Source organism: Brevundimonas albigilva (assembly GCF_023573565.1).
Classification (GTDB): Bacteria; Pseudomonadota; Alphaproteobacteria; order Caulobacterales; family Caulobacteraceae; genus Brevundimonas; species Brevundimonas albigilva.
The window spans coordinates 441,092-498,088 of the sequence record NZ_CP097649.1 but is presented as its reverse complement, the minus strand read 5'-3'; the positions used below and the strand labels follow the sequence as shown (position 1 = coordinate 498,088).

52 protein-coding genes (2 of these 52 only partly in view) are annotated in these 56,997 nt (G+C 69.4%); 18 read left to right on the top strand and 34 right to left on the bottom strand.

Annotated elements, in window-relative coordinates; genetic code table 11:
• The 8 genes from M8231_RS02500 to M8231_RS02470 form a co-directional block, all read right to left on the bottom strand.
• Window positions 1-339, bottom strand: partial view of a flagellin gene (locus M8231_RS02500; RefSeq protein ID WP_250202171.1) — the 5' portion only. 441 nt of this gene lie to the left of the window's left edge; 339 of the gene's 780 nt are visible here — the first part of the coding sequence; its start codon is at window positions 337-339; the stop codon falls past the left edge of the window.
• Between the two features lie 223 nt (window positions 340-562).
• On the bottom strand, window positions 563-694 hold the full coding sequence (locus tag M8231_RS16850) for a hypothetical protein (RefSeq protein WP_283843790.1): 132 nt from the start codon (window positions 692-694) through the stop codon (window positions 563-565).
• Between the two features lie 7 nt (window positions 695-701).
• Window positions 702-1,160 carry a hypothetical protein gene (locus tag M8231_RS02495; protein ID WP_250202170.1) on the bottom strand — a complete coding sequence of 153 codons (459 nt, stop codon included), beginning with the start codon at window positions 1,158-1,160 and terminating at the stop codon, window positions 702-704.
• Window positions 1,157-1,540 (bottom strand): M15 family metallopeptidase, encoded by a 384-nt coding sequence (locus M8231_RS02490; protein ID WP_250202169.1) that lies wholly within the window; start codon window positions 1,538-1,540, stop codon window positions 1,157-1,159. Before M8231_RS02490 ends, M8231_RS02495 begins: the two co-directional genes overlap by 4 nt.
• The gene (locus M8231_RS02485; protein WP_250202168.1) at window positions 1,537-1,818 is read right to left on the bottom strand and encodes a hypothetical protein; all 282 of its coding nucleotides are present in this window, start codon (window positions 1,816-1,818) and stop codon (window positions 1,537-1,539) included. The genes M8231_RS02490 and M8231_RS02485 overlap by 4 nt, the downstream gene beginning before the upstream one ends.
• Window positions 1,812-1,958: a hypothetical protein gene (locus M8231_RS02480; protein ID WP_250202167.1), complete on the bottom strand. Its 147-nt coding sequence runs from the start codon at window positions 1,956-1,958 to the stop codon at window positions 1,812-1,814. The genes M8231_RS02485 and M8231_RS02480 overlap by 7 nt, the downstream gene beginning before the upstream one ends.
• A gap of 5 nt (window positions 1,959-1,963) precedes the next feature.
• Window positions 1,964-3,469 (bottom strand): DUF2793 domain-containing protein, encoded by a 1,506-nt coding sequence (locus M8231_RS16845; RefSeq protein ID WP_284150803.1) that lies wholly within the window; start codon window positions 3,467-3,469, stop codon window positions 1,964-1,966.
• 142 nt (window positions 3,470-3,611) lie between these two features.
• Window positions 3,612-4,073, bottom strand: coding sequence for a DUF4112 domain-containing protein (locus M8231_RS02470; RefSeq protein WP_249751304.1), 462 nt, complete (start codon window positions 4,071-4,073; stop codon window positions 3,612-3,614).
• A gap of 32 nt (window positions 4,074-4,105) precedes the next feature.
• Here M8231_RS02470 and M8231_RS02465 point away from each other — a divergent pair, with 32 nt between their 5' ends.
• Window positions 4,106-5,092, top strand: a complete 987-nt coding sequence (locus M8231_RS02465; protein ID WP_250202166.1) for an endonuclease/exonuclease/phosphatase family protein — start codon at window positions 4,106-4,108, stop codon at window positions 5,090-5,092.
• Here M8231_RS02465 and M8231_RS02460 read toward each other — a convergent pair.
• The 6 genes from M8231_RS02460 to M8231_RS02435 form a co-directional block, all read right to left on the bottom strand.
• Window positions 5,073-6,269: a CCA tRNA nucleotidyltransferase gene (locus tag M8231_RS02460; protein WP_431307132.1), complete on the bottom strand. Its 1,197-nt coding sequence runs from the start codon at window positions 6,267-6,269 to the stop codon at window positions 5,073-5,075. The genes M8231_RS02465 and M8231_RS02460 overlap by 20 nt on opposite strands.
• An 8-nt stretch (window positions 6,270-6,277) precedes the next feature.
• The gene (locus tag M8231_RS02455; protein ID WP_250202164.1) at window positions 6,278-6,940 is read right to left on the bottom strand and encodes a CoA pyrophosphatase; all 663 of its coding nucleotides are present in this window, start codon (window positions 6,938-6,940) and stop codon (window positions 6,278-6,280) included.
• Window positions 6,937-7,494 carry a DUF1285 domain-containing protein gene (locus tag M8231_RS02450; protein ID WP_250202163.1) on the bottom strand — a complete coding sequence of 186 codons (558 nt, stop codon included), beginning with the start codon at window positions 7,492-7,494 and terminating at the stop codon, window positions 6,937-6,939. The genes M8231_RS02455 and M8231_RS02450 overlap by 4 nt, the downstream gene beginning before the upstream one ends.
• Before the next feature lie 43 nt (window positions 7,495-7,537).
• On the bottom strand, window positions 7,538-8,032 hold the full coding sequence (locus M8231_RS02445; RefSeq protein WP_250202162.1) for a GNAT family N-acetyltransferase: 495 nt from the start codon (window positions 8,030-8,032) through the stop codon (window positions 7,538-7,540).
• A 67-nt stretch (window positions 8,033-8,099) separates the two neighbouring features.
• Complete coding sequence (locus tag M8231_RS02440) at window positions 8,100-8,873, bottom strand: enoyl-CoA hydratase-related protein (protein WP_250202161.1); 774 nt, start codon at window positions 8,871-8,873, stop codon at window positions 8,100-8,102.
• Window positions 8,873-9,907 (bottom strand): MBL fold metallo-hydrolase, encoded by a 1,035-nt coding sequence (locus tag M8231_RS02435; protein WP_250202580.1) that lies wholly within the window; start codon window positions 9,905-9,907, stop codon window positions 8,873-8,875. Before M8231_RS02435 ends, M8231_RS02440 begins: the two co-directional genes overlap by 1 nt.
• 112 nt (window positions 9,908-10,019) lie before the next feature.
• Between M8231_RS02435 and M8231_RS02430 the strand changes: the two genes are divergently transcribed.
• The 4 genes from M8231_RS02430 to M8231_RS02415 all read left to right on the top strand — a co-directional run bounded on the left by M8231_RS02430 (window position 10,020) and on the right by M8231_RS02415 (window position 13,477).
• Complete coding sequence (locus M8231_RS02430; protein WP_250202160.1) at window positions 10,020-11,072, top strand: hypothetical protein; 1,053 nt, start codon at window positions 10,020-10,022, stop codon at window positions 11,070-11,072.
• 104 nt (window positions 11,073-11,176) lie between these two features.
• Complete coding sequence (gene xth / locus M8231_RS02425) at window positions 11,177-11,962, top strand: exodeoxyribonuclease III (RefSeq protein WP_249751314.1); 786 nt, start codon at window positions 11,177-11,179, stop codon at window positions 11,960-11,962.
• A 5-nt stretch (window positions 11,963-11,967) separates the two neighbouring features.
• Window positions 11,968-12,483, top strand: a complete 516-nt coding sequence (locus tag M8231_RS02420; RefSeq protein ID WP_249751315.1) for a hypothetical protein — start codon at window positions 11,968-11,970, stop codon at window positions 12,481-12,483.
• Between the two features lie 91 nt (window positions 12,484-12,574).
• Window positions 12,575-13,477 (top strand): cobalamin biosynthesis protein CbiG, encoded by a 903-nt coding sequence (locus M8231_RS02415; protein WP_249751316.1) that lies wholly within the window; start codon window positions 12,575-12,577, stop codon window positions 13,475-13,477.
• Between the two features lie 28 nt (window positions 13,478-13,505).
• Here M8231_RS02415 and M8231_RS02410 read toward each other — a convergent pair whose 3' ends face one another.
• Genes M8231_RS02410 through M8231_RS02400 form a run of 3 tightly spaced genes read right to left on the bottom strand, consistent with a single transcriptional unit; the run spans window position 13,506 to window position 19,414 of the window.
• The gene (locus M8231_RS02410) at window positions 13,506-14,939 is read right to left on the bottom strand and encodes an efflux transporter outer membrane subunit (protein WP_249751317.1); all 1,434 of its coding nucleotides are present in this window, start codon (window positions 14,937-14,939) and stop codon (window positions 13,506-13,508) included.
• Complete coding sequence (locus M8231_RS02405; protein WP_250202159.1) at window positions 14,936-18,199, bottom strand: efflux RND transporter permease subunit; 3,264 nt, start codon at window positions 18,197-18,199, stop codon at window positions 14,936-14,938. The genes M8231_RS02410 and M8231_RS02405 overlap by 4 nt, the downstream gene beginning before the upstream one ends.
• 3 nt (window positions 18,200-18,202) lie before the next feature.
• A complete protein-coding gene (locus M8231_RS02400) occupies window positions 18,203-19,414 on the bottom strand; it encodes an efflux RND transporter periplasmic adaptor subunit (protein ID WP_249751319.1) in 1,212 nt (403 codons plus the stop codon).
• Window positions 19,415-19,689: 275 nt separating this feature from the next.
• Between M8231_RS02400 and M8231_RS02395 the strand changes: the two genes are divergently transcribed.
• Complete coding sequence (locus tag M8231_RS02395; protein ID WP_250202158.1) at window positions 19,690-20,154, top strand: TetR/AcrR family transcriptional regulator; 465 nt, start codon at window positions 19,690-19,692, stop codon at window positions 20,152-20,154.
• Between the two features lie 69 nt (window positions 20,155-20,223).
• Here the strand turns inward: M8231_RS02395 and M8231_RS02390 are convergent, their stop codons facing one another.
• A complete protein-coding gene (locus tag M8231_RS02390; RefSeq protein ID WP_250202157.1) occupies window positions 20,224-21,504 on the bottom strand; it encodes a sugar MFS transporter in 1,281 nt (426 codons plus the stop codon).
• A 187-nt stretch (window positions 21,505-21,691) separates the two neighbouring features.
• Window positions 21,692-24,541, bottom strand: coding sequence for a TonB-dependent receptor (locus M8231_RS02385; RefSeq protein WP_250202156.1), 2,850 nt, complete (start codon window positions 24,539-24,541; stop codon window positions 21,692-21,694).
• Window positions 24,542-24,827: 286 nt separating this feature from the next.
• On the opposite strand from M8231_RS02385, the gene M8231_RS02380 reads away from it, so the two are divergent.
• Complete coding sequence (locus M8231_RS02380) at window positions 24,828-26,666, top strand: alpha-amylase family glycosyl hydrolase (RefSeq protein ID WP_250202155.1); 1,839 nt, start codon at window positions 24,828-24,830, stop codon at window positions 26,664-26,666.
• On the top strand, window positions 26,663-28,300 hold the full coding sequence (locus M8231_RS02375; protein ID WP_250202154.1) for an alpha-amylase family glycosyl hydrolase: 1,638 nt from the start codon (window positions 26,663-26,665) through the stop codon (window positions 28,298-28,300). Before M8231_RS02380 ends, M8231_RS02375 begins: the two co-directional genes overlap by 4 nt.
• 8 nt (window positions 28,301-28,308) lie before the next feature.
• Here the strand turns inward: M8231_RS02375 and M8231_RS02370 are convergent, their stop codons facing one another.
• On the bottom strand, window positions 28,309-29,322 hold the full coding sequence (locus M8231_RS02370) for a LacI family DNA-binding transcriptional regulator (RefSeq protein WP_249751324.1): 1,014 nt from the start codon (window positions 29,320-29,322) through the stop codon (window positions 28,309-28,311).
• 104 nt (window positions 29,323-29,426) lie between these two features.
• Between M8231_RS02370 and M8231_RS02365 the strand changes: the two genes are divergently transcribed.
• From M8231_RS02365 to M8231_RS02350, 4 genes are all read left to right on the top strand, one after another.
• Entirely contained in the window at window positions 29,427-31,490 is a 2,064-nt protein-coding gene (locus M8231_RS02365; RefSeq protein ID WP_249751325.1) for a glycoside hydrolase family 97 protein, read from the top strand.
• Between the two features lie 148 nt (window positions 31,491-31,638).
• The gene (locus M8231_RS02360; RefSeq protein WP_249751326.1) at window positions 31,639-33,171 is read left to right on the top strand and encodes an MFS transporter; all 1,533 of its coding nucleotides are present in this window, start codon (window positions 31,639-31,641) and stop codon (window positions 33,169-33,171) included.
• A complete protein-coding gene (locus M8231_RS02355; RefSeq protein WP_250202153.1) occupies window positions 33,168-34,106 on the top strand; it encodes an alpha/beta hydrolase in 939 nt (312 codons plus the stop codon). Before M8231_RS02360 ends, M8231_RS02355 begins: the two co-directional genes overlap by 4 nt.
• 8 nt (window positions 34,107-34,114) lie before the next feature.
• Entirely contained in the window at window positions 34,115-36,487 is a 2,373-nt protein-coding gene (locus tag M8231_RS02350; RefSeq protein WP_249751328.1) for a glucan 1,4-alpha-glucosidase, read from the top strand.
• A 58-nt stretch (window positions 36,488-36,545) separates the two neighbouring features.
• On the opposite strand, the gene M8231_RS02345 is transcribed toward M8231_RS02350, so the two are convergent.
• The 12 genes from M8231_RS02345 to M8231_RS02290 form a co-directional block, all read right to left on the bottom strand.
• Complete coding sequence (locus M8231_RS02345; RefSeq protein ID WP_249751329.1) at window positions 36,546-37,238, bottom strand: TorF family putative porin; 693 nt, start codon at window positions 37,236-37,238, stop codon at window positions 36,546-36,548.
• Window positions 37,239-37,331: 93 nt separating this feature from the next.
• Window positions 37,332-38,678, bottom strand: coding sequence for an ammonium transporter (locus M8231_RS02340; RefSeq protein ID WP_283843796.1), 1,347 nt, complete (start codon window positions 38,676-38,678; stop codon window positions 37,332-37,334).
• A gap of 216 nt (window positions 38,679-38,894) precedes the next feature.
• Complete coding sequence (gene leuB / locus M8231_RS02335) at window positions 38,895-40,001, bottom strand: 3-isopropylmalate dehydrogenase (RefSeq protein ID WP_249751330.1); 1,107 nt, start codon at window positions 39,999-40,001, stop codon at window positions 38,895-38,897.
• Window positions 40,001-40,585 carry a 3-isopropylmalate dehydratase small subunit gene (gene leuD / locus M8231_RS02330; RefSeq protein ID WP_249751331.1) on the bottom strand — a complete coding sequence of 195 codons (585 nt, stop codon included), beginning with the start codon at window positions 40,583-40,585 and terminating at the stop codon, window positions 40,001-40,003. The genes leuB and leuD overlap by 1 nt, the downstream gene beginning before the upstream one ends.
• Window positions 40,578-41,984 (bottom strand): 3-isopropylmalate dehydratase large subunit, encoded by a 1,407-nt coding sequence (gene leuC, locus M8231_RS02325; protein ID WP_249751332.1) that lies wholly within the window; start codon window positions 41,982-41,984, stop codon window positions 40,578-40,580. The genes leuD and leuC overlap by 8 nt, the downstream gene beginning before the upstream one ends.
• A 183-nt stretch (window positions 41,985-42,167) precedes the next feature.
• Window positions 42,168-43,127, bottom strand: coding sequence for a branched-chain amino acid transaminase (locus M8231_RS02320; RefSeq protein ID WP_249751333.1), 960 nt, complete (start codon window positions 43,125-43,127; stop codon window positions 42,168-42,170).
• Complete coding sequence (locus M8231_RS02315; RefSeq protein WP_249751334.1) at window positions 43,111-44,358, bottom strand: 2-isopropylmalate synthase; 1,248 nt, start codon at window positions 44,356-44,358, stop codon at window positions 43,111-43,113. The genes M8231_RS02320 and M8231_RS02315 overlap by 17 nt, the downstream gene beginning before the upstream one ends.
• Complete coding sequence (locus M8231_RS02310) at window positions 44,358-44,609, bottom strand: ACT domain-containing protein (RefSeq protein WP_249751335.1); 252 nt, start codon at window positions 44,607-44,609, stop codon at window positions 44,358-44,360. Before M8231_RS02310 ends, M8231_RS02315 begins: the two co-directional genes overlap by 1 nt.
• 1 nt (window position 44,610) lies before the next feature.
• Window positions 44,611-46,314, bottom strand: coding sequence for an acetolactate synthase 2 catalytic subunit (gene ilvG / locus M8231_RS02305; RefSeq protein WP_250202152.1), 1,704 nt, complete (start codon window positions 46,312-46,314; stop codon window positions 44,611-44,613).
• Between the two features lie 3 nt (window positions 46,315-46,317).
• On the bottom strand, window positions 46,318-47,331 hold the full coding sequence (gene ilvC, locus M8231_RS02300; RefSeq protein ID WP_249751336.1) for a ketol-acid reductoisomerase: 1,014 nt from the start codon (window positions 47,329-47,331) through the stop codon (window positions 46,318-46,320).
• Window positions 47,332-47,334: 3 nt separating this feature from the next.
• Complete coding sequence (gene ilvD / locus M8231_RS02295) at window positions 47,335-49,074, bottom strand: dihydroxy-acid dehydratase (RefSeq protein WP_249751337.1); 1,740 nt, start codon at window positions 49,072-49,074, stop codon at window positions 47,335-47,337.
• Window positions 49,075-49,164: 90 nt separating this feature from the next.
• Window positions 49,165-49,314, bottom strand: a complete 150-nt coding sequence (locus M8231_RS02290; RefSeq protein ID WP_249751338.1) for a hypothetical protein — start codon at window positions 49,312-49,314, stop codon at window positions 49,165-49,167.
• Between the two features lie 234 nt (window positions 49,315-49,548).
• Between M8231_RS02290 and gap the strand changes: the two genes are divergently transcribed.
• The 6 genes from gap (at window position 49,549) to rpoH (ending at window position 55,636) form a co-directional block, all read left to right on the top strand.
• The gene (gap, locus tag M8231_RS02285; RefSeq protein ID WP_249751339.1) at window positions 49,549-50,556 is read left to right on the top strand and encodes a type I glyceraldehyde-3-phosphate dehydrogenase; all 1,008 of its coding nucleotides are present in this window, start codon (window positions 49,549-49,551) and stop codon (window positions 50,554-50,556) included.
• 153 nt (window positions 50,557-50,709) lie between these two features.
• A complete protein-coding gene (locus M8231_RS02280) occupies window positions 50,710-51,906 on the top strand; it encodes a phosphoglycerate kinase (RefSeq protein WP_250202151.1) in 1,197 nt (398 codons plus the stop codon).
• 159 nt (window positions 51,907-52,065) lie between these two features.
• Window positions 52,066-53,151: a class II fructose-bisphosphate aldolase gene (gene fba, locus M8231_RS02275; protein WP_249751341.1), complete on the top strand. Its 1,086-nt coding sequence runs from the start codon at window positions 52,066-52,068 to the stop codon at window positions 53,149-53,151.
• Between the two features lie 49 nt (window positions 53,152-53,200).
• Entirely contained in the window at window positions 53,201-54,208 is a 1,008-nt protein-coding gene (locus tag M8231_RS02270; protein WP_431307120.1) for an RluA family pseudouridine synthase, read from the top strand.
• 10 nt (window positions 54,209-54,218) lie between these two features.
• Entirely contained in the window at window positions 54,219-54,524 is a 306-nt protein-coding gene (locus M8231_RS02265) for a GNAT family N-acetyltransferase (protein ID WP_249751342.1), read from the top strand.
• Between the two features lie 224 nt (window positions 54,525-54,748).
• A complete protein-coding gene (gene rpoH / locus M8231_RS02260) occupies window positions 54,749-55,636 on the top strand; it encodes an RNA polymerase sigma factor RpoH (protein ID WP_201215982.1) in 888 nt (295 codons plus the stop codon).
• Window positions 55,637-55,647: 11 nt separating this feature from the next.
• On the opposite strand, the gene M8231_RS02255 is transcribed toward rpoH, so the two are convergent.
• Both M8231_RS02255 and M8231_RS02250 read right to left on the bottom strand, forming a co-directional pair.
• Window positions 55,648-56,451, bottom strand: coding sequence for a response regulator (locus tag M8231_RS02255; RefSeq protein WP_249751343.1), 804 nt, complete (start codon window positions 56,449-56,451; stop codon window positions 55,648-55,650).
• Window positions 56,452-56,516: 65 nt separating this feature from the next.
• Window positions 56,517-56,997, bottom strand: the final stretch of a protein-coding gene (locus M8231_RS02250; RefSeq protein WP_250202150.1) for an adenylosuccinate synthase. The gene runs 815 nt beyond the window's last position; 481 of the gene's 1,296 nt are visible here — the last part of the coding sequence; its start codon lies beyond the right edge, outside the window; the stop codon is at window positions 56,517-56,519.

The window sequence follows — 56,997 nt, the reverse complement described above, 5'->3', positions numbered from 1 at the left end:
CTGGAGCGCGTCGGTGGTGGCGGTCGAGCCGCCGGCCTCGATCGCGACGGCCAGCGCCTTCATCTCGGTCAGGGCCGACACCACGGTGTCGCCGGCCGCCAGGGCCACGTCGACGATCGACTGGCCGCGTTGCAGCGACTGGCGCACCGAGTTCAGGGCGCCCAGTTCGGCGCGTTGATTGGTGGCGATGGCGAAGATGGCGCCATTATCCTTGGCCGTCGCCACGGCCAGTCCCGTGCTGACACGGTTCTGCGTCACGGCCAACGAACGGTTGGTCGCGTTGAGGTTCTGCAGGGCCACCAGGGCGCCGGCGTTCACATTGATGCTGTTGTTAGCCATTTTGGCTGTCCTTTTTCACTTCGTGTGATGTCCGACGCCATTTTGGCGGCCGGGAGCATTTTGCTCGGTCTTCCAGGAGCAAGGTCGAGGCCAGGCGTCAGGCGCGCCGGCCGCCCGCTAACCCATTGAAATTATTAAATCTCATTGCAAGGCTGGCGGCGACGCCGGGCAAGCTTGTCCGCCTCACGGCAGAAGTTGCCGGGTCGAAGCTGCCGGGCGGGGTTCAGTCGGCCCCCCGCGCGCGGTCCTGCAGGGCCCGCTCGGCCAGCAGGGTCTGGACCGCCAGCCGGCGCGCGGCGTCGCAGGCCACGATCTGGCCGCCGCGCGCCGCATAGGCCGCCTCCAGGTCGCCCACGGCGGGGTCAGCGGGCAGGGTCGCCAGGGCGCACGGCCGCGTCGCCGCTTCCGGCAGGACCAGCCGCACCGGCGCAGCCGTCAAGGTCGGGGGCGATCCCGCACAGCTCGCCGTCATGACGACGCAGGCGATCGGCGCGATCGGTTTCAAGGGGCTGATGGGCATCGGCGGCGCTCCTGGCCTGGTCGAGGGCGGCGGCCGTGACCTGGCCGACCGTCGCCTCGCGTTGATGGAATTCGTCGAGGCGGCGCATCTGGTCCGCGCCGCCCTGGGCCTCCAGGCGGCGCGCGTCGGCCTCGGCCCGGCCCAAGGCGGCGCCCGCCTCGGCCCGCTCCAGCCGCCGCCGCTCGAACCCCAGCGGATCCCAGCGCAGGCCCAGGCCGCCCAGCAGCGCAGACAGCAGGACCAGCGCCGTCACGCCGCCGGCGATCCAGGCGGCCGCGCGCATCAGGACGCGGGGGCTCATGCAAACGCCTTCCGGTCCAGTTCGAAATGAGGGCCGTCGCGCAGGGTGGGCCAGTCCCCGCCCCAGACGATGGGCGTGCCCCGCGCGGCCGCGGCGGCGCGGAAGGCCTCGGCGATCCGGCCGTACAGCGGCCAGTCCCAGCGCACGCGTCCCTCCACCAGGGCGGCGACGTCCACCGCGTGTCCGGTCAGGTGGCGCGAGTTCAGCGTCCGGCTGGCCCCGGCGCGCACCAGGGCCGCCTGCCGCGCGGGCGAGCGCAGCCCCTCGGTGACCATGAAGTCGACCGGCGTGATCAGGATCGCCGCCTCCACCACCGCGACCAGGGCCGGATGCACGCCCTGAAGCCGCGCCCGAGAGCGGGTCGAGAGTCTGTAGCTCATGGCCGCCCCCGAACCGCCAGGCGCAGGCGCAGATTGGCCGCCACCGCCGCCAGCTGCTGGGCCGTCGGCGCGACCAGATACAGGACCAGGATCAGCGCCATCAGCGTCATCAGCCCGTTCGCCGTCTCTGGCAGGCGTTCGGGCGGCGTCGCCCGCACCGCGCCCCGCAGCAACCAGAACAGGGCGGCCGTCACCGTCAAGGCGTAGAGCCTGCGCCAGAACCAGCGCCCCTCGGCCAACGGCCGCGCCGGTCGTCTTGTCCCCAGTCGCTTCACCATGTCTCCTCCTCCCCCTCCAGAGGACCGTCGCGGCGGCCGTCGGCCATGGCGCGCCAGTCGTCCTCGCTCAGGCTGGCGGGAACCTCCCAGGTCTCCTCGTCCAGCACCTCGACCGCCTCGGGCGCGCGCAAGCGTCTCATCGCCGTCACCCGATCGCCGTGACGCGCACGGCGCCCGGCGCGCCCGCCCCGCCCGCGCCGGACAGGCTCTGGCCCGCGCCGCCGCCGCCTCCGCCGCCGCCGTGAAGGCCGCCCGCGCCGCCCGGCTGTCCCGCCCCCGAGGCCAGGGCGCCGGCCCCGCCGCCGCCGCCGCCCGCCATCGACAGGGCCGCCGATGGCGCATCGCCTCCCGCGCCGCCGGAACTGGCGCCGCCCGTCCCGCCTTGGCCGGGTCTCAGGATCACCGCGCCCGCGCCGCCGGCGCCGCCCTGGCGCGCCGCGTTGGAGGCGCTCAAGCCCCCGCCCGCGCCGCCGCCGCCTGGTCCGGACGGCAGGGCCGAGGCCGCGCCCGCTCCCGCCGTGCCGGAGATGGAGGACGCCCCGCCGCCATTGGCCGGCTGCACGCCGCCGCCGCCCGCGCCCGCCGCGCCCGAGGCGGCCAGTCCCCCGCCGCCGCCCAGGCCGCCGTGGGCCTGAAGGATCGTCTCGCCGTTCAGCCGGACGCCGCTGACGCCGCCGGCGGCCCCGGCCTGTCCCGCTCCGCTGACGGCCGCCCCGCCCGCGCCGCCCGGTCCGACGTCGATCAGGATGTCGCCGTCCAGGACGGCCGCGGGCCAGCGCGCTTCGGACACGCCGCCCGCGCCGCCGCCCCCGCCGCCGTAACGGACCGTGCCCGCCGCCCCGGCCATGCCGGACCCGCCGCCGCCGCCGCCACCGATGGCCACGACCTCGATCCACCGCGCCCAGGCGGGCGGCGAATAGGCGGCGTCGGCGGTGAACAGGACGCTTTCGACCCGCGCGGCCCCCTGGTCGAACGACACCCGGCCGGTGGCGCGGTCCACCGACCAGGCGGTACGCCAGGTTCCGCCGTCCGCGCTGACCTTCAGGCTCAGGTCGTCGTTTCCGACCAGCCCCAGCTCGGCCCGGCCGCCGTAACCGCTCTGGAACAACAGCGACAGCACGTCGCCCGCCGCCTCCTTGTTCAGCGTCATCCGCAGGTCGCCGTCGCCGCCCTCTCCGGCGCCCAGGGCCGTGAACAGCAGCTTGTTGACCTTGGCCGCGAAGGGATTGGCCGCGTCCGCCGTGGTGTTGATCCCCAGCCGCAGGACGCTCAGCGCGTCGCCGCCCGCCCCGCCGATCCAGTCCGCCAACGACGTCCAGCCGGCGTCCGTTCGCGTCACCACCTCCTCGGCGTCCAGCACCACGGCCAGCAGCCCCCGCGGCGCCGGAACGACCGCCCAGCCGCCCGCCTCGTAACGCATCAGGTCGCCCGCCGCCCGGCCGCTCCAGCCGGCGCCGGTCGGATCGTCGGGCAGGATGTAGAGGTCGCCCTCGCCCGGCGCGGAGGGAGCCTCGGCGGTCGTGCGGCTGATCACGGCGGTCTGCAGCAGGGCGTCCAGCCGCGTCAGGGCGGTGTTCAGGGTCACGTGCTTCTGCATCTGGCCCGCGGCCAGATAGGGCAGCGCCAGGCGGGCGCTGAAGTCGTCGCTCATCGCAATCTCCATCGGTGTGGAGATCAGCCTGACTCAGCCGCCGACCCAGGCGCGCCGATCGTCGTTTCGACCCGTCAAGCCGTTGATCGCAAACGCGACTTTCTTCGGAATTGGGATGGCTGGCGGCGTCCGGCGCGCGCAATCAGTCGTGCAGATAGACGATGCGCTTCAGCTTGGGGTCGTCTCGCACCGTGGCCAGGTGCCGCTCGTGATCGCCGCTGGCGCGCGCCGCCGCCTCGTTGTCCTCGACCCAGTGGGTCGCCTCGATATGTTTCTGCAGGGCGCGGGCGGCCAGCAGCTGCCCGGGAAAGAAGGTGTCCACCAGATCGCCCGCCAGGGGGACGGTTCCCGTGGCCGTGTCGACGGCCATGTAGGCGGCCATGCGAGCCAGCACCGCCGGCGTGGCCCGCGCCCGCGTCGCCTGCCACATCAGCCACCCCGCCGTGCCGACGGTATAGGCCGTGCCCACCACCGGAACCCAGGTCAGCAGGGCGTCCATGCCGAAGCCGACGGGACCGATGCCGATGACCCGGTCCGAAAGCTTCTTCACGCCCTCGACATTGGCCCAGATCTTCTCGATATCCGCGATGGTCCGCCCGGCCATTGTCCCCTCCTGCCGACGATTAACGCCCGATCATGCCCCTCGTTCAACCGCAAAGCCTGTCGCTGCCGCTGATCCTGAGATGGGCGGCCAATGCGGTCGCGATCTGCGGCTTTCTGGGCGCGGCGAGCTTCGGCCTGGCGGCGCTTAGCGGGATCGGCCACCGCTGGGTCGACATCCTGGCCCAGTTCACCGCGCCGGTGCTGATGGCGGCCCTGATCGCCGCCCTGGCCTGCCTGATCCTGCGCCTTTGGCCGGCCGCCGTCGCGGGCGGCCTGGCCTGCCTGGTGCTGGCCGTCGCGGTCTGGCCGCAGTGGGCGCCGCCCAAGGGCCGGCCCCAGGCGGGCGCGCCGGTGGTGCGGGTCTATTCCGCCAACGTCTGGGCCCTGAACACCGATGTCGCGGCCATGGCCCGGTCCATCGCCGCCGCCGACGCCGACGTGGTGATCCTGGTGGAGTTTGGCGACGCCCCGGCCGCCCGCATCGACCAGGTGCTGGCCGGCTATCCGCATCGCGCCCTGCTGGGGCGGATCGACCGACCCAGCGGCCCGGCCCGGTCGGTGATCGCCTCGCGCCGTCCGATCCTGCGCCAGCTGCCCGATCCGCCGGACGGCCTCAGCACCGTGGGCGCCGTCGTCGATACGGCCCTGGGTCCGATCACCGTCTTCGGCGTCCACCTGACCCGCCCGTGGCCGTTCCAGTATCAGTGGGGCCAGATCACCCAGGTCATGGCCCTGGACGCGCGCCGGCGCGCCGCGCCCGACCATCCGGTCATCGCCGCCGGCGATTTCAACAGCGTCTCGACCGCGCGCATCGGCCGGCAGATGAAGACCGACCTGGGCCTGGTGCCCGCCCCCGGCTGGCCCGGCACCTGGCCCAGCCGACTGCCCGCCTTCCTGGGCATCACCATCGATCAGGTCTGGCGTTCGCCCGACCTTGCCCTGCTGTCGCGCCGCTTGGGAGAGCCGACCGGATCGGACCACCGCCCGGTCGTCACCGAATTCACCCGTGCGGCCGAATAAGCGCCCGCAGCCGCGCCTCGTGCCCGTCGGACGGAAAGTCGGCGGCGATCCAGTCCGCCTCGAACGCCTTGAGCAGGCGTCCCGTCTCGGGCCCGGGCGCAACGCCCAGCCGCGCCAGGTCGCGTCCGCCCACCGGCATCCGCGGCGGCGTCCAGGTTTCGGCCAGGGCGCGCAGCGGCGCGCCGTCGCCGCCGCCCTTCGCCTCCGCCCGCGCCAGGCGATCCTCGAACCCCGCCCGGCCCAGCCGATAGAGGGCCGCGCGCGCCGCCGCCGGCGCCGCGCCCGGCGCGACCGGCGGTCCGTCCGCGACCATGACGGCCAGCCGATCCCGCAGCGCGTTCGACAGGCGCAAACGCCGGGCCGCCGCCCTCACCGCCGCCTCGTCCTCCGGCAACAGGGCCGACAGCCTCAGCGCGGGATCGGGGCTGAGGGCGCACATGGCCTCGAACAGCGCCGGCGGTTCGGCTTCGGGTAGGATCTGCACCAGCACGCCGCTGTCCGTCATGGCGCGCAGGGCCGGGCGCGGATCGGGCGCGGCCAGCAGCTTCAGCAGTTCCTTGGACACCCGCTCGGCCGACAGGCGCGCCATGCCGTCCTTCAGCCGCGCGCACGCCGCCAGACCCGTCGCGTCGGGCGCGCCCCGGCCGTACCAGGCGTAGAAGCGGAAGAAGCGCAGGATGCGCAGATAGTCCTCGCGGATCCGGGTCTCGGCCTCGCCCACGAAGACGACCCGCCCGGCCGCCGCATCCGCCAACCCGCCCCCCGTCGGATCGAACACCGTACCCTGCGCATCGGCGTAGAGGGCGTTCAGCCGGAAGTCCCGCCGCGCCGCGTCCTCGGCCCAGTCCTCGGTGAAGGCCACCACCGCGCGCCGCCCGTCCGTCTCCACATCCCGCCGCAGCGTGGTGATCTCATAGGGCCGGCGCCCCGAGACGCCCGTGACCGTTCCATGCTCGACGCCCGTGGGCACGGCCTTCAGGCCCGCCGCCTTCAGCGCCTGGATCGTCTGTTCGGGCCTCAGGCGGGTGGCGATGTCGATGTCGTCGACCGGTTGGCCCATCAGGCTGTTGCGAACGCAGCCGCCGACGAAGCGAGCGCAGTCTGTCCCGCCCGCCGCCGCCAGCGCCGCCATCACCGCCCGCGTCGAGGCCGCGCGCAGCCACGGCTGGTCCGCCATCGAGGCCGTCACGCCGCGTCCTCGCCGGCGGCGGCGCCGGGCGCGGTCTCGTCGCCATAGAGGCGCGCGTGCAGCCCCTTCAGTATGCCCGCGGTCGCCCCCCAGATGTAGCGCTCTCCCCACGGCATGGCCCAGAACCAGCGCCGCAGACCCGCGTCGACATCGTAGAAGTCCTGGCGGTGGTTGGCCGCGTCCATCAGGAAGTCCCAGGGCGTCTCGAACACCTCGGCCACCTCGTCCGGCGACGGCGTGACGCGCGGCGGCTCGCGCAGCCAGCCGACCACCGGCGTCACCAGGAAGCCCGTGCCGGTCTCATAGGCGTCCGACAGGCCTAGGACCTCCACCGCCGCCGGGGCCAACGCCACCTCCTCGTCCGCCTCGCGCAGGGCGGCGGTCACGGCGTCCTCGCCGGGGTCCAGCCGCCCGCCCGGAAAGGCGATCTGGCCGGTGTGGCTGGCCAGGGTGTCGGCCCGGCGGGTCAACAGCACCGTCGCCCCTTCCGCGCGCGCCACCACGGGCACCAGCACCGCCGCAGGCCTCAGCTCGGCCTTCACCCGGTTCATCGTCGGGTTCAGGTCGAAGTCGGACCGCGCGGCCTGGAAGCCCGGCCGCCAACTGTCGACCGGCGCCAGCCGCTCGACCAGCCGCGTCCTCAGCGTCTCCAGGCTCACGACAGCGCCCCCAGATCGAACGCCTGGCCGGCCGACCGCAGCACCAGACGCCCGTCGACCGCCTCGGCCGCCTCGACCATGTCGTAGAAGACCGGCCGCACGATCCGCGCCCACAAGTCCCGCCGCACATGGAGGCGCGGGCGCGGCTCGCCCGTCGCCGCCTTGGTCTCGACGACGATGGGATTGTCCGCATCGACGCGAACCTCGTCGCCGACGTCGGTCGTGAAGATCAGCGCCTCGCCCTCGCGGCGCATGGCCACCGCGCGGAACGGCAGATCCTCCACCCCGATCCGCAGTTTCTCGACCGGCGTGACCAGATGGTAGCCGTCCGGATCCTTGCGCAGGACGGTGGAGAACAGCCGCACCAGCGCCTCGCGCCCGATGGGCGACCCCTCGTGCATCCACACGCCGTCGGCGCGGATGACGATGTCGATCTCGCCGCAATGCGGGGGATTCCACAGATGCACCGGCGGCAGGCCGCGCCCCGGCGCCTGGCGGGCGGCCTCGGTGACGGCTTCAAGGCCGGCGCTGGCTTTGGGCGTGATCGTCGTCATGTCCGAACATGACTTAGGCCGCTCGCGCGGTCTCGAAAAGGCGTCAGCCGATACGGACAGGGCCCTCGACGCGCTCGACGTCCGTCCCCAGCCAAAGAATCCGCCGCCGGTCCACCGGCCCCGGCAACGCCGCGTCCGGCGCGGGCTGGAAGCCGAAACGCTCGAAATAGGGCCGGTCGCCGACCAGAAGCACGCCGCCGACGCCCATTCGGCGCGCCTGGTCGACGCAGGCCTGCACCAGTTCGGCGCCTAGGCCGTCGCTGCGCGCGGCCTTGTCCACGGCGATCGGACCCAGAAACAGCGCGCGCGTGTCCCCGGCCAGGATGGGCCACAGCCGGACCGAACCGATCACCCGGTCGTCCTGGCGCGCCACGAAACCGGCGCTCGGGGTCGAGCCCTCGCGCAGCCGCTCGGCCGTCTTGGCGAAACGGCCCGGCCCGAACGCGGCCAGGACCAGTGCCTCCACGCCTTCGGCGTCGGCCGGGGTCTCGGCGTCGATGCGGCTGGCGGCCGAGGGCTGGACGAAGGCGTGCGACATGGGCGCTCCGGTGCGGGCGCGCGCACCTAGGACCAAAGCGGCGCCAAATCAAGGCGCGCGGGTCGCCTCAGCCCGCCTTGGAGAAGTCCGGCGCCCGCTTCTGGGTGAAGGCCATGAAGGCCTCCATCGCCTCCGGGCTCTTCATCTGCGATCCGAAGGCCTCGCCCTCGCGCTGCATCCGCGTCCACAAGGCCTCGGCGTCGCGCATCAGGCGCTTGGTCTTGCGGATCGAATTGGGCGCGCGCGCCGCCAGGGCGGCGGCCAGGGCGGCGGCCGTCTCGTCGACCTGGCCGGCCGGAACCGCCCGGTTGGCCAGGCCCCAGGCCAGGGCCGTGCGGCCGTCGATCGCCTCGCCCAGGGCGAACAGTTCAAAGGCGCGCTGGTGACCGATCGCCGCCGGCAGCAGCAGGCTGGACGCCGCCTCCGGCGCCAGGGCCAGATTGACGAACGGGACCGACAGCAGGGCGTCCTCGGCCACGACCACCATGTCGCAATGAAGCAGCATGGTCAGGCCGATGCCGACGGCCCGCCCCCTGACGGCCGCCACCAACGGCTTGTCCAGATCCGCCAGGGCCTTCAGGAAACGGAACACCGCCATGTCGAAGGGCTGCTCCGTCTGCGAACCGATGGCGATGAAGTCGCCGATGTCGTTGCCGGCCGAGAAACTGTCGCCCTCGGCCTTTAGCAGCACCGCCCGGACGGCGGCGTCGGCGCGCGCGCGCTCGGTCGCCTCCGACAGGGCGGCGTACATGGCCTGGGTGATGGCGTTCTTCTTGTCGGGGCGCGCCATCACGATGCTGAGCACGCCGTCGTCGAGATCGGTGCGGATGTGTTCGCTCATCAGGCTTCCTCGTCCCTTTCGACGTTCGACCACCAGTCGACGCCGTTCGTGTCGCGCGTCCGCCGTGCGCGGCCGCGCCTTTCCAGATAGTTGAGGTGCGCCTGGGCCTCGCCCGTGGCCATGCCCAGCATCGCATCCCCCACCGCCCGGCCGAACACGGCCGGAAAGGCGTCCAGCACCCTAGTCGGTTTCCGCAGCGTCCGTTCAAGTCGTTTCAGCGCGGTTTCGTGCCCGCGCCTCAGGGCGGCCAGCCGTTCGTGAACGCCTCGGAACGGCTCCCCGTGCGAGGGCAGGATCAAGGCGTGCGCCGGCAACAGGGCGCGCAGCCTGGCCAGGGAGTCCATCCAGTCGCTCAGGGGATCGGCGTCCGGCTCGGTCGGCCAGACCGACACGTTGGAGGAGATGCGCGGCAGGATCTGGTCCCCGGCGATGAAGACGTCGTCGGACGTCCGCCACAGGCAGACGTGCTCGGGGCTGTGCCCGGCCCCGACCACCACCCGCCATTCCTCGCCGCCGATCGTCAGCGCCTCGCCGTCCTGCAACCGCGTGAAGGCCCGCGGCAGCGGGCTGACCCCCTTGCCGAACATGCCGTAGCCTTCGCGCCAGGCGGCGATCTGCTGATCGCTCCACCCGGCGGCGCGATAGAAGACCTCGCCCTCCGGCGGCGCGTCCCCCGCACTCTCGGCCGCCAGCGTCCGTCCGGTCAGATATTCCGTCCGCGACATCGACAGCGGCGCGCCCGTCCGCCGACACAGCCAGCCGGCCAGGCCGATGTGGTCGGGATGCATGTGGGTGCAGATGACCCGCGTGATCGGCCGCCCCTGCAGCGGGCCGGCAAGCAGGGCCGTCCAGGCCTCGATCGAAGCCGGCGTGTTCAGGCCCGCGTCGATCACGGCCCACCCGGCCCCGTCGTCCAGGACATGGATATTCACATGATCGAGTTGGAACGGCAACGGAAAGCGCGCCCACAGCACGCCTGGCGCGATGTCGTGCGCTTGACCCGGCAAGGGCGCGGCATGATCCAGATATGCCACGTTCAAAGCCGGTCTCGGTGGGCGGATGCAGGGCTTGAACCGTCCAAGTGCGTCTCCATTCGAAACGCTATGGTTAGGCCGGTCAGGCGTTCACGTCCAGGCACGCCGCCTTATGGTCAACCTTGACGACGCTATCTTCAGGAGACAAGGCTCCCGCAAGACCTTTCCGGCTTGTAATGAGGATTGTCCGGTGTTGAAAAAATCGTTGGCCGCCATGTGCGGCGTCGCTGCTGCTCTTTTGGTTGGCACGCCCGTCTTTTTGACGCCGACTACGGCGTTCGCGGAGATGTCCGGACAGTCCACCCTGCTCCGCGGTGGTCGCTCCAACGAATATCAGGATCAGCGTGAGCAGCAACGCGAATCGCGTCGCCAACAGCGCGAGGGACGTCAGGAGCGGCAGCAAGAGGCAGCGCCTGCCGATCCCGAGAAAGCCAAGGCGGACGCCCAGACAGCTCTAACCGCCACCGGCTCGTCATGCTCGGTGACCGAGGCTAAGTTGCTGGGCCAAACGGCCGAACGGGTCGATCTCTTCGAGGCGGTCTGCGCTACCGGCCCTGGCTATATCGTCGTCGCTTCGACACCGCCTCAGGCCGTGGATTGCGCTCTGCTGGCGAGCCAGGCCGAAACGGCGCGTGCAGCGGATCCCGCTGCGGACGTGGGAACGCTCTGCACGCTTCCGGCGAACCAGAATATCGCATCCGTCTTCTCCGGTTATGCGCGCGAAGCCGGCATTTCTTGCGACGTGGACGAAGGTTTGGCGATTGGGCAAACCTCGACCGGTGAAACCGTGTATGAAATCGGCTGCTCCAACTCCGACGGCTACTGGCTCGAAAAGACAGCCTCCGGCTGGACCAAGACCCCCTGCCTGCAGATCATGAGCCAAGGCAAGGCGTGCCGCTTTACGACCGTCGCCGAACAGGTCTCGGATTTGCAAAAGCTGTTTACTGGTACGGACGCCTCGGATTGCACCGTTCAGCAGATCAAGCTGATGGGGCAGAATGCGAATGGCCAGTTCATTGAGGCCAAATGCGAAGCGGCCGGCACAGGTTACATCGCCCGCATCAAGGATGGTGCGGTTGCCCAGGTTTACGGCTGCCCGGCGCCGACGATCGGCGGCGGCTGCACATTGACCACTACGCCGGAAGCCGACGCGACCGAACAGTAAGCCGTCGCCGCATCACTTCCCAGACGCCGCCGGATCGCAACGGCGGCGTCTTTGTTTCTGTCGCCCTCTTTCCCCGAACCGAGACGCGGCCTAGCGTCCCCGCCATGCGCATCGCCACCTGGAACGTGAATTCGATCAACGCCCGCCTGCCCACGGTGCTGGCGTGGATGGAGCAGGCCAATCCCGACGTCGCCTGCTTCCAGGAGATCAAGTGCGTGGACGAGAAGTTCCCGCGCGAGGCGTTCGAAAGCCTGGGCTACAACATCGAGACCCACGGCCAGAAGTCCTACAACGGCGTCGCCCTGCTCTCGAAACACCCGATGTCCGATGTCCGGCGCGGCCTGCCGGACGACGAGGCGGACGAACAGGCCCGGTATCTGGAAGCCCTGATCGAAGCCCCCCGCCCGATCCGGGTCGGGGCGATCTATCTGCCCAACGGCAATCCGATCGGGACCGAGAAGTTCGACTACAAGCTCGCCTGGTTCGACCGGCTGAACGCCCATGCGCGTCGCCTCCTTGCCCATGAGGAGCCGTTGGCGCTGTGCGGAGACTACAACGTCATCCCCGAGCCCGAGGACGCCCGCAATCCCGCCGCCTGGACCGACGACGCCCTGTTCCAGCCCCAAAGCCGCCGCGCCTTTCGCGCGCTGAAGAACCTGGGCCTGGCCGATGCGCATGAGATCGGCGACGAACCGGCCGGGACCTATACCTTCTGGGACTATCAGGCCGGCGCCTGGCAGCGCGACCACGGCATCCGCATCGACTTCGCCCTGCTGTCTCCGCAGGCGGCGGACCGCCTTCGCGGCGTCGAGACCCACCGCGAGGCCCGGGACATGGAAAAGCCCAGCGACCACGTGCCGGTGGTGATCGACCTCGACCTGGAGGGCTGAGCGTCATGGCCGACGCCTTCAGGGTGGTCCTGCTGGTCGCCCTGGCGGCCGCGCTGTTGACGACGCTGGCGCTGGGTCTGTCCTGGTGGATGGAGCCGTCCCGGCGGATGCGGCGCGCCCTGCTGAAGGCGCTGGGCGGCGCCCCGGAGGTCGAGGCCATGGCGGTCGGCGAAGGCCGGGCCTGCGCCCTGAACTTCGATGTCGAGCAGGTCGTCGTGCTGTGGGCCAACGGCGCCCACGGCCTGGCCTACCATTTCCAGGAGGTGGACGGGGGCGAGATCATCGTCGACGGCCATGTCGTCGCGCGGGTCCGCCGCGGCGAGGCGCGCAAGGCGCTGGACGTCATGGCGCCGGACGCCGAACAGGTGGTGCTGCGGCTGATGTTCGCGGACGCCCGGAACCCGGAGTTCGAACTGGCGCTGTGGGACGCCGCCGCGCCCGCCCCGACGGGATCGCCGGGCGAAGCCCTGCGGCTGGGCCGGCGCTGGCTGTCTCATCTGGAAGCCCTGCTGAAGGGGTGAGCGCCGGCGTTCGGGGGCTTTCGATCCCCGCGCGGGAGCGCTAGAAGCGGCGGCTCGTTCCCCCTTCTCGCATCCCCTGAAGGAGCCCGCCGTGGCCCGCCTTTTCGACGCCTACATCGTGGCCGACTGGACCGCCGCCGAGACCAGGAAGCTGGGCGACAACTCGTTGTGGATCGGCGTGGCCAAGCGCGACGTGCGCTTCCGTCTGTACACGGAGACGCACAATGTCGCGACCCGCGCCGAGGGCGAGGCCCTGCTGAACAGCCTGCTGGCCGATCACCGAAAGCGCGGCGATCGGGTGCTGGTCGGCTTCGACTTCAACCTGGGCTATCCGGCGGGCACGGCCGCGCGGCTGAAGTTGTCCGGCGCGCCCTGGCAGGCGATGTGGAAGTTCATCGCCGCCAACGTGGTCGACAAGGCCGACAACACCAACAACCGCTATCAGGTGGCGGCCAAGATGAACCGGCTGATGACCGACGAGGCCTGGCCGCTGTGGGGCGCGCCGGCCAAGCAGGCGCAGCGCTGGCTGACCACCACCAAGCCGCCGCAGGGCACGGGCGACATCCCCGAGTTCCGCGCCACGGAGGACGCGGCGCGCAAGGGGCGGCTTCAGCCCAAGAGCGTCTGGCAGATGCACGGCGCCGGCGCCGTCGGCGGCCAGACCCTGGTCGGGATTCCCGCCGTGCGCCGCCTGCTGGAGGCCCTGGGGCCTTCGGGCGCCGTCTGGCCGTTCGGCACGGGTTGGCGCGCCCTGACCCCGGAGGACGTCGCGCCGCTCTCAGCCCTGGTGGTCGAGGTGTGGCCGTCGATGTTCGACGCCCGGCCGGCCGAAGGCGAATACAAGGATCAGGCCCAGGTCCGCGCCACGGCCGAGGCCCTGGCGCGGCTTGACGACGCGGGCGACCTGGCCGGCGCCTTCGCCCCGCCCAAGTCGGCCGCCCCGGAACTGATCGACCGGGTCGAGCAGGAAGAAGGCTGGATCCTGGGCGTCTGACGCCCGCCCGGCCCTTCCTCGCCCGGCGTCAGGCTTGGGGCGTCCAGCCGCCCGCCAGCGCCTTGAACAGGGCGATCTGGTAGGTCGAGACCAGGGCGTCGGACTGCGCCAGCGCCGCCTCGGCCGCCGCCTGGGTGCGTTCGGCGTCCAGCACCAGCAGGAAGCTGTCGGCGCCCGCGTTGAACCGCTGGCGCGATAGGCCGGCCGCACGGGCCGCCTGGTCGCGCGCCTCGGTCAGGGCCGCGCGGCGGTCCAGTTCGTTGGCGTAGTTCGACAGCGCCGTCTCGGTTTCCTGCAGCGCGCCCAGCACCGTCTGGTCGAAGGTGGCCAGGGCGGCGTCGGACAGGGCGCCCGCCTGCTGGATCCGCGCCCGTGCGGCGAAGACGTTGGGGAAGGACCAACTGATCAGGGGGCCGAAGCTGAAGCGGAAGTTCTCGCTGTCGCCCAGGCCGTCGGACTCCAGCGCCGTGGACCCGATGGAGCCCCCCAGGCTGATCGAGGGGAACAGGTCCGCGGTCGCCACATTGACCCGCGCCGCCGCCGCCGCCAGGTCGGCCTCGGCCTGGCGCACGTCGGGCCGGCGGGCCAGCAGCTGGGCGCCGTCGCCGACGGGAATGGGCTGGCCGAGCTGGGGCGGACGCACGCAGGCGGCGGCCGCCGCGCTGGCCTCGCCCGGCGTCACGCCGGTCAGGGTGGCGAGGCGGAACAGGGCCTCGTTGCGGCTGGCGCGCAGGGTCGGCAGGGTCGCCGACGTCTGGGCGACGGCCGCGCGCGCGCTGGCGACGTCCAGACCGGTGCCCGCGCCGCCTTCCAGCAGGCGCTCGGTCAGGCGCAGCGTGTCCCGCTGCAGGCCCAGAGTCCGTTCGGCCACGGCGATCTGAGCATTGGCCGAACAGGTGTCGGCATAGGCCCGCGCCGTCTCGGCCGCGACCGTGACCTGAACGGTCGCGAAGGCGGCCTCGGCGGCGCGTACGTCGGCCCGCGCGGCGCGGATGGTCGATTCCACCCGGCCGAACAGGTCGATCTCGTAGGAGGCGTCCAGGCCGACGTCATAGCTGTCGACCTCGGGCGCGTCCTCGCCCGCCGGCAGGCCCTGGACCGTCGCGGCCGAGGCCCGGCTGCGCTGGTAGGAGGCGCTGGTCGAGGTCGTCGGCAGCCGGCCGGTGCGCGCCTCGGACAGAGAGGCCCGCACGGCGCGCAGATTGGCGAAGGCGGCTTCCAGCTGGTTGTTCTCGGCGAACGCCTGCTGGATCAGGCCGTCCAGCGTCGGATCGTCGTACAGCCGCCACCAGTCGTCGCGCGCCTGGGCGGTCGACACGGCCGGATTGGCCGAGCCGATCAGAGCGCCGGTCCCCGCGACCGGAAGGTCGGCGACGGGCGCCTTGGGCCCGACCGCGCAGGCGGCGAGCAGGGCGCTGGCGGCTGCGGCGGTCAGGACGGTCTGGGTCTTGGATCGGATCATCGGATATCCCCTCCCAGGCCGGTCGCGGGCGCCGGCGCGTCGGGATCGGTCAGGTCGGAAGGTTGGTCGTAGCGGACCGGTTCGGCCTTCGGGGTCGGCTTGTGGGACGCCGGCAGCTTGCCCGACACCCAGCGCATGACGACGTAGAAGACCGGCGTGAACAACAGGCCGAAGAAGGTCACGCCCAGCATTCCGGAGAACACCGACGTGCCCAGCGCCTGGCGCATCTCGGCGCCCGGCCCCGACGCCAGCATCAGGGGCACGACGCCCAGGATGAAGGCGAAGGACGTCATCAGGATCGGCCGCAGACGGGTCTTGGCGGCGGACACGGCCGCATCGAAGCGGTTCATGCCCTCCTCCTCGGCCTGCTTGGCGAACTCCACGATCAGGATGGCGTTCTTGGCCGCCAGGGCGATCAGAACCACCAGGCCGATCTGGACCAGGATGTTGTTGTCCAGGCCCCGGATGTTGACGCCCAGCATGGCCGCCAGAAGACACATCGGCACGATCAGGATGACCGCCATCGGCAGGGTGAAGGCCTCGTATTGAGCGGCCAGCACCAGGAAGACGAACACCACGGCCATCATGAAGATCAGGGTCGCGCCCGATCCCGCGGCCTTCTGCTGCAGCGCCAGCTCGGTCCATTCGTAGGAGAAGCCCTGCGGCAGGGTCTGGCCGGCCATCTGCTCCATGATGTCCAGCGCCTGGCCGGAGGACACGCCCGCCGCCGGCTGCCCCTGAAGCTCGGACGCCGGGTACAGGTTGTAGCGCACGATCCGCGAGGGACCGGAATCGTCCCTCAGGTTCGCCACCGACCCGATCGGAACCATGGCGCCGCTGTCGGAACGCGTCTTCAGATTGGCGATGTCGGCGATGTCGTCGCGCGCCGTCGGCTCCGCCTGGGCCGTCACCCGGAAGGTGCGCCCCAGATAGTTGAAGTCGTTGACGTAGGACGAGCCCAGATAGACGCCCAGGGTGTCGAACACCGCGGACGGCTGCACGCCCAGCATCAGGGCCTTGTCGCGGTCGACGTCGGCCTCGATCCGCGGCGAGCCGGTGTTGTAGGTCGAGAAGACCTGGTTGACCTGATCCGGCGCCTGGGCGGCCGCGCCCATCATGGCGAAGGTCGCCCCCTCCAGCGCGCCGTAGCCCGCGCCCGAGGTGTCCTGGATCATCATCTTGAAGCCGTTGCCGTTGCCCAGCCCCTGAACCGCGGGCGGCGCGATGACGAAGATGTTGGCGTCGGAGATCGATCCCGTGGCCTGGGTGATGGCCCCGGCCAGGGCCGCGGCCGCTTCCTCGCGCGAGCGTTCGGCGTGCGGCTTCAGGCGGACGAAGATGGTCGCGGCGTTCGAGCCGAAGCTGAAGCTGGATCCGTCCAGCCCGGCGAAGGCGACGGTGCCGTCCACCCCGTCGGTGCCCTGGATGATTCCGCGGGCGCGCATCATCACGTCCTGGGTCCGGTCCAGAGAGGCGCCGGCGGGCAGCTGGATGACGCCGATCAGGAAGCCCTGGTCCTGCTCCGGGATGAAGCCGGTGGGCGTGTCCATCAGGCGCCAGGCGGTGACGCCCAGCAAGCCGACATAGACGATCAGCACGATGGTCACGGTGCGCACCAGACGCGCGGTCAAACGGCCGTAGCGGTCGGACAGCCAGTCGAAGCCCTCGTTGAACTTCCGTCCGCCCCAGCCGACGTAATAGACGACCGAGCCCCACAGACCCGGCTTGCGGGCGTGCGCGTCGTGGTCCTTGTGCGGCTTGAGCAGCAGCGCGGCCATGGCGGGCGACAGCGTCAGCGACACGAACAGCGAGATCACGGTGGCCGAGGCGATGACCACGGCGAACTGGCGGTAGAAGATGCCGGGAATGCCGGGCACGAACATCGTCGGCACGAACACCGACACCAGCACCAGGCCGATGGCGATCAGGGCGCCGGAGACCTCCTGCATGGATCGGTATGCGGCCTCCTTGGGACTGAGCCCCTCGCTGATCGCGCGCTCGACGTTCTCCACCACCACGATGGCGTCATCGACGACGATGCCGACGGCCAGGACCAGGGCGAACAGCGACAGGGAGTTGATCGAATATCCCAGCGCCAGCTGCACCGCGAAGGTGCCCACCAACGCGATCGGGATGGCCACGATCGGGATGATCGCCGCGCGCCAGGTCTGAAGGAAGACCAGCACCACGATCACGACCAGGATGACGGCCTCGACCAGGGTGTGCTCGACGGACTCCACCGAGGCGGCGACGAATTCGGTCGGGTTGTAGGGCACGGAGATGGCCATGCCTTGCGGCAGTTCCGACTTCACCGCCTCGACCTCGGCCAGGACCCGCTCGGCGGTGCCCAGGGCGTTGGCGCCCGGCTGCTGCACGATGGCCAGGCCCACGCCGCGCTCGCCGTCGAAGAAGCCGCGGATGCCGTAATCCTGCGCGCCCAGTTCGATCCGCGCCACGTCGCGCAGATAGGTGACGCGGCCCTGGGCGTCGGTCTTCAGCACGACGTTGGCGAACTGGTCAGGGTCGGTCAGACGCCCCTGGACCTGGACGGGCAGCTGGAAGGCGGAAGCGTTGTTCGGGAAAGGCGGCTGGCCGATGGAGCCGGCGGCGGCCTGAACGTTCTGCGCGCGCAGGGCGGCGACGATGTCCGGCCCCGTCAGACCGCGCTCGGCCGCCTTGGCCGGGTCGATCCAGACCCGCATCGAATAGTTGCCGCCGCCGAACACCTGGACGGTGCCGACCCCCTCGAGGCGCAGCAGTCGGTCGCGCAGGGTCGAGTTGGCGTAGTTGCCGACGTAGTCGTTATCCAGCGTGCCGTCCGGCGAGGTCAGCCCCAGGATCATCAGGAAGCCGCTCTCGGCCTTGTTGACCGTGATGCCGGTCTGACGCACCGCCTCGGGCAGACGGGGCTCGGCCAGGGCCACGCGGTTCTGGACCAGCACCTGGGCGTCGTCCAGGTCGGTGCCCGGATTGAAGGTCACGGTGATCGCCACCGCCCCGTCCGATGTCGAGGACGAGGAGATGTAGAGCATGTTCTCGACGCCGTTCACCTCCTGCTCGATGGGGGCGGCGACGGTCTCGGCCAGGGTCTCGGCCGAGGCGCCGGGATAGGCGGCGTTGATGGTGATCGTGGGCGGCGCGATCTCCGGATACTGCGACAGCGGCAGCAGCGGATAGGCGAACACGCCGATGATGGTGATCACCACCGACAGCACCATCGCGAAGATGGGCCGGTCGATGAAGAAACGGGAGATGTTCATGGATCAGTCGCCGCTGGAAAGGCTGTTGGCGAAGGAGGCGCTGGAGGCCGGCGCGGCCTGGGTCACGGGACCGGCGGGGGCCTGGTTCTGCTGCTGGACCGGCTGGATGCGGCCGTTCTGCGGGGTCACCTTGGAGCCCGGCTGGGCGGCGCGCTGCAGGCCCGAGATGATCACGCGGTCGGTCGGCGCCAGGCCGGACTTGATCACGCGCAGACCCTGGACCACTGGTCCCAGTTGGACCGCCTTGGGCGTGACCGAGCCGTCCGCGGCCACGACATAGACGGTGCGGCGCGACTGGTCGGTGTTGATCGCGGTGTCGGGCACCAGCAGGGCGTCATAGGCCTCGGCGCCCGCGACCTGGGCGCGGCCGAACATGCCCGGACGCAGGAAGCCGTCGGCGTTGGGCACGATGGCGCGCAGACGGATCACGCCCGAGGCCGTGTCGATCGAATTGTCCGAGAAGTCCAGGCGACCGGTGCGGTTGTACTCGGTCTCGTCCTGCAGGCGGATCCGCACCGGCGCGCCCTGTTCGGAGCCGCCTTCGCGCATGTACTTAAGCGCGATCGCCTCGGAGCCGTCGAACACGAAGTGGATCGGACCGCCGGAAACGATGGTCGTCAGCACGTCGCCGGCCGACGATCCGCCGGCGACCAGATTGCCCGGGTCGACCCGGCGGTCGGACACGCGGCCCGACACCGGCGCGGTGACGCGGGTGTAGTCCAGGTTCAGCTGGGCCGTGCGGGTCGCGGCGTTCGCCGCCTCCAGATTGGCCTCGGCGGCCTGCACCGCCGCCTTGTTGGAATCGTATTCGGCCTGCGAGACCGCCTGCGAGGCCAGCAGGGACTCGCTGCGGGCCAGATTGGCGCGCGCCAGGCTCAGTTGCGACTGGGCCTGGGCGACCTGGGCGCGGGCCTGGGCCAGGGCCGCCTGGGCGGGACGCGGATCCAGGGTGAACAGCAGTTGGCCCTTCTGGACCATCTGACCGTCGCGGAAGTGCACCCCCTGGATGTAGCCGCCGACGCGTGCGCGCACGTCGACCGCCTCCACCGCCTCGAAGCGGCCGGTGAACTCGTCCCAATCCACCACCTGCTGACGCAGCGGCGTGGCCACCGTCACCGGAGGCGCGCCCGGCGCCTGGTCCTCGGCTTTCGGCGAACATCCATAAAGCGCGCCCGTCACCAAAACGGACACGGCCGCGATCTTAAGCCCGCGCATCGGCGCATTCTCCCTGTCGGAGGTAAATCCCTGTCGAGCGGACACCGACCGATGGGGAGTCGGCCGTGTCAACGCATGGTGACTTAATGGTCAGGGCCGCGACGCTTGTCAACAGGCGTTGACAAAGCCATATGTGATTTACGGTTATTGTTCCCAGGAGTTTCGCCCCCTTGTTGTGCCCCGGTCCCCGCCCGAGAAACGCCGCAGCGACCCGCACGGCCATTCTCGACGCTGCGCGCGAGCGGTTCGCTGCGGAGAGCTACGACGACGTCGGCATGCGCGACATCGCCCGGGACGTCGGCGTCGACGCCGCCCTGATCAGCCGCTACTTCGGCTCCAAGGACGACCTGTTCCTGGCGGCGCTGGAAAGCTGCGGCGACGGCAGCGCCCTGATGCAGGGCGACAAGGCCGAGTTCGGCAAGCGGGTGGCGCACGAGGTCGTGTTCGAACCCAAGAAGGCCGACAAGCTGAAGGGCATGTCCATCATGCTGCGCTCCATCGGCTCCAACCGCGCCTCGGAGATGGTGCAGACGACCTGTTCCGCCCAGTTCTTCGGCCCGTTGCAGGACTGGCTGGGCGGCCCGGACGCGACCGTTCGCGCCCGTCTGCTGGCCGGCTTCATCATGGGCATGTCGATCAGCCGCGAACTGGGCGGCGGCAGTTTCGACCTGGAGCCCGCCGAATGCGAGCGGATGCGCGACCGCCTGGCGGTGATCCTGCGGGCGCTGATCGACAACTGAAACCGTGACGCAATTAGAAAGGGGCGCGGACTTCGGTCCGCGCCCCTTCTGCTTTCCTGGCCGTGCGCGTCAGTGCGGCGACGGCGCCCTGACCACGTCGGCGTCGCGCACCTTGGTCCGGGCCGCCGCGATGGCGAAGACGGTCAGGCCCACATAGCCCAGCAGCGGCACGATGAAGGCCGGTTGCAGCGCGCCGGCCGCATCGGCGATCCGCGCCGCCACCTGCGGCAGCAGGGCCCCGCCGATGATGCCGAACACCAGCAGGCCCGAGGTGGCCGAGGTCGGCGCCGTCGACCGCTCCAGCGTCAGGGTGAAGATGGTCGGGAACATGATGGAGTTGAACAGGCCGATCGACAGGGCGGCGTAGGCCGCCGTCGGACCGCCCACCTGGCTGACGACCAGGCACAGCAGCGCCGCCACCACGGTGCAGACCGCCAGCACGATCCCCGCCGGCACGCGCGTCAGCACCGCCGAGCCGATGAAGCGGCCCACCATCGCCCCGCCCCAGTACAGGGCGACCATCTTGCCCGCCGTCTCGATCGGCGCGTTCAGCACGTCCGGGCTTTCCAGGAAGTTGGTCAGCATGCCGCCGATGGCGACTTCCGACCCGACGTAGAGGAAGATGGCCAGGGCGCCGAACACCGCCCAGGGCGACGACAGCGCCTTCAGCGGGGACACGGCTTCCGTCGCGGCCGGGGCGGCGGCGTTGATCTTCTTGCGGGCGGTGAAGATGAAGACGGCGATCAGGGCGAAGAAGGCGCCCATGCCCAGGAAGGCCATGTCGATGCTGCGCAGCGACTGCGACCGCGTCGCCGCCGTCACCACCGCGCCCGCCGCGAAGACGCCGCCGGTCAGCAGCACGTGCGACCCCAGCCACGGGCCGATCGTCGTGCCCAGGGAATTGAAGGCCTGCGACAGGTTCAGCCGCATGTGCGACCCCTTGCGCGTGCCCAGCTCCGCCACCAGCGGATTGGCCGCGACCTGCAGAAGCGTCACGCCCGAGGCGATGACGAACAGCGCCAGAAGGACGCCGGGATACCAGTCGGCGGCCGTCGCGGCCGGCACGATCAGGCAGCCGGCGACCATGACGATCAGCGCCCCGATGATCGAACGGCTGTAGCCCAGCTTGCCCAGCACCGACGCGGCCGGCAGCGACATCAGCCCGTAGGCGATGAACCAGGCGAAGGTCGTCAGGAAGGCCTCGGCGTTGTTCAGGTCGAACACCCGCTTCACCGCCGCGATCAGCGGATCGATCAGCGAGGTGGCGAAGCCCCAGGCGAAGAACAGCGTGGTGACATAGGCGAAGGCCAGGCCCGCGCCCTTGGGGCGGGCGGCGTCTGTCGTGGTCATGCGGATGGGTCCCCCTGCGATGGATCGGCGCCGCGCCGTGGCGCGCGGTTCTTGTCCCTCTGGTTCCGATATCGAAGCCGGGCCGTCCAGCCGAAACCGTCCGCTGTAACCAAACTTTTCGCCCGGCCGGGCGAAAAAAAGGGCCGCCCCGTCGCCAGGGCGGCCCAGTCTGCTCAGCAGGGGAGGATCAGAAGCGGTAGTTCACGCCCACCGCGAAGGTGCGACCATAGGACTGGTAGTCGATGGTCCGACGCTCATCGCCGTTCTCGAAGGTCTTGAAGGGCTCGTCCGTCAGGTTGTTGACCTGGGCCAGGACCGACAGGCCTTCCAGCGGACCCGACTGGAACTCGTAGCCGATCTGGGCGTCGACGACGGTTTCCGCCGCGACCGAGCGCAGAGTGCGGCCGTTGCCGAAGCCGGCCACTTCGCCCAGGTAGTCGGAGCGATAGCGGGCCGAGATGCGCGACGAGAAGCCGAAGCGCTCATAGTACAGCGTGCCGTTCACGACCGTTTCCGACAGGCCCGGCATGGGCGTGGGCGGGTTGGCGGGATCCGGCTGGACCTCGCTTTCGGTCTGCGAGGCGCTGAACAGGCCGCCGAAGCCTTCAAGCACCGGATGGAAGATCTCGAACGGCGCCGAGACCGAGAATTCCACGCCGCGGATCCAGCCGCCGTTGCCATTCTCGGGCGTCGAGATGATGCCCTCGTTGATCACGGGCGTGACGCCGCCGGTCGGATAGCCGCTGAAGTCGAAGATGCGGTTGTAGGTGTAAACGTAGCTTTCCAGGTCGCGGTAGAAGCCCGCCAGCGAGACATAGCCGCGACGGTTGGCGAAATACTTCTCGAACGACAGGTCGGCCACATTGGCGATGTACGGCATCAGTTCGGGATTGCCGCCGCCGCCGCCCCAGGGCGAGTTCTGCTCGGGCGTGGCGTTCTCGTTGTTGTTGCCGGGGTTGAACGAGAAGTTCCGGCCGGCGCGCATGTCGTCCATCCGCGGCCGCGCTAGGGTGCGCGACAGCGAGAAGCGCGCGAACATGTCGTCGCCGACTTCCAGGATGAAGTTCGAGCTGGGCAGGATTTCCAGATATTCCTTGCCGCCCGTGATCTCCTCGACCGCCGCGACGCCGACGCCGATCTGCTGGGCCTCGAAGCCGTGGCCCTGCTGGTCGGTGTAAACGAACTGCATGCCGACGTTGCCGGTCAGCGGCAGGCCGAACAGGGTGTGGTCGATGTTGGCGCGGATGTAGGCGGTCGAGACCTTTTCGGTCACGTCCCAGTTGCCGGCCGCCACGTCGGCGTTCGGGTTGCGGATCAGGTTCAGCGCGCCGCTGTTGACCAGGGCCAGGGCGTCGTAGCTCAGCACTTCCGAAATGCCCAAGTAGCCCAGGTCGGTCGGCTCCAGCAGGAACTCCGACGGCACGGCCAGGTCGCCGCCGCCGGGGACGCCCAGGTAGTACTGGTCGTTGATGAACTCCTTCGTGCGTTCCGAATAGTTGAAGCCGAAGTCGATCGAGCTGAACGGGCTCTGGTGCAGGGCGCGGTTGGCCGTCAGGCGCACCGCCTTGATCTCGTCCGTGATGGACGGGGTGTTCATGTAGCCGGCCTGGCCTTCCGGGATCACGTCGCCGCCCCAGCCCTGCGGGCTGGTCAGCAGGATCAGCGACGGATCGGCGTAGTTCAGCTGGCTGGTGAAGCGCGTCACGCCGTCGTCGGTCAGCTCGAAGCCCAGGGTGTCCAGGGCGCCGTTGATGTTGCGGCCGGTGCCGGCGTTGGTTTCCAGGATCAGGTCTTCGCGCTCGACCTTGGAGTAGTTGACGTCCAGGCCCAGGGTCCAGTCGTCATTGGCGACGAACTCGGTGTTCCAGCCGATGGCGGTGATGTTGCTGTCGCGCTTGTTCAGGTCGTTGCGGACCACGCCCTTGATGTTGTCCCAGGTGCCGGCGACGATCAGGCCGTCCTCGACGGTGTAGCCGGGACGCAGCGACGGACCAGGACGGCAGACGTTCGGCGTGGGAACGTTGTTGGTGATCTGGCAACCGCCAAGCACAGTATCGCTACGGCCCGGGCTTTCGGCCAGCCCTCCCCACGCCAGCGGGAACTCGATGCCGCGCAGGACCTGGGTGTTCTTGAATTCGGAATAGAAGGCGTCGATCGTCGAGTGGAAACGGTCGTTCGGGCGCCATTCCAGCACGCCCATGTAGCCGTCGCGCTCCAGCTCCGACGACATGACGTAGGGCTTGACGCCGCCGGTCAGCAGATTGCCGTCGCTGTAGTTCGGATAGCCCCAGCTGTTGAAGCGCTCGGACTGGTAGGGCGAGCTCATGTGGGCGTAGCCCAGCGCCACGCCGATGGTGTCGTCGGCGAACTGGTCGATATAGGACAGGGTGTAGCGGTCGCCGCTGTCGGTCGTGCCCGAGTTCAGGGCGCCGATGTCGTTCCACTCGTGGCGATAGTTCACGGCCATCGCCTGACGGCCATAGGCCAGCGGCCGAACGGTGCGCAGGTCGACGGTGCCGGCCAGGCCCTGGCCGACCAGGGCCGCGTCGGGGGTCTTGTAGACGACGACGCTGCCCAGCAGTTCCGACGGGAACTGGTCGAACTCGACGCCGCGGTTGTCGCCGGTGGTGACCAGCTCGCGGCCGTTCAGCAGCGCGGTGGTGAAGTCCGGGCCCAGGCCGCGGATCGAGATGGCCTGGCTGCGGCCATCGAGGCGCTGCGAGGTCACGCCCGGCAGGCGGGCCAGGGATTCGGCGATGGAGACGTCCGGCAGCTTGCCGATGTCTTCCGCGGAGATCACCTCGACGATCGAGGTGTTGTTGGCCTTGGCCGAGATCGACGCCTCGATGGCGCGGCGGATGCCGGTGACGACGATTTCACCGACTTCGGTCGGCTGCGCGTCGGCGGGCTGAGCCTCGGCGGCCTGGACGGCGGCGTCGGCGGTTTGAGCCTGGGCGCTGCTGACGGCCATCAGGGCCACGGCGCCGAAAGCGGCGCCCGACAGCAGGCGCGCACGCCGGTTGAGACGTTGAGACATGGATCATCCTCCCTGAGGGCTGGTCGCGATTCTGAATGTCGCAACCGGAAGCCGTCGCAAAAATATGCAAATCTGATTGCACATTGCAAGCCGGTAATCTTGCTGCTGGAAATTCGTCATGTTCGCCCGGGCGTCCGCACCCCGTTTCTTCGGGATGTTGCGACGCATTGCCACGCTATGTGTGCGTTGCAGCATTTTTTACGCGCGTTGACAGGCGGCGGCAGGACTGCAAAATCTTGCAAATCGACTTGGAAGGCTTTGCACTGACCAGGCAGGAGGAAAACCGATGCGGCGCAATCGATTGAACAGCGGACTATGCGCGCTGGCGGCCCTGGCGACGGCCTGCGGCGCGACGGCGACCCAGGCTCAGGTTCCCGCTCAGCCTCGCGCGCCCGTTCAGGCCCAGGCCGTCGGCGACCCGGTCGCCGCCCTTCGCCAGCGTCCGCCGCAGGACGAGGTGATCTATTTTCTCCTGCCCGACCGTTTCGCCAATGGCGATCCGTCCAACGACCACGGCGGCTATGCGCCCGAGCGACTGGTCAGCGGCTTCGACCCCTCGGACACCGACTTCTACCACGGCGGCGATCTGGCCGGCCTGACCCGACGGCTGGACTACATCCAGGGCCTGGGCGCGACCGCCGTCTGGCTGGCCCCGATCTTCAAGAACAAGCCGGTGCAGAGCCACGGAAACTACACCGGCGCGGCGCACCACGGCTATTGGATCACGGACTTCACCGCGGTCGATCCGCACTTCGGCGACGAGGCGGCGATGCGCGCCCTGGTCGACGCCGCCCATGCGCGAGGCATGAAGGTCTATCTGGACATCGTCGCCAACCACACCGCCGACGTCATCCAGTATCGCGAATGCCCCGAGGGCCGCTGCGCCTATCGCAGCCGCGCCGACTATCCCTACACCCGACGGGGCGGCGTGGACGGGGCGCCGATCAACGAGGGCTTCGACGGCCGCGACTTCTCGCGCCTGACCCGCCCGGACTACGCCTACACCCCCTACGTCCCGGCGGGCGAGGAGAACGCCAAGGTTCCGGCTTGGCTGAACGACCCGATCCACTACCATAACCGGGGCGAAAGCACCTTCGCGGGCGAGAGCGGCCTGGACGGCGACTTCGCCGGCCTGGACGACCTGCTGACCGAGGATCCCGTGGTCGTCCAGGGCATGATCGACGTCTTCGGCGGCTGGATCGACAAATACGGCGTCGACGGCTTCCGCATCGACACCGCCCGCCACGTGAACCCGGAGTTCTGGCAGGCCTTCATTCCCGCCATGCTGGCGCGGGCCGAGGCGAAGGGCATTCCCAACTTCCACATCTTCGGCGAGGTCTATGATCCCGATCCGGCGGTGACGGCCCGGTTCACGCGGGTCGACGACTATCCCGCCGTGCTGGACTTCCCCTTCCAGAAGCAGGCGACCGACTTCGCCGCCGGCAAGACGGGCGGCGACGCCCTGGCCAAGCTGTTCGACGCAGACGCCCTCTACGCCAAGGGGGCCGACACCGCCGCCATCCTGCCGACCTTCCTGGGCAATCACGACATGGGCCGCGTCGGCTTCTTAGTGAAACAGGCCAATCCGGACGCCGACGACGCCGAACTGCTGGCGCGGATCAAGCTGGCCCATGCCCTGATGATGTTCAGCCGGGGCGTGCCGACCCTCTATTATGGCGACGAGCAGGGCTTCGCCGGCGCGGGCGGGTACGGCAATTCGCGCCAGGACATGTGGGACAGCCAGACGCCGGTCTATCGCGACACGACGCCCATCGGCGGTCGCCAGCCCGCCTATTCCACCCAGGCGCCGCTGTACCGCGCCATCGCCGAGATGGCCCGCATCCGCGCCGCCGAACCCGCCCTGCGACGCGGCCGCCAGGTGGTGCGCGCCTACGGCGACGCGCCCGGCCTGTTCGCCCTGTCGCGCCTGGACGACGCCGGCGCCGAGATCCTGGTCCTGTTCAACAGTTCGACCGCGCCCGTCACGGCCCAGGTCGAGGTGGAGCCGACCTCGCTTCGGTGGCAGGCTCTGCGCGGCGACTGCGCGCCCGAATCCTCGGCGCCGGCCAGCGTCTCCGTCAGCGTCCCCCCCCTCGATTACCTCGTCTGCAAGAGCGTGCCGTGACCGCCCAGCCCCTCGATTTGTCCACGGCCGCCGCCGCGCCTGACCTAGCGCACGAATGGTGGCGGGGCGCGGTCCTGTACCAGATCTATCCGCGCAGCTTCGCCGATTCGAACGACGACGGCGTCGGCGACCTGAAGGGCGTCGCCGACCATCTGGATCACGTCGCGTCCCTGGGCGTCGACGGCGTCTGGCTGTCGCCCTTCTTCAAGTCGCCGATGAAGGACTTCGGCTACGACGTCTCGGACTATTGCGACGTCGATCCGATCTTCGGGACCCTGGCCGATTTCGACGCCCTGGTCGCCCGCGCCCACGCGCTGGGCCTGAAGGTCGTCATCGATCAGGTGTTCTCGCATACGTCGGACGAACACCCGTGGTTCATCGACAGCCGCGCGTCGAAGACGGCCAGGCACGCCGACTGGTACGTCTGGGCCGACGCCAAGCCGGACGGCTCGCCGCCGTCGAACTGGCAGTCGGTGTTCGGCGGCCCGGCCTGGACGTGGGATGCGCGGCGCGGCCAGTACTACATGCACAACTTCCTGGCTTCGCAGCCCCAGCTGAACGTGCGCAACCCCGAGGTCCAGGACGCCCTGATCGCCGCCGCCCGCTTCTGGCTGGATCGGGGCGTGGACGGCTTCCGCCTAGACGCCATCAACTTCGCCATCCACGACCCGAAGCTGACCGACAATCCGCCGATCAACGACGGCAAGAAGCGCACCCGGCCCTTCGACTTCCAAGACAAGATCCACAACCAGAGCCAGCCGGAGATCATCGGCTTCCTGAACCGCATCCGGGCCCTGACCGACAGCTATGACGGCCGCTTCACCGTGGCCGAGGTCGGCGGCGACCACGCCGATCGCGAGATGAAGGAATACACCGCCGGGTCCGACCGGCTGCATTCCGCCTACGGCTTCCTGTACCTCTACGCCGACACGCTGCGCAGCGAACTGATCGGCCTGGGCGACGGCATGTGGCCGGATCGGCAGGGCGAGGGCTGGCCGTCCTGGACCTTCTCCAATCACGACGCCCCGCGCGCGGTGTCGCGTTGGGCGCAAGGCCGCGACGAAAAGGCCTTCGCCGAGATGGCCCTGCTGCTGCTGATGTGCCTGCGCGGCAATGTCTTCGTCTATCAGGGCGAGGAGCTGGGCCTGCCCCAGGCCGAGGTGCCGTTCGAGCGGCTGGTCGATCCGGAGGCCATCGCCAACTGGCCCCAGACCCTGGGCCGGGACGGCGCCCGCACGCCGATCCCCTGGACCGCATCAGCGCCCAACGCCGGCTTCTCCGCCGTCGAGCCCTGGTTGCCGGTCGACCCTCGGCACCTGAAGATGGCCGTCGACGCGCAGGAGGCCGATCCCGAGGCGACCCTGCACGTGGCGCGCCGTCTGATCGCCCTGCGCCACGCCCATCCGGCCCTGCGCTACGGCGGGCTGGACCTGATCCAGGCCGCCGATGTGCTGGTGTTCGAACGGTTCGAGCGCGCGGACGGCGGCGAGCGGCTGCTGTGCGTCTTCAACCTGGGCCATCAGCCTGTCGATTGGACCCCGCCCGCGGGCGCGCGCCGCATCGAGGCGGTCAACTGGAGCGAGGCCGACGGATCGAGGCTGGCGCCTCTAGCCGGCCTGTTGTTCGCGGTCTGATGGCCGGATCAGCCGCCGCAGGTCTCGCGAACGATCAGTTCGGTCGGAACGCGCTCGGAACGGCCGGCGGTCGCGCCGCCATGATCCAGCAGCTTGGAGACCATCAGCCGTCCGGCCTTCATCGTGTCCTGGGCGATGGTGGACAGGGCCGGGCGCGAATAGCGGCTGAACGGCACATTGTCGAAGCCGATGACCGACACCTGGCCGGGCACGTCGATCCCCGCGTGCAGCAGGGCGCGCACGGCGCCCAGGGCGATCTGGTCGGAGGCGGCGACCACGCCGTCGAAGGCGACGCCGCGCCGGATCAGGGCGTCGACCGACGCCTCGGCCGACTCCACCTCGAAGTGGGCGGGCACGATCAGCTCGGCGTCGACCGACAGCCCCGCCTGGCCCATTGCGTCCAGATAGCCCCGGTGGCGCTGCATGGCCTCGGGCGGGTCCAGGTCGCCCAGGAAGACGATGCGTTCGCGGCCCAGTCGCGCCAGATGCAGGGTCGCGCGCCGGCCGCCCGAGATGTTGTCCGAGCCGATGGAGCAGTAGTCCTGTTCCGGCAGTTCGGCGCCCCAGACGACGAAGCGATGGTCGGCGTCCACCAGCCGGTTGAAGGCCGAATGCAGGCTGGACTGACCCAGGAAGATCACGCCGTCCGCCCGGCTGGTGTTCAGCGCCGCCGACAGCTCCTCGTAGTTGGCCGGCGAGATATGGCTCATCAGCAGGTCGCAGCCGCGTTCGCGCGCCGCCTCGCCCACCCCGGCCAGAAGCTCCAGGAAGAAGGGATCCGAGAGGCGCCCTTCCCGCCCCTGAGGACGCGGCGTCACCAGGGCGATGGTCCCCTGCGCCCCGATCGGGCCGGCCGGCATATGGCGGCGGAAGGGGTAGTCGTGCTCCTTGGCCAGTTTCCAGATCAGCTGCTTGGTGCGGTCGTTGACGGCGGGATTGTCGTTCAGCGCCCTGGAAGCCGTGGCGATGGACACGCCGGCCAGGCGCGCGATGTCTTCCAGGCGGGTCGTCTTGCGGCTCAAGGTCGCGGATCCTCACGACAGCGTTTCGGCGCTGCAAATTTTTCTGCAAATATTTCAGCCACCGTTCGCGACGGTTGGCAAGAGGCGGCGTAACGGAGATTCCCATGATGAAGCGCAGATCCTTCCTGGCCCTTGGCGGCGTCTCGATCCTGGCCTTCGGCGCCACCGGCGTCCGGGCCCAGACCACGCCCGCCCACGCCCGCGCCAGCTCGCCCGGCGGGATGCTGACGGTCGAGGCCTTCACCGACAACGACGGCCGCCCGATGTATTCGGTGATGCGCCAGGGCCGTCCGGTCGTCGCGCCGTCCAAGCTGGGCTTCCTGTTGACCGACGCCCCCGCCATCGAGCGCGGCCTGGCGATCACCGCCGGCCAGCCGGTCACGGTGGACGAGACCTGGGAGCAGCCCTGGGGCGAGCGCCGCGTCATCCGCAACCACTACAACGAATGGCGCGTGACCTATGCCGAGGCCGGCGGCCTGCAGCGCCGCGTGGACGTGGTCTTCCGCCTTTATGACGACGGCCTGGGCTTCCGCTATGAATTCCCGGACCAGCCGGCGTTGAAGACCGTCCGCATCGGTTCCGAGATCACCGAGTTCAACCTGGCCGAAAACGGCGAGGCCCTGTGGTGTCCGGCCTGGGAGTGGAACCGCGAGGAATACCTCTACAACCGCACGCCGGTCGACGCGATCGGCAGCGCCCAGACCCCGATGACGGTCAAGGGCCGGTCCGGCCTGCACGTCTCGATCCACGAGGCCGCCTGCGTCGACTACGCCGGCATGAACCTGCGCCGGTCGGAGGGCACGAACTTCCGCGCCCAGCTGACGCCCGGCCTGACCAATGCGGCCGTGGTTCGCCAGGCGCCGTTCAACACCCCGTGGCGCACGCTGCAGATCGCCGACACCGGCGCGGGCCTGATCGATTCCAGCCTGATCCTGAACCTGAACGAGCCCAACAAGCTGGGCGACGTGTCTTGGTTCAAGCCGATGAAATACGTCGGCGTCTGGTGGGAGATGCACCTGGAGTTGAAGACCTGGGGTTCCGGCCCCAAGCACGGCGCCACCACCGAGAACACGATCAAGCACATCGACTTCGCGGCCGAGCACGGCTTCGGCGGGGTGCTGGTGGAAGGCTGGAACAAGGGCTGGGACGGCCAGTGGTTCGCCAACGGCGCGGACTTCAGCTTCACCGAACCCTATCCCGACTTCGACATCGAGGCGGTCTGCGCCCACGCCCGCGCCAAGGGCGTGCAGCTGATCGGCCACCACGAGACCGGCGGCAACGCCTTCCACTACGAGCAGCAGCTGGAACCGGCGATGGCGCTGTACGAGCGGCTGGGCGTCCATTCGGTGAAGACCGGCTATGTCGCGGACGCGCAGGGCGCCCGTGTCGCCGGGCCCGACGGCCGGATGGTCATGGCCTGGCACGAGAGCCAGGCGATGGCCCAGCACCACATGAAGGTCGTCGAGGTCGGCGCCCGGCACAAGGTGGCGATCAACGCCCACGAGCCGTTCAAGGACACGGGCCTGCGCCGGACCTATCCGAACATCATCAGCCGCGAGGGGCAGCGCGGCATGGAATATTCGGCCTGGGGCAATCCGTCGAACCCGCCCGAGCACGTCCCGAACCTGGTCTTCACCCGCCTGCTGGCCGGGCCGATGGACTACACGCCCGGCATCTTCGGCATGGAGACGCGCAGTCCGCAGGGCATCCAGACGACCTGGGCCAAGCAGCTGGCCTATTACGTCGTCATCTACAGCCCGATCCAGATGGCCGCCGACCTGCTGGTCAACTACGAGGCCAATCCCGGCCCGTTCCAGTTCATCAAGGACGTGCCGGTGGACTGGGAAGAGAGCCGCACCCTGGCCGCCGAGATGGGCGACTACGTCGTCATCGCCCGCAAGGAACGCGGCTCGGACATCTGGGCCCTGGGCGCCATCACCGACGAGAACCCCCGCGTCCTGACGGCGGACCTGGACTTCCTGGACGCCGGCCGCCGCTACCGCGCCGAAATCTACCGCGACGGCCCGGACGCCGACTACAAGGGCAAGCGCGAGGACATCGTCATCGAACAGCGCGAAGTCACCTCGGCTGACACGCTCACCCTGGCCCTGGCCCCCGGCGGCGGCCAGGCCATCCGCTTCGTGCCGGTGGGGCGTCGCCGTCGATGAACCGCCTCCTCCGTCATTCCAGGGCTTTGCGCAGCGAAGAACCCGGCACCCAGAACTGCGTCCCTGATGGGAGGGACAGAGTGGTGATGTCCTCCTGGCTTCCGGGTTCGGGCTTCGCCCGCCCCGGAATGACGAGGGTCATTTCGGCATGAGCAGCGCGACGCCCGAACTGATCCACGCCCATCGCCCGCGCCTGTCCGGCCTGGCGATCTGGAACATGTGCGTCGGCTTCTTCGGCATTCAGATCGGCTTCGGCCTGCAGAACGCCAACACCAGCCGCATCTTCCAGACCCTGGGCGCCGAGGTCGACGCGCTGGCGATCCTGTGGATCGCCGCGCCCCTGACGGGCCTGCTGGTCCAGCCGATCATCGGCCATTTCAGCGACCGGACATGGACGCGGTTCGGGCGTCGCCGCCCCTATTTCATGGTCGGAGCGATCCTGACCACCCTGGCGCTGATCGCCATGCCCAACAGCCCCAGCCTGTGGTTCGCCGCGGCCATGCTGTGGATCATGGACGCCTCGATCAACATCACCATGGAGCCGTTCCGCGCCTTCGTCGGCGACAACCTGCCGGAGGAACAGCGCACCGCCGGCTATGCGATGCAGAGCTTCTTCATCGGCGCGGGGGCGGTGTTCGCCTCGGTCCTGCCGTGGCTGCTGTCGAACGTCTTCGGGGTGGTCTCCACGGCCGAGGCGGGCGTCGTGCCGCTGTCGGTCAAGATCGCCTTCTACGTCGGGGCGATCGGCCTGTTCGCCGCCGTGCTGTGGACGGTGCTGAGCACGCGGGAATACAGCCCCGAACAGATCGCCGCCTTCGAGCGCGCCCGCCTTGGCGGCGCCGCGCCCGTCGACGATGTCGCCGAACCGCCCGCCAAGTCGGTGCGCGGCTGGCTGGGCGCGGGCCTGGGCTGCGCCGTCGCCGGCCTGCTGGGTTTCGTCCTGATCGGCGCGCTGGATCTGGAGAAGGAGCTGCTGATCCTGGCCGGCTTCGTCGCCGGCTTCGGCCTGCTGATGATCGCGGTCGGCATGATGCAGCGGCGCGGCATGACCAACGCCGCCACCGAGATCCTGAACGACATCTTCCGCATGCCGGCGACCATGCGCGGCCTGGCCGTGGTCCAGTTCTTCAGCTGGTTCGCCCTGTTCGCGATGTGGATCTACGCCACCGCCGCCGTGACCAGCGTCCATTACGGAACCACCGACACCACTTCGGCCGCCTATGCCGAGGGCGCGGACTGGGTCGGGGTGCTGATGGGCGTCTATAACGGCGTCGCGGCGCTGGCCGCCTTCGCCCTGCCGGTCGTCGCCAAACGCATCGGCCGAAAGGCGACCCACGCGGTCATGCTGCTGCTGGGGGCCGTCGGCCTGTTCGGCGTCTTCGCCATTCGCGATCCGGGCCTGCTGTGGCTGCCGATGATCGGCGTCGGCTTCGCCTGGGCCTCGATCGTCTCCATGCCCTACGCCATCCTGTCGGCGGCGGTGCCGGACCGGAAGATGGGCGTCTATATGGGCGTCTTCAACATCTTCATCGTCGTGCCCCAGCTGCTGGCGGCGACCGTCCTGGGCCTGATCCTGCGCAGCCTGTTCGACGGCCAGGCCATCTGGGCCCTGGTGCTGGGCGCCGTCTCCTTCGTGTTGGCCGCCATCAGCGCGCTTCTGGTCAGGGAGCACCGCGCATGAACCGCCGCACCCTGCTGGCCCTGACCGCCGCCCTGCCCTTCGCCGGCGCGGCGCGGGCCGAGACGCCGACGGCCGGCCGGCTGGTGCTGCACGAGGCGATGGCCTCCGCACACGCCAAGGCCCGCAACGTCTCGGTCTGGCTGCCGCCCGGCTACGATGCGTCCGACGACCGCTATCCCGTGCTCTACATGCACGACGGCCAGAACCTGTTCGACGCGGCGACCGCCAACTTCGGCGAATGGGGCGTGGACGAGCATCTGGACCGGCTGATCGCCGGCGGCCAGGTGCGCGCCCCCATCGTCGTCGGCGTCTGGAACACCGACCTGCGCCTGCGCGAATACCTGCCCAGCGACCTGATCGCGGCCCTGCCCGCCGACATGCGCGACGAGGTCCAGGCCATCTACGGCGGCCCGCCGCTGTCGGACGGCTATCTGCGCTTCCTGACCGACGAGCTGAAACCCTTCGTCGACCGGACCTATCGCACCCTGACCGGACCGCAGGACACGACGATCAGCGGCTCCAGCATGGGCGGGCTGATCTCGATGCAGGCGGTGATGAAGCGGCCCGACGTCTTCTCGGCCGCCGCCTGCCTGTCGACCCACTGGCCGCTGAAGGTCCAGGGACTGGAGCCCGGCCCGGCGCTGGACGCCTGGCGCGAACGGCTGGTCACGGCCTGGACCGGCGTCATCGCCGCCGGCCTGCCGCCCGCCGGCGCGCACCGCTTCTACTTCGATCGCGGCGACGAGACGCTGGATCAGTTCTACGGCCAGTTCCAGACGCGGATCGACCGCGTCTTCCGCGACGCCGGCTATGGCCCGGGCCGCTTCCAGAGCCTGCTGTTCCCCGGCGCCCAGCACAATGAAGCCTCGTGGAACGGCCGGCTGGACGTGCCGCTGACCTTCCTTCTTTCCCCCCGCCCCACGCAAACCTCGTGAGGACCTGCATGCGTAATCTCAAGACTTTCTGCCTGGCCGGCGCCGCCGGACTGGCCCTCGCCTCGGCCGCCGCGGCCCAATCGGGCGTCGCCCCGGGCGCGCCGGGCGACGCGCCCGTCTGGTCCAGCGCCGCCAAGACCGGCGCAGGATCGTCCTACGAAGCCTATGTCGACGGCCAGTACCGCGACGGCGGCCCGACCGGCGCGGTGTCCAAGGTCTGGTATTCCATCGCCGACGGCGTCCTGACCGAGACCATGTACGGCCTGATCCACGAGGCGCAGATCAAGGCGCTGCGCTTCGCCCTGGTCACGCCGGAAGGCCTGTCGCTGGAAGGCGACGACACCACCGCCCGCACCGAATACATCGACGTCGACGATCAGGGCCGCCCGCTGGCCCCGGCCTATCGGATCACCACCCGCGACACGTCCGGCCGCTACGAGATCGTCAAGCGCATCTACAGCGACCCGGACCGCAACGCCCTGGTCCTGCGCGTCGAGATCAAGGCGCTCAGCGGCGAGATCACCCCCTATCTGCTGCTGGAGCCGCACATCGCCAACACCGGCGTGGACGACCAGGGCCGCGTCACGCGCGACGCCTTCCACGCCTGGGAGGGCGACACGCACCTTGTCCTGAAGCCGTCCGACGCCTTCGAGGCGGCCAGCGTCGGCTTCGTCGGCGTCTCGGACGGCCTGACCGACCTGCGCGACGGCAAGCTGGACTGGACCTACGCCTCCACCGGCGACGCGACCGGAAACACCCTGATGACCGGCGCCTTGCCGACGCTGCGCATGGGCCAGACCCTGACGCGCGACTTCGTCATCGGCTTCGGCGACAGCGCCGAGGCGGCCCAGGCGGCGGCGGACGGATCGTTCCAGACCGGCCTGGACGAGGTTCTGGCCCGCTTCGTCGGCGAAGGCGACCGCGTGGGCTGGCGCGACTACGTGGCCTCGCTGACCGAACTGCCGCGCATTGCGCAGCAGGCGACCGACGGCGGCAAGCTGGCCTACGCCTCGGCCCTGATGCTGAAGGTTCAGGAGGATCGCACCCACGCCGGCGCCCTGATCGCCAGCCTGTCGAACCCGTGGGGCGACACGGTCGACGCCTCCAAGTCCTCGACCGGCTACAAGGCCGTCTGGCCGCGCGACTTCTACCAGGTGGCCATGGCCCTGGCGGCGCTGGGCGACAGGGAGACGCCGCTGGCGGCCTTCAACTATCTGCCCCAGGTGCAGGTGGGCGCGGACACGCCGGGCAACACCGGCGTCGGCGGCTGGTTCCTGCAGAAGACCCATGTCGACGGCGAACTGGAATGGGTCGCGGTCCAGCTGGACCAGACGGCCATGCCGATCATGCTGGGCTATCGCCTGTGGAAGCTGGGCTGGCTGTCGGACGCCGAGATGGCCGACCACTTCCGGTCCATGCTGAAGCCGGCCGCCGACTTCCTGGTCGACGGCGGCAAGGTGGGTCTGCTCTGGAACGACGCCGAGATCAGGCCGCCCTTCACCCAGCAGGAACGCTGGGAGGAGCAGCAGGGCTATTCCCCCTCCACCACCGCCGCCGTGGTCGCGGGCCTGACCGTCGCCGCCGAGATGGCGCGGGCCGCGGGCGACGCTGCCGATGCGAACCGCTACCAGGCCGCCGCCGACGACTACGCCGCCAAGATCGAAGCGCGGATGTTCACCACCAACGGCGACTTCGGCGACGGGCGCTATTTCATCCGCATCACCCAGAACGAGAACCCGAACGACAAGGCCGCCATCGGCGCCGCCAACGGCCAGATCGCCCCGCAGGAGGACCGCGTCGTCGACGGCGGCTTCCTGGAACTGGTGCGCTATGGGGTCCGCAAGGCCGACGACCCCCACATCGTCGAGACCCTGCCCGTCTATGACGACCAGAGCCTCGAAGACCTGTACCGCGTCCGCTACGACTTCGGCCCCGAGGGCGACACCACGCCCGGCTGGCGCCGCTATGGCGTCGACGGCTATGGCGAGGACTGGCGGACCGGGGCCAACTACGGCGTCGGCGGCGAGATGAGCCCCGGCCAGCGCGGCCGCGTCTGGCCCTTCTTCACCGGCGAGCGCGGTCACTATGAGCTGGCGCGCGCCAGCGTGAACGGAACCCCTTCGCAATCCGATATCGACGCCATCCGCCAGACCTATGTGCGCGGCATGGAGCGGTTCGCCAACGACGGCCTGATGCTGTCGGAGCAGGTGTGGGACGGCGTCGGAAACCCGACCGAGAACGACTACGTGCTGGGCCAGAACAACGACTCGGCCACGCCCCTGGCCTGGACCCATGCGGAGTATCTGAAGCTGCTTCGGTCGCTGGCCGACGGCAAGGTCTGGGACCGCTACAAGGCGGTCGAGGATCGCTACGCCCGGTAACGACAAGGGCCCCGGAGATCGCTCTCCGGGGCCCCTTTCGATCCGACGGGATCGGTCGTCAGAAGACGACCTTCAGGCCGCCGACGATGCGGTCCTCATAGGCTGCGACGCCGTCCACGTCCGTGTCGTGATAGCGGACGTCGATCGCCAGATTGTCCGTCAGGGCGTAGGTCGCCCCGATGTTCCAGGTCACATAGTCGTCCGACACGTCCAGCGTCTGCTGGCCCACCGCGCCCGAGACCGTCAGCTTGTCCATCGGCGCGAAGCTGCCGTTGACCTCGTAATAGGTCGCGGTCTCGTCCACGCCGAAGAAGTCCGGTGAATAATAGACCGCCGCGCCGACGCTGGCGGGACCGACCGCGCGCGACGCCGCCAGCTTGAACTCGGTGTAGCTGTAGTCGGCGGCGCCCGGCTCGTTGACGTAGGCGTAGTAGATGACGCCGCCGTCCAGGGCGAAGCCGCCCGCCTCGCCCCGGAAGCCGCCGTAGACGTCGACCTCGGCGTCGGTGTCGTCGAAGAAGTCGACGTTGGAGCCCCAGACGCCGGCGTAGAAGCCGCCGGCGGTGAGGTCGATACCGCCCTGGATGGCCGGCTCCTCGTCGGTCTGGCTGGCGCCGCGGAAGACATAGTCGCTGACCACGCCGACGTTGAAGGCGACATCCACGTCCGTCTGGGCCGAGGCCGGCGCCGCCAGCGAGACCAGGCCGGCGGCGATCGCCAGGGCGGCCATGCGGAACTTAGCTACGCTCATTACAGAATCCCCTTGTTTATGATTGTTGTCGAGAGAGCCCGCGCGTGGCGGGATCCGGGACGCGGGGAGAGCCGCGCCCCGGGATTGAGGGCGTCAGACGCTCTCCAGCGCCTCGCCGTGCAGCGAGGTGTCAAGGCCGGCGGTCTCTTCCGCCTCGCTGACGCGCAGGCCGGTGGTGAACTTGCAGATGAACAGGATCACCAGGGTGCCCACGGCGCTGTAGATGATGGTGCCGATCAGGCCATAGGCCTGGGCGCCGATGTTGGCGCCTTCCGACAGGCTGTTGATCGCGGTCGAGGCGAACACGCCGGTCAGCAGGGCGCCGATCAGGCCGCCCGCGCCGTGGATGCCGAAGGCGTCCAGCGAGTCGTCGTAGCGCAGCAGCTTCTTGATCCACACCGACGAGGCGTAGCAGACCGGGCCGGCGATCAGGCCGATGATGACCGCGCCCTTCGGATCGACGAAGCCGGCGGCCGGGGTGATGGCGACCAGGCCCGCCACCACGCCCGACAGCATGCCGATCAGCGAGACCTTCTTCTTCTCGATGTATTCGACGACCTTCCAGGTCAGGGCGGCGGCCGCGGCGGCCAGGATGGTGTTCAGCAGCGCCACGCCCATCAGGTCGTTGGCGGCGCCGGCCGAGCCCGCGTTGAAGCCGATCCAGCCGACCAGCAGCAACGAGGCTCCGATCATGGTCAGGACCGGGTTGTGCGCCAGGATCGGCTCGACCCCGTAGCCCTTGCGGCGGCCCAGGAAGATCGCGCAGACCAGACCCGCGACGCCCGAGTTGACGTGAACGACCGCACCGCCGGCGAAGTCCAGCACGCCGGCCGAACCCAGGAAGCCGCCGCCCCAGACCCAGTGGCAGATCGGCGCATAGACCAGCAGCGACCAGAGCGCCGTGAACAGCAGCAGCGCCGAATACTTCATCCGCTCGGCGAAGGCGCCGGTGACTAGGGCCGGGGTGATGATGGCGAAAGTCATCTGGAAGGAGATGAACAGGAACTCGGGGATTCCCGGCAGCAGGCCGTTGGCCGTCTGCAGCGACACATTGTTCAGGAACAGCATGTCCAGGCTGCCGATGAAGGGCTGAAGCCCCTCCGACGGATTGGCGCCGAAGGCCAGGCTGTAGCCGGCGATGAACCACACCAGCGACACCACGGCGAAGACGCCGACGGACTGGGTGATGGTGGCGATCACGTTCTTGCGCCGCACCATGCCGCCGTAGAACAGCGCCAGGCCCGGCAGGGTCATCAGCAGCACCAACGCCGTGGACGTGCCCAGCCAGGCGGTGCCCGCGCCGTCCAGCTCAAGCGCCGCCTGGTGGCCCAGCAGAGCCGGCGCGGCGTCCTGGGCGGCGGCCGCTCCCGCGCCGAAGAGACAAAGTGTGGGAAGAAGGAGCCCCGCGGCCCCGAGGAGTCGATTTCCGACCTGCGACATAAGCTAGTACCCCCTATGCAATCTCGCAGATGCGAACTTTTACCGCATTCGCGAAACGCGCAAGAGGCTTGACCGTGAACGGTGCAACTTTCTTGCAACGTTCACGGCTCAAAAGTTAAAGCCGGAATAATGTTTGCGCGAAACGGGGATTTGGCCGAAAGGCCTTCCCTGCGGATCGGCGTTCCGCGAAAGGATATTCAGCGCCTGAATCGGGCGTCAGGCCCAGTGCATCTGCACCCGGTGCGCCGCTGCCCAGTGGATGGCGCGGATGGCGTCGATGACGGCCTCGGTCGCCGCGCGGGTTCCCAGTTCGCCGCCCAGGTCGGCCGTGACCGCGCCCGCCGCCAGGACCGCCGCGACGGCCGCCTCGATGGAATCCGCCTCGTCTTCCAGCTTCAGGCTGTGACGCAACAGCAGGGCCGCCGACAGGATGGTCCCGACCGGATTGGCCAGATCCTGGCCCGCGATGTCCGGCGCCGAGCCGTGGATCGGCTCGAACAGGCCCGGGCCCTCCGCGCCCAGCGAGGCGGAAGGCAGCAGGCCGATGGAGCCGCCCAGCACCGAAATCTCGTCGGACAGGATGTCGCCGAACATGTTTTCGGTCAGGATGACGTCGTATTCGCGGGGCTTGCGGATCAGGTGCATCGCCATGGAATCGACCAGGGCGTGCTCCAGCTGGATTTCGGGGAATTCCTCGGCGTGGATGCGGGTCACCACCTCGCGCCACAGACGGCTGGTCTCCATCACATTGGCCTTGTCGACGGACGTGACCTTGCCGCGCCGCTGGCGGGCGGTGTGGAAGGCGGCGCGGGCGACGCGCTCGATCTCGACCACCGTATATTCGCACAGGTCGGTCGCGCCCTTGTCGTCGCGGGTCTTCTCACCGAAATAGACGCCGCCCGTCAGTTCGCGGAAGACGATCAGATCGACGCCCTCGACGATCTCCTTCTTCAGCGGCGACCGATGCGCCAGCACCGGCGAGACCTGCAGCGGCCGCAGGTTGGCGAACAGGCCCATGGCCTTGCGGATCGCCAGCAGCCCCTGTTCGGGCCGCGCCTTGCCGCCGTCCCACTTCGGCCCGCCCACCGCGCCCAGCAGCACCGCGTCGGCGGCCACGCAGGCCGCCCGCGTCGCCTCAGGCAGGGGCTCGCCCGTCTCGTCGATGGCGGCGCCGCCGATCAGGTGTTCGGTGAACTGGAAGTCGTGCCCGTAGAAGTCGCCGATGACCGACAGGACATCGCGCGCGGCGCGCGTCACCTCGGGCCCGACCCCGTCGCCGGGCAGCAGGACGATGGTGTAGGTCTTGGGGGCGGCGTGGGGCATCAGACGGTCTCTCTCGATCGCTCGAAGGCTTCGATCTCGGGCAGGTTTGATTGCAGCCAGCCCAGGGTGTCCACCCCGTCCAGCAGGCATTGGCGGGCGAAGGATTCGACCCCGAACGGCACGGGATGGGCATTGCCCCGCCGGATCTCGTTCGCCTGGAGGTCGATCGTCACCGGCTGGTCCGGCTGCGACGCCAGATCGTCCCACACGGCCTGGCTGACGACGATGGGCAGAAGGCCGTTTTTCAGCGCGTTCGATGTAAAAATGTCAGCGATTTCGGTCGAGATCACCGCCCGAAACCCATAGTCCAGCAACGCCCAGGGTGCGTGCTCGCGCGACGATCCGCAGGCGAAGTTGCGGCCCGCCAGCAGGATGCGGTGCTCCGTCGGGTCGATGCGGTTCAGGATCGCCTCGGGCTTTTCCGATCCGTCCGCCTCGTAGCGCCAGTCGTAGAAGGCGGCCTTGCCCAGCCCCTCGCGCGTCGTCGTGGTCAGGAAGCGCGCGGGAATGATCTGGTCGGTGTCGATATTGGCCTGGCTGAGGGTGACCGTCTTCGACGTCAGGACCTGGAACGGTTCAGACATGCTCCACCTCGCTCAGATAGACGCGCGGATCGGTCAGCACCCCGGCCACCGCCGTCGCCGCCGCCGTCGCCGGGCTGGCCAGGATGGTGCGGGCGTCCTTGCCCTGGCGGCCCTCGAAATTGCGGTTGGAGGTCGACACCGCCAGTTGCCCCGGCGCGACGAAATCGCCGTTCATGGCGATGCACATCGAACAGCCGGGAATGCGCCATTCGGCCCCGGCGGCGATGAAGACCTGGTCCAGCCCTTCCGCCTCGGCGTCGCGACGCACGGCTTCGGAGCCCGGCACCACCAGCATCCGGACGCCCGGCTTGACCTTGCGCCCACGCAGCACCTCGGCGGCGGCGCGCAGATCGGGCAGGCGGCCGTTGGTGCAAGAACCTATGAAGACGACGTCCACCGGCTGGCTGGTCGTCGCCTCGCCTGCGGTGAAGCCCATATAGGCGATGGCCTTGCGGTCGCTGTCCGACTGCGGCTGCGGCACCGGCGAACCGATCGGCGCCCCGGCGTCCGGGGTCGTGCCCCAGGTCGCCATCGGCCGGATGGCCGCGCCGTCGATGACGACCTCCTTGTCGAAGACGGCGCCCGGATCGGTCGCCAGCTTCAGCCATTCGTCCGCGGCCGCCTCATAGTCGGTCGGGACGTGCTTGCGGCCGCGCAGCCAGTCGATGGTGGTCTGGTCCGGGGCGATCATGCCCGCGCGGGCGCCCGCCTCGATGGACATGTTGCACAGGGTCATTCGCCCTTCCATGTCCAGCGACCGCACCGCCTCGCCGGCGTATTCGATGACGTATCCGGTGCCGCCGCCAAAGCCGATGGCGGCGATGACGGCCAGGGCGACGTCCTTGCCCGACACGCCCGGCTGCAGTTCGCCGCCCACCGTCACCCGCATGGCCTTGGCCTTGCGCTGCAGCAGGCACTGGGTCGCCAGCACATGGCCGACTTCCGAGGTGCCGATGCCGAAAGCCAGGGCCCCGAAGGCGCCGTGCGTCGCCGTATGGCTGTCGCCGCAGACCACCGTCATGCCCGGCTGGGTCAGGCCCAGCTCCGGCCCCATGACATGGACTACGCCCCGATCGTCCGAGCCCCAGCCCGCCAAGGGCACGCCGTGGGCGGCGCAGTTCCGCTCCAGCGTATGGACCTGGGCCTCGGCCTGGGCGGTGACATAGGGCTTGGCGCCGTCCGGCCCGGCCGGCAGGGTCGGGGTGGAATGGTCCAGGGTGGCGTAGGTGCGGTCCGGGCGGCGGACCTTCAGCCCGCGCGCCTCGATCTCGCTGAAGGCCTGCGGGCTGGTGACCTCGTGCACCAGATGCAGGTCGATATACAGCACGCCGGGCGTCTCGGCCGTCTCCTGGCGCACGACATGGGCGTCCCAGACCTTGTCGAACAGGGTGCGGGCCATCAGCGATCCTCCCCTGCGAAGCGGGGGAGGGGGACCATGCGCAGCATGGTGGAGGGGGCGAACCCGGACTCGGCGCGTGGGGTCGCCCCCTCCACCGTGTAGCCTGTCCTCGGGCTCGCCTCTGGCGAGACCCGGGGGCGGTCCCCCTCCCCCGTTACGCTGCGCTCCTCGGGGGAGGATCGTTCACGCATACTCAGGCTCCCGTTTGGTCACCGCCGCGCCGATCGGTTCCAGCCAGCCAAACGCATCCGGGGTTTCGCCGGTGAACAGGCCCCGGAACGCGGCGTTGACCACCCTGGTCACCGGACCCGGCCCGGCGGCCCGGGTCGTGATCCCGTCCACCGAACGCACCGGGGTGATCTCCGCCGCCGTGCCGGTCATGAAGATTTCGTCGGCCAGATACAGGGCCTCGCGCGGCATGGCCTGCTCGACCACCTCAAACCCTTGCGCCTTGGCCAGCTTGATGACGCTGTCGCGGGTGATGCCCATCAGGATGGAGTTGGCCGCCGGCGGCGTCATCACCCGGCCGTCCTTGACCACGAACAGGTTCTCGCCCGCCCCTTCCGACAGACGGCCGTCGACGCCCAGGGCGATGCCCTCGCCGAATCCGCCGACACGGGCCTCGCGCCCGATCAGATAGGACGACAGATAGTTGCCGCCCGCCTTGGCCGCCGAGGGCGTGGTGTTCGGCGCCGTGCGGTTCCAGCTGGACACGCAGGCGTCCACACCCTTCTCCAGCGCCTCCTCGCCCAGATACGCGCCCCACGGGAACGCCGCGATGGCGATGTCCACGTTCATGTTCTGCGGCGCCGGGGTCACGCCCATGCCGCACTGGCCCAGGAAGGCGATGGGCCGGACATAGGCTGAGCGCAGCCCCTCGGAGCGCACCACCGCATGGCAGGCCGCGACCAGCTCGTCCTCGGTGTAGGGCAGCTGGATATGATAGATGCGGGCGCTGTCGAACAGGCGGCGCACGTGCTCGCGCAGGCGAAAGCCGCACGGGCCGTTCGGGGTGTCATAGACGCGGATGCCCTCGAACACCGAGGTGCCGTAGTGGAGCGCGTGGCTCATGACGTGGATCTTGGCGTCGGCCCACGGCGTCAGTTCGCCGTTGATCCAGATGTTCTCAGCCAGCGGCTGCATAGACTTCTTCCTGTTCTGCGGAGACGCCGTCGACCCGGTCGATGATGGCGATCAGTTCCGCATCGTTGATCTCGCCGATCTGGTCGGCGCGCTGCTTGAAGCCGGCGACCACCGCGGCCAGGCGCTCGCCCTCGATGGGACGGCCGATGGTCTCGGCGCGCTTGGCGATGGCGTGGCGGCCCGAGTGCTTGCCCAGCACGAACCAGCTGCCCTCGAAGCCCACGTCCTGGGGGCTCATGATCTCGTAGGTGCGGCTGTCGGCCAGCATGCCGTGCTGGTGGATCCCGGCCTCGTGGGCGAAGGCGTTGATCCCCACCACCGACTTGTTGCGGGCGATGACCGTCTCGGTGATCTCGCACAAGATCTTGGAGGCCCGCACCAGGTGGCGGCTGTCGGCGCCGGTGGTGACGCCATAGCGGTCCTGGCGGACCTTCAGCGCCATGACGACCTCCTCGATCGAGGCGTTGCCGGCCCGCTCGCCGATGCCGTTGATCGCCCCCTCGATCTGCCGCGCCCCGCCCTCGACGGCGGCCAGGGAGTTGGCGACCGCCATGCCCAGGTCGTCGTGGCAATGCGCCGAGAAGATCACCTGCGGATGGCGCCTGTGGATGCGCGCCGCCAGATAGCGATAGCGCTCGCGCACCTCTTCCGGCGTCGCATAGCCGACGGTGTCGGGCACGTTCAGCGTCCGGGCGCCGGCGTCGGCGGCGGCCTCCAGCACGTCGGCCAGGAACTCCGGCTCGGTGCGGAAGGCGTCCTCGGCCGAGAACTCCACGTCGTCGAACAGGCTGGCCGCATATTCCACCGACCGCACGGCCGTGGACAGCACCTCGTTCGTCGACATCTTCAGCTTGGCCGCCCGGTGGATCGGGCTGGTGGCCAGAAAGACGTGGCAGCGGCGGTTGGCCCTCGGCGCCGGTTGCAGGGCGCGGAAGCTGGCGTCGATGTCCTTCTCGTTGGCCCGCGACAGCGAGCAGAAGATCGGCCCCTCCACCTCGCCGGCCACGCGGCGAATGCAGTCCTCGTCACCCGGAGAGGCGGCGGCGAACCCCGCCTCGATGACGTCGACGCCCAGGTCGCGCAGGACCTGGGCCATCTTCACCTTGGCCTGGGCGGACATGGAGAAGCCGGGCGCCTGTTCCCCGTCGCGCATCGTCGTGTCGAAGATGATGACGCGGTTGGGGTCGGCCGCGATCTGTGCGGTGCGCGATACGCCGGATACTCGGTCCATCACGCAGCCTCGGATTGGATAATGTCGTTGCCGATGCGGCGCACGCCGAACAGCCGGTCGATCTGGCGGCCCAGATTGTCCATGCAGCGCCCGGCGTCGCGGCCGCGCACGGTCAGGGCGATTTTACGGAACGACCCTTCGTCGGCCATGTTGATGCCGTCGATGTGGAAGCCCCGGCGCTCCACCAGGCCGATGAGACGCTGAAGCGAACCGTCCGCGCGGTCGATCTGGATGTGGATCGTGTCGCTCATCTCAGGAGCCCTCCATCATTTCAGCATTGCTCTTGCCTGGCGGAACCAGCGGCCAAACATTGTCTCGGGGATCGATGACCACATGGGCCAGGCAAGGGCCGTCGGCGGCCAGCAGGCGCTGGACGCCCTCCGACACCTGATCGCGGCGATCGATGCGGAAGGCCTCGATGCCGAAGGCCTCGGCCACTTTCACGAAGTCCGGGTTGTCGGACAGGTCGATCTCGGAATAGTTCTCGGCGAAGAATAGCTCCTGCCACTGGCGCACCAGGCCCAGGCTGGAGTTGTCGATCAGCACGATCTTCAGCGGCACGCCGTAGCGCTTCAGCGTCGCCAGCTCCTGGATGTTCATCATGAAGCCGCCGTCGCCGGCGATGGTCACGACGGTCGCCTCGGGGCGGGCCATCTTGGCGCCGATGCCGGCCGGCAGGCCGAAGCCCATGGCCCCCAGGCCGCCCGAGGTGATGTGCGCTTCCGGGCTGGCGAAGCGGCAGTGCTGGGCCGCCCACATCTGGTGCTGGCCCACGTCGCAGGCGGCCACGAAGGCGTCGCCGGCGGCCTCGGAGATTTCCTTCAGCAGGGCGGGCGCATAGACCCCCTCGCCCGGCGCGTCATAGCGATGGGCGCCGGCCGCCGCGGCGCGGGCGCAATCGACCGTCCAGGGCTGGATGTCCAGGGCCGCGCCGGCGCGCATCCGCTGGGTCAGGGCCTCGACGCCCGTCTTCAGCTCGCCGACGACGGCGACGTTGGCCGCGCGCAGCTTGCCGACCTCCGAGGCGTCGATGTCGAAGTGGACGACGCCGGCGTTGGGCGCGAACTCGGCCAGCTTGCCGGTGGCGCGGTCGTCGAAGCGGGCGCCGACGACGATCAGTAGATCCGCCTCCTGGACCGCCTCGTTGGCCGCCCGCGTGCCGTGCATCCCCAGCATGCCCAGCATTCCGGGGGCATCGGTGGGCACGGTGCCCAGGGCGTTCAGGGTCGAGACCTGCGGAATGTTGGTGGCCCGCACGAAGTCGCGCACGGCCTGGGTCGCGCCGCCGATCTTCACCCCGCCGCCGATATAGACCAGCGGCTTCCTGGCCGCGCGGATCGCGGCCTCGGCGGCCGCGATCGCGTCGTGATCGACCGTCGGCGTCGCGTTGGGAATGTGGAAGCCGAAGTCCTCGGTCGTCTGGGCGAACTGCACGTCCTTGGGCAGGTCGACCAGCACCGGCCCCGGCCGGCCGGAGGCGGCGATGTGGAAGGCCTCCTCGACCGCCGCCGGCACTTCGGCGGCGTCGCGGACCAGGATCGAATGTTTCACGATCGGCAGGGTGACGCCCAGGATGTCGATCTCCTGGAAGGCGTCGGTGCCCATCACCCCCTGCGGAACGTTGCCGGTGATGCAGACCATCGGCACCGAATCCATCATGGCGTTGGCGATGCCGGTGATCAGGTTGGTGGCGCCCGGCCCGGAGGTCGCCATGCAGACCCCGACCCGGCCGCTCATCCGCGCATAGGCGTCGGCGGCGAAGGCGGCGCCCTGCTCGTGGCGGACCAGGACGTGCTTCAGCTTCGATCCGGCCAGCGCGTCATAGACGGGCATGATGGCGCCGCCCGGATAGCCGAACACCACCTCCACCCCCAGCCGCTCCAGGGTGGAGACCAGCAGCCGCGCCCCCGACTGGGGGACGGCCTCGGCTTGGGGTTTGAAGGCGGCGGCGGTCATGGTTCAGGCGGCCTCGGACTTGGGCGTGTTCAGCCAGGCCATGCGCTCGCGCAGGCGCGCGCCGACCTGTTCGATCTGGCTCTCGCGGTCCGCCTTCAGCCAGGCTTCGTACTGCGGCTTGCCGGCGTCGTTCTCGGCGATCCAGTTGCGTGCGAAGGCCCCGCTCTGGATCTCGTCCAGGATGGTCTTCATCCGCGCCTTGGTCTCGTCGTTGACGACGCGCGGGCCGCTGGCCACGGCGCCGTACTTGGCCGTTTCCGAGATGAAGTGGTGCATCTTCGAGATGCCGCCCTCGTAGAACAGGTCCACGATCAGCTTCAGCTCGTGCAGGCATTCGAAATAGGCGATCTCGGGCTGGTAACCGGCCTCGACCAGGGTGTTGAAGCCCTGCATCACCAGCTCCTTGGCGCCGCCGCACAGGACGGCCTGTTCGCCGAACAGGTCCGTCTCGGTCTCTTCGCGGAAGGTGGTCTCCAGCAGGCCGCCCGTCGCGCCGCCGTTGCCCTTGGCGTAGCCCATGGCCCGGTCGCGCGCCTTGCCGGTCGCGTCCTTCTCGATGGCGAACAGGCTGGGGACGCCGCGACCGCGCTGGAACTCGCGACGGACCAGGTCGCCCGGTCCCTTGGGCGCGACCAGGATCACGTCCATGTCGTCGCGCGGCGTGATGCGCTCGTAGATGATCGAGAAGCCGTGGGCGAACAGCAGGGCCGAGCCGGGCTTGGCGTTGGGCTCGATGATGTCCCGATAGACTTCGCCCTGGATCATGTCCGGCGTCAGGATGGCGATGATATCGGCGCCCTTGACCGCCTCGGCCGGCTCGGCAGTCGGCACCCCGTCGGCGGTGGCGTGTTTCCAGCCCGTGCCGCCGTGGCGAACGCCGACGACCACGTCATGGCCGCTGTCCTTCAGGTTCTGCGCATGGGCGCGGCCCTGCGATCCATAGCCGATGATGGCGATGCGCTGGCCGGCGATGGCACCGGGGCGGATATCGTCGTTGATGTAGATGGTGATGGCCATGGGTCAGGCGTCCTGAGCAGCGGTTGTCTTGTGAGACGCCGGAACTTGAGCCGGCGGCGGGTTGGGGATGGTGACGGCGCCCTGGGCGGCCGAGGCGACCGAGGCGCGGTATTTGGCGAAGACACCTCGCGCCGGACGGACTACGTGGGGCGTAAAGCCCGCCCGGCGCGTCGCCAGATCGATGTTGGTGTCGATCCGGCGGTTGGTGACGTCGATGGTGATGCGGTCACCATCGCGAATGAGGGCGATCGGACCGCCGACGGCGGCTTCCGGCGAGACGTGGCCGGCGACGAAGCCATAGCTGGCGCCCGAGAACCGGCCATCGGTCAGCAGGGCGACGTTCTCGATCTTGCGGCCCTTCAGGGCGGCGGTGACCTGCAGCATCTCGCGCATGCCGGGACCGCCCTTGGGCCCTTCGTAGCGGATGATGATGACGTCGCCCTCGCCGACCGATCCGTCCTGGACCGCGTGGAAGGCGTCTTCCTCGCTGTCGAAGACGCAGGCCGGGCCTTCGAACCGGTCGACCTTGTGGCCCGTCAGCTTGATGACCGCCCCTTCGGGCGCCACGTCGCCATAGATGACGGCGAAGGAGCCGCGCGCCATGACGGGCGCCTCGAAGTCGGTCACGACCTGCTGGCCCGGAGCTTCCTCGGCCTCTCCGGCCTCCACGAACAGGCTGCGGCCGCTGACGGTCGGCGTGTTGACGATCTTGCCGCCCTGGGCCAGCCGCTGGGCCACCAGCCGCGTCCCGCCGGCGGCGTACAGGTGCGAGGCCAGGAACCGCCCGCCCGGCTTCAGGTCGCAGATGACCGGCGCCTCGACGCAGGCCTGGTGGCAGTCCTCGACGCCGAACTCGATCCCGGCCTCGGCCGCGATGGCGGTCAGGTGCATGACCGCATTGGTCGATCCGCCCGAGGCCGAGACGGCGACGGCGGCGTTCTTCAGGCTGGCCTTGGTGATGTACTTTCGCGCCGTGTCGCCGGCGAAGACGCGCTCGACGATGATGCGCCCGCACCGTTCGCCCTCGGCCCCCTTGGCCGGGTCGACGGCGGGCACGTCATTGGCGCCCATCGGCGAAATCCCCATGACCGACAGGGCCATGGCCATGGTGTTGGCGGTGAACTGGCCGCCGCAGGCGCCGGCGCCGGGGCAGACCGCGCTCTCGACCGCCTTCAGCCCCGCATCGTCCAGCGTCCCGGCCGAATGGGCGCCGATCGCCTCGAACACCTCCTGGACCGAGACTTCCTTGGTTCCGATCACGCCGGGCATGATGGTGCCGCCGTAATAGACCAGACCGGGGATATCCATCCGCGCCAGCGCCATCGCCGCCGCCGGGATCGTCTTGTCGCAGCCGACGATGCAGACCACGCCGTCCAGCTGGTGGCCTTCGATGGCCAGTTCGATGCTGTCGGCCACGACCTCGCGGCTGATCAGCGAGGCCTTCATGCCCTCGGTGCCCATCGAGATGCCGTCGGTGACGACGATGGTGTTGAAGTCGACCGGATAGCCGCCCGCCGCCACGATGCCGGCGCGCACGTCCTTGGCCAGACGGTCCAGGTGCATGTTGCACGGCGTCACCGTCGACCAGGTGTTGACGATGCCGATCATCGGCTTTTCGAAATCCTCGTCGCGCATTCCGGCGGCCCGCAGATAGGAGCGCGCCGCGGCCCGGTTCGGGCCGTGCGTGACCGCCGCGCTGCGCGCGTTCGGCTTACGAGGCTGAGAGGTAGAATCTTGCGTCATCGGTCCAGTTCGGTTCGAACCGCCAAGCACGAAAAACCCCGCTTCCTTTCGGGAGCGGGGTGGTGCGAGGCGATCCTGAGTGCGTCTAGGTCAGGTCGCGTGCATCCACGCCGCTTGCGTAAGCAGGCCAAGGAGTACGAGCGTAATGAGGAAAACCGGGGCTTCCAGGCCGATCGGCGCGCGCGCGACGGCGACCGCTTCAGCGGTGCGTCCCTTCATGTCGCGCATCATCGTGGCCACGGGCTGGCTCCCTTGTTCGAAAGGCAAGAAACCATAGCGCATCATGCGAAGCAACCCGCCATCGCAAGAATTTTGCGCGACAGCGATTTGAGGCCGCTTGAAAGGGTGTTTCTTGCCCAGGGACGACAAGGCGTGGCGGTCGAACGCGCGATGTTAGGGGGTCGGGGTTGAAACGCGCCGCGCCCGGGCTCATTGAAACGCCCAATCAACAAACCGCTCAGAGGAACTCCGTCCATGACCGTTCGCGTCGCCATCAACGGCTTCGGCCGCATCGGCCGCCTTGTCCTCCGCTCCATCGTCGAACATGGCCGCAAGGACATCGAGGTGGTGGCGATCAACGACCTGGGCCCGGTCGAGACCAACGCCCACCTGTTCCGCTACGATTCGGTCCACGGCCGCTTTCCCGGCACGGTGACCTCGGGCGAGGACTGGATCGACGTCGGCGCAGGCAAGATCAAGGTCACGGCCGAGCGCGATCCCGCCAACCTGCCCCACGCCGAGCTGAAGGTGGACATCGCCCTGGAATGCACCGGCATCTTCACCTCCAAGGACAAGGCCAGCGCCCACCTGAAGGCCGGCGCCAAGCGCGTCCTGGTCTCGGCCCCCGCCGACGGCGCCGACAAGACCATCGTCTTCAAGGTCAACCATGAGACCCTGACCGCCGACGACATCGTTGTGTCGAACGGCTCGTGCACCACCAACGCCCTGGCGCCCGTCGCCAAGGTGCTGAACGACCTGTTCGGCATCGAGCGCGGCTACATGACCACCATCCACTCCTACACCGGCGACCAGCCGACGCTGGATACGATGCACAAGGACCTGTACCGCGCCCGCGCCGCCGCCCTGTCGATGATCCCGACCTCGACCGGCGCCGCCAAGGCCCTGGGCCTGGTCCTGCCGGAACTGAAGGGCAAGCTGGACGGATCGTCCATCCGCGTCCCGACCCCGAACGTGTCGGTCGTGGACCTGAAGGTCGTCGCCGGCCGCGAGGTCACGGTCGCCGAAATCAACGAAGCGCTCCAGGCCGCCGCCGACGGCCCGATGAAGGGCGTGCTGTTCACCACCACCGACCCGCTGGTGTCGCACGACCTGAACCACATCGCCGCCTCGTCCACCGCCGCCCTGCCCCAGACCCAGGTCGTCGATGGCAAGCTGGCCCGCGTGCTCAGCTGGTACGACAACGAATGGGGCTTCGCGACGCGCATGAGCGACACCGCGCTCCAGATGGCGAAGTTCCTGTAAGGTCTTCGTTTCCCGCTCATCCCGGCGAAAGCCGGGACCCAGTCCTTTGGGCGATCCAGCCCGACCGTTTCGCACCGCTCATGATCCCAGTCGGCGCGCCCGCGACAAGGACTGGGTCCCGGCTTTCGCCGGGATGAGCGGAAGGAGAAAACCATGACCTTCCGCACCCTCGACGACGCCAAGGACCTCGCCGGCAAGACGGCCCTGGTCCGGGTGGACTTCAACGTCCCTATGGAGAACGGAAAGGTCACCGACGACACCCGGCTGCGGGTCGCCGTGCCGACGATCCAGCGCCTGCGCGACGCGGGCGCCAAGGTGGTCCTCCTGGCCCATTTCGACCGCCCCAAGGGCCAGCGCGTCCCGTCCATGAGCCTGAAGCCGGTGGTCGAGCCGCTGGAGAACGTCCTGGGCGCGCCGGTCCGCTTCGCCGACGACTGCATCGGCGGCCCGGCGGTCGAGGCCATCCGCGACCTGGATCCGGGCGGCGTGCTGCTGCTGGAGAACGTGCGCTTCCACGCCGCGGAAGAGGCCAACGACCCGGTCTTCGCCGAGAAGCTGGCCGACCTGGGCGACCTCTACGTCAACGACGCCTTCTCGGCCGCCCACCGCGCCCACGCCTCCACCGAAGGCGTCGCCCATCACATTCCCGCCTACGCCGGCGAGTCCATGCGCCGCGAACTGGAGGCGCTGGACGCCGCCCTGGGCAATCCGCAGAAGCCGGTTCTGGGCATCGTAGGCGGCTCCAAGGTCTCGACCAAGCTGGACCTTTTGAAGAACCTGGTCGGCAAGCTGGACCGCCTGGCCATCGGCGGCGGCATGGCCAACACCTTCCTCTACGCCCAGGGCGTCGACATCGGCGGTTCGCTGGCGGAAAAGGACATGGCTGACACGGCCCGCGACATCCTGGCCGAGGCCGAGACGAAAGGCTGCGAAATCCTGCTGCCGATCGACGTGGTCGTCGCCACCGAGGTCAAGCCGGGCGCCGAGACCCGCACCGTCCTGGCCCGCGAGGAAATCGGCGACGAGGAAAAGATTCTCGACGCCGGCCCGCTGACGGTCGAGAAGCTGCTCAAGGCCATGGCCCTGTCCAAGACCCTGATCTGGAACGGCCCGCTGGGCGTGTTCGAGGTCCCGCCCTTCGACGCCGCTACCGTCAAGGCCGCCGTCGCCGCCGCCGACCTGGCCCGGTCGGGCGCCCTGGTCGCCGTCGCGGGCGGCGGCGACACGGTCGCGGCCCTGAACCATGCCGGCGTGGCCGACGACATGACCTTCGTCTCCACCGCCGGCGGCGCCTTCCTGGAATGGATGGAGGGCAAGGCCCTGCCCGGCGTGGAAGCGTTGCGCGCCTGACGCAGCCGGGGGATTTTCGCTTCCCCTGCGCAACCCGAGCCTTTCCATCGGTCTATAAGGACTGCGTCCCGACTCGCCTGTAACACGGCGTGACTTGGGGCGTGGTCGGCGCTAAGATTCGGCCAACCAAAAAGACTATTCGGCTCAGGAGATTACCCAATGGCGCGCATCACGCTGCGACAGCTGCTCGACCATGCGGCGGAGAACGACTACGGCCTGCCGGCCTACAACATCAACAACATGGAGCAGGGTCTGGCGATCATGGAGGCGGCCCACGCGGTCAATGCTCCCGTGATCATTCAAGCGAGCCGAGGCGCGCGGAACTACGCCAACGACATCGTCCTGGCCAAGCTGATCGACGCCCTGGCCGAACTGTATCCGGACATCCCGGTGTGCATGCACCAGGACCACGGCAACGGCCCGGCCACCTGCGCCACCGCCATCCAGTACGGCTTCACCAGCGTCATGATGGACGGCTCGCTGGAGGAGGACGCCAAGACCCCCGCCAGCTATGAGTACAATCTCGACGTCACCCGCCGCGTGGTCGAGATGGCCCATGCCTGCGGCGTCTCGGTCGAGGGAGAGCTGGGCGTGCTGGGCAGCCTGGAGACCGGCATGGGCGAGGCCGAGGACGGCCACGGCTTCGAGGGCAAGCTGGATCACTCGCAGCTGCTGACCGACCCGGACCAGGCGGTCGAATTCGTCGCCGCCACCAAGGTCGACGCCCTGGCCATCGCCATGGGCACCAGCCACGGCGCCTACAAGTTCACCAAGAAGCCGGACGGCGACATCCTGGCCATGAACGTGATCGAGGACATCCACCGCCGCCTGCCCAACACCCACCTGGTGATGCACGGCAGCTCGTCCGTTCCGCAGGACCTTCAGGACATCATCAACCAGTACGGCGGCCAGATGCCCCAGACCTGGGGCGTGCCGGTCGAGGAGATCCAGCGCGGCATCAAGCATGGCGTGCGCAAGGTCAACATCGACACCGACAACCGCATGGCCATCACCGGCGCCATCCGCAAGGTCCTGGCCGAGAAGCCCGGCGAGTTCGATCCCCGCGCCTATCTGAAGCCCGCCAAGGAGGCGATGAAGAAGCTCTGCATGGAACGCTACCAGCAGTTCGGCTGCGAGGGCCAGGCCTCCCGGATCCGCCCCCTCTCCACCGCCCAGATGGCCCAGCGCTACGCCTCGGGCGACCTGGACCCGTCCTTCCGCGGCGCGACCGTCAAGGCCGCCTGAGACGGTGGCGTCATCCGCCGGTCGTGATAGACCGGCCGGCGGAGGCCCCTTGTCCCACGCGAACCCCATCGAAGACGACGACGACGCGCCCGCCGAGGTGCTTGAAGCCCGCATCGACACGCCCGGCGTCCGCCTCGACAAGGCCCTGGCCGAAGCCTTCCCGACCCTGTCGCGCGCCCGCCTCCAGGCCCTGCTCGCGGCCGGCGCCGTCAGCCGCGACGGCCTGCCCCTGACCGGCGGCGCATCGAAGGCCCGGCCCGGCCTCTACGCGGTCGCCCTGCCGCCCGTCGCGCCCGCCGATCCGCAGCCGGAAGCCATCCCTCTGACGGTCCTCTACGAGGACGCCGACCTGATCGTCATCGACAAGCCCGCGGGCATGGCCGCCCACCCGGCGCCGGGATCCGAGACCGGCACCCTGGTCAACGCCCTGCTGGCCCACTGCGGCGCCGGGCTGTCCGGCATCGGCGGCGTGGCCCGTCCCGGCATCGTTCACCGGTTGGACAAGGACACCTCGGGCGTCATGGTCGCCGCCAAGACCGACCGCGCCCACGCCGGCCTGTCGGCCCTGTTCGCGACCCACGACATCGAGCGCACCTACATCGCCCTGACGCGCGGCGCGCCGTCCCCCTCCAAGGGCCGGATCGAGACCCGCATCGGCCGCTCTTCCGGCGACCGCAAGAAGATGGCCGTGCTGCGGACCGGCGGCCGCGAGGCGATCACCGACTACCTTGTCCAGACCACGTTCGGCCAGCCGGCACGCGCCGGCGGCGCGCCCCTGGCCGCCCGCGTCGCCTGCACCCTGCACACCGGACGCACCCACCAGATCCGCGTCCATCTGTCGTCCAAGGGGTCGCCCATCCTGGGCGACGCCACGTATGGCTCGGGCAGCCCCGCCGCCCCGGTCCGCGCGGCCATCGTTGCGGCGGGTCTGACGCGCCAGGCCCTGCACGCCGCCGTGCTCGGCTTCGTTCACCCGGTCACGGGCCAGCCGCTGCGCTTCGAAACCGCGCCGCCCCCTGATATGATCCGGCTGGAGCAGCTGCTGTCCGAGCTTTGAGGAGCCGTCGATGACAGACCCGGAAATCCGCGACAACCCCGACCGCCACCAGTACGAACTGCCCGTCGATGGTGACCTGGCCGTCGTCACCTACAACCTGTCGCCGCCCAATCTGATGATCACCGAGACCCTGGTGCCCCAGCGACTGGAAGGGCGCGGCATCGCCAGCCGCCTGGCCCGCCACGTCGTGGACGACGCCCGCGCGCGCGACCTGCTGATCCTGCCGGTCTGCCCCTTCTTCTCCGCCTGGTTCCAGAAACACCCCGACCAGGCCGACGTGGTCCATCCCACCTACCGCGGCATCCTGGGGCTTTAACCCGCCGTTCCTCCGCCCGCCTTGAACGGCAACAGTCGAAGTTCTATATTCAGCGTCGACCGGCGCGAGTGGCGCCCGGGCAACGGTCACGCTTTCGTGTGACAAACCGCCCCTAAAAAAGGCGGCAACCCATCGCCACTTGTCCGGTTGAGGGGAGAGGCGTCGATGCACGCGCGTGGTCGACGGCGAAGCGCCCGCTCGTTCAAGACGGTCGGAGGGACCATATGGCTGCCAACAACACGCTCGCGATCATGTCGCCCGAACAGGGCCTGTCGCGCTATCTGACGGAAATCCGCAAGTTTCCGATGCTGACCAAGGACGAGGAGTTCATGCTCGCCAAGCGCTGGTCCGAGCATCAGGACCCCGAGGCCGCCCACCGTCTCGTCACCTCCCACCTGCGCCTGGTGGCCAAGATCGCCATGGGTTATCGCGGCTACGGCCTGCCGATCGGCGAGGTGATCTCCGAGGGCAACGTCGGCCTGATGCAGGCCGTCAAGAAATTCGATCCGGACAAGGGCTTCCGCCTGGCCACCTACGCCATGTGGTGGATCCGCGCCTCGATCCAGGAATACATCCTTCGCTCCTGGTCGCTGGTGAAGATGGGCACCACGGCGGCGCAGAAGAAGCTGTTCTTCAACCTGCGCAAGGCCAAGAGCCAGATCTCGGCCTTCGAGGAAGGCGACCTGCATCCCGAACACCTGTCGGCCATCGCCACCAAGCTGGGCGTGTCGGAGCAGGAGGTCACCGACATGAACCGCCGCCTGGGCGGCGACGCCTCGCTGAACGCGCCGCTGCGCGCCGACGGCGAAAGCGAATGGCAGGACTGGCTGGCCGACGACACGGCCGTCTCGCAGGAAACCCAGCTCGCCGAGGACGAGGAAAAGGGCATCCGCATGGGCCTGCTCCAGGAAGCCATGGAAGAACTGACCGACCGCGAGAAGCACATCCTGACCGAGCGCCGCCTCAAGGACGACCCCGTCACGCTGGAGGAACTGGCCGGCCAGTACGGCGTCAGCCGCGAGCGCGTGCGTCAGATCGAGGTCCGCGCCTTCGAAAAGCTGCAGAAGGCCATGCGCGCGGCGGCCGAGGAACGGAACCTGGTCGACGCCTGACGGCGCGCGGGTCAGCCGGCCTGCTGGGCCGGCGCCTGCGTGCTTGGATTCAGCGACAGGATCGCGCCGACGGGCTGGGCCAGTCCGGCCTTGCTGGGCGTTCCGGACGCCAGATAGCTCTCCAGCGCCGCGGCGGCGATGGCCAGCTTGGCGTCGGCGGTCCGAACCGCCAGGCCTTTCAGCGTCGCCGCCTGTTGGCGAACGGCCCTGACGGCCTGCATCGGGTCCTGGTCGAACTGGGTCATAGCCGCAACCAGGATGCGCGTCGCCTGGTCGCGCACGTCCACCACGCTGCCGCCGTCGGTGTCGCCCCGCCGCTTCTTGGCCCCGCTGTATTCGCCCGAGTTGAACCGGCGCCGGTCCGGCCCGACGTAGCCGACCGCCTCCACCCACGGGCGCGGCTTCAGGGCGACGTTCTCGACCCGCTTGAACAGGTCGCCGGTCGTGAAGGGCTTTCTCAGGAACTCGTGCACGCCCGCATCGCGCGCGCCCCGGATCGTCGCGGCGGTGGCCTCGGCCGTGACCATGATGATCGGCGCGGTGCGGCACGTCATGTGCGAGCGGCGCACCTTGCGCGCCAGGCTTTCACCGCTCAGCGTCTGGCCCGAATATTCGGTGAAGATGACGCCGGGCTCCACGTCGCGGATCAGTTCCATCGCCAGGTCCTCGTCGCCCTCGACATAGACCTCGCGCGCGCCGAAGCCCTTGATGATGTCGGTCATCAGGCGCGCGGCCGAAGCGTTGGGATCGACGACGACCACCCGCCGGACGACGGGCGCGATACGACTCAGGGTCTTGGAGTCGGCGGTGAACACGGTGTGGCTCCCTGGCTAGGGGATTCTCCTTAACCGCAACACCGTTAAGACCGGTTGAACGCCCCTTACCCCTGGAAGGGGTCGCGCATCAGGATGGTGTCGTCCCGCTCCGGGCTGGTCGACAGCAGGGCGACCGGCGCTCCGATCAGCTCCTCGATCCGCCGCACGTATTTGATGGCGTTGGCGTTGATGTCCTTGAAGCTGCGCGAGCTTGCGGTGCTTTCGCTCCAGCCCTCCAGCTCCTCGAACACCGGCTCGGCCGCCGCCTGGTCCTTCAAGCTGGACGGCAGATAGTCCAGCACCTCGCCGTTGACCCGATAGCCGACGCAGATCTTCAGCGTCTCCAGCCCGTCCAGCACGTCCAGTTTCGTCAAGGCGATCCCGTCGATGCCGTTGATCGCCACCGACTGGCGCACCAGCACCGCGTCGAACCAGCCGCAGCGCCGCGCCCGCCCGGTGTTGACCCCCACCTCGCGACCCACCGTCGCCAGATGCTCGCCCACCGCGTCGTTCAGTTCGCAGGCGAACGGCCCCTCGCCCACGCGG

Coding starts and splice junctions, on each gene's coding strand:
- M8231_RS02365 (WP_249751325.1), top strand. CDS start 29,427: ATGATGAAGCGCAGATCCTTCCTGGCCCTTGGCGGCGTCTCGATCCTG.
- M8231_RS02355 (WP_250202153.1), top strand. CDS start 33,168: ATGAACCGCCGCACCCTGCTGGCCCTGACCGCCGCCCTGCCCTTCGCC.
- M8231_RS02490 (WP_250202169.1), bottom strand. CDS start 1,540: ATGAGCTACAGACTCTCGACCCGCTCTCGGGCGCGGCTTCAGGGCGTG.
- M8231_RS02350 (WP_249751328.1), top strand. CDS start 34,115: ATGCGTAATCTCAAGACTTTCTGCCTGGCCGGCGCCGCCGGACTGGCC.
- M8231_RS02340 (WP_283843796.1), bottom strand. CDS start 38,678: ATGTCGCAGGTCGGAAATCGACTCCTCGGGGCCGCGGGGCTCCTTCTT.
- ilvG (WP_250202152.1), bottom strand. CDS start 46,314: ATGACCGCCGCCGCCTTCAAACCCCAAGCCGAGGCCGTCCCCCAGTCG.
- ilvC (WP_249751336.1), bottom strand. CDS start 47,331: ATGGCCATCACCATCTACATCAACGACGATATCCGCCCCGGTGCCATC.
- M8231_RS02460 (WP_431307132.1), bottom strand. CDS start 6,269: ATGGCGGACCAGCCGTGGCTGCGCGCGGCCTCGACGCGGGCGGTGATG.
- leuB (WP_249751330.1), bottom strand. CDS start 40,001: ATGCCCCACGCCGCCCCCAAGACCTACACCATCGTCCTGCTGCCCGGC.
- M8231_RS02385 (WP_250202156.1), bottom strand. CDS start 24,541: ATGTCTCAACGTCTCAACCGGCGTGCGCGCCTGCTGTCGGGCGCCGCT.
- ilvD (WP_249751337.1), bottom strand. CDS start 49,074: ATGACGCAAGATTCTACCTCTCAGCCTCGTAAGCCGAACGCGCGCAGC.
- M8231_RS02440 (WP_250202161.1), bottom strand. CDS start 8,873: ATGAGCGAACACATCCGCACCGATCTCGACGACGGCGTGCTCAGCATC.
- leuC (WP_249751332.1), bottom strand. CDS start 41,984: ATGGCCCGCACCCTGTTCGACAAGGTCTGGGACGCCCATGTCGTGCGC.
- M8231_RS02380 (WP_250202155.1), top strand. CDS start 24,828: ATGCGGCGCAATCGATTGAACAGCGGACTATGCGCGCTGGCGGCCCTG.
- M8231_RS02315 (WP_249751334.1), bottom strand. CDS start 44,358: ATGGACCGAGTATCCGGCGTATCGCGCACCGCACAGATCGCGGCCGAC.
- M8231_RS02400 (WP_249751319.1), bottom strand. CDS start 19,414: ATGCGCGGGCTTAAGATCGCGGCCGTGTCCGTTTTGGTGACGGGCGCG.
- M8231_RS02265 (WP_249751342.1), top strand. CDS start 54,219: ATGACAGACCCGGAAATCCGCGACAACCCCGACCGCCACCAGTACGAA.
- M8231_RS02420 (WP_249751315.1), top strand. CDS start 11,968: ATGGCCGACGCCTTCAGGGTGGTCCTGCTGGTCGCCCTGGCGGCCGCG.
- leuD (WP_249751331.1), bottom strand. CDS start 40,585: ATGTCTGAACCGTTCCAGGTCCTGACGTCGAAGACGGTCACCCTCAGC.
- fba (WP_249751341.1), top strand. CDS start 52,066: ATGGCGCGCATCACGCTGCGACAGCTGCTCGACCATGCGGCGGAGAAC.
- M8231_RS02450 (WP_250202163.1), bottom strand. CDS start 7,494: ATGACGACGATCACGCCCAAAGCCAGCGCCGGCCTTGAAGCCGTCACC.
- M8231_RS02465 (WP_250202166.1), top strand. CDS start 4,106: ATGCCCCTCGTTCAACCGCAAAGCCTGTCGCTGCCGCTGATCCTGAGA.
- M8231_RS02410 (WP_249751317.1), bottom strand. CDS start 14,939: ATGATCCGATCCAAGACCCAGACCGTCCTGACCGCCGCAGCCGCCAGC.
- M8231_RS02480 (WP_250202167.1), bottom strand. CDS start 1,958: ATGAGACGCTTGCGCGCGCCCGAGGCGGTCGAGGTGCTGGACGAGGAG.
- M8231_RS02310 (WP_249751335.1), bottom strand. CDS start 44,609: ATGAGCGACACGATCCACATCCAGATCGACCGCGCGGACGGTTCGCTT.
- M8231_RS02445 (WP_250202162.1), bottom strand. CDS start 8,032: ATGTCGCACGCCTTCGTCCAGCCCTCGGCCGCCAGCCGCATCGACGCC.
- M8231_RS02485 (WP_250202168.1), bottom strand. CDS start 1,818: ATGGTGAAGCGACTGGGGACAAGACGACCGGCGCGGCCGTTGGCCGAG.
- M8231_RS02320 (WP_249751333.1), bottom strand. CDS start 43,127: ATGCAGCCGCTGGCTGAGAACATCTGGATCAACGGCGAACTGACGCCG.
- M8231_RS02470 (WP_249751304.1), bottom strand. CDS start 4,073: ATGGCCGGGCGGACCATCGCGGATATCGAGAAGATCTGGGCCAATGTC.
- rpoH (WP_201215982.1), top strand. CDS start 54,749: ATGGCTGCCAACAACACGCTCGCGATCATGTCGCCCGAACAGGGCCTG.
- M8231_RS16845 (WP_284150803.1), bottom strand. CDS start 3,469: ATGAGCGACGACTTCAGCGCCCGCCTGGCGCTGCCCTATCTGGCCGCG.
- gap (WP_249751339.1), top strand. CDS start 49,549: ATGACCGTTCGCGTCGCCATCAACGGCTTCGGCCGCATCGGCCGCCTT.
- M8231_RS02495 (WP_250202170.1), bottom strand. CDS start 1,160: ATGAGCCCCCGCGTCCTGATGCGCGCGGCCGCCTGGATCGCCGGCGGC.
- M8231_RS02345 (WP_249751329.1), bottom strand. CDS start 37,238: ATGAGCGTAGCTAAGTTCCGCATGGCCGCCCTGGCGATCGCCGCCGGC.
- M8231_RS02405 (WP_250202159.1), bottom strand. CDS start 18,199: ATGAACATCTCCCGTTTCTTCATCGACCGGCCCATCTTCGCGATGGTG.
- M8231_RS02280 (WP_250202151.1), top strand. CDS start 50,710: ATGACCTTCCGCACCCTCGACGACGCCAAGGACCTCGCCGGCAAGACG.
- M8231_RS02395 (WP_250202158.1), top strand. CDS start 19,690: ATGCGCGACATCGCCCGGGACGTCGGCGTCGACGCCGCCCTGATCAGC.
- M8231_RS02430 (WP_250202160.1), top strand. CDS start 10,020: ATGGTCAACCTTGACGACGCTATCTTCAGGAGACAAGGCTCCCGCAAG.
- xth (WP_249751314.1), top strand. CDS start 11,177: ATGCGCATCGCCACCTGGAACGTGAATTCGATCAACGCCCGCCTGCCC.
- M8231_RS02360 (WP_249751326.1), top strand. CDS start 31,639: ATGAGCAGCGCGACGCCCGAACTGATCCACGCCCATCGCCCGCGCCTG.
- M8231_RS02390 (WP_250202157.1), bottom strand. CDS start 21,504: ATGACCACGACAGACGCCGCCCGCCCCAAGGGCGCGGGCCTGGCCTTC.